The sequence below is a fragment of the Pedobacter sp. UYEF25 genome, from assembly GCF_054061655.1.
On record NZ_JBSSEL010000022.1, the window covers coordinates 1 to 57671 of the forward strand.

At 40.5% G+C, this 57671-nt stretch carries 50 protein-coding genes (1 of these 50 running past the window's edge); 31 read left to right on the top strand and 19 right to left on the bottom strand.

All coding sequences use genetic code 11. From position 1 onward, the window contains the following. Positions 1-204: 204 nt before the first annotated feature. A complete protein-coding gene (locus tag ACVWYG_RS16570) occupies positions 205-1746 on the bottom strand; it encodes a SulP family inorganic anion transporter (RefSeq protein ID WP_457271707.1) in 1542 nt (513 codons plus the stop codon). Positions 1747-2461: 715 nt separating this feature from the next. Here ACVWYG_RS16570 and ACVWYG_RS16575 point away from each other — a divergent pair. Then, entirely contained in the window at positions 2462-3064 is a 603-nt protein-coding gene (locus tag ACVWYG_RS16575; RefSeq protein ID WP_457271709.1) for a cupin domain-containing protein, read from the top strand. A gap of 816 nt (positions 3065-3880) precedes the next feature. Further along, positions 3881-4201, top strand: coding sequence for a hypothetical protein (locus tag ACVWYG_RS16580; RefSeq protein WP_457271711.1), 321 nt, complete (start codon positions 3881-3883; stop codon positions 4199-4201). Positions 4202-5622: 1421 nt separating this feature from the next. Here the strand turns inward: ACVWYG_RS16580 and ACVWYG_RS16585 are convergent. After that, positions 5623-7215, bottom strand: a complete 1593-nt coding sequence (locus tag ACVWYG_RS16585) for a gliding motility protein RemB (protein WP_457271713.1) — start codon at positions 7213-7215, stop codon at positions 5623-5625. A gap of 5 nt (positions 7216-7220) precedes the next feature. Further along, positions 7221-9038, bottom strand: a complete 1818-nt coding sequence (locus ACVWYG_RS16590) for a polysaccharide biosynthesis protein (protein WP_457271715.1) — start codon at positions 9036-9038, stop codon at positions 7221-7223. 1155 nt (positions 9039-10193) lie between these two features. On the opposite strand from ACVWYG_RS16590, the gene ACVWYG_RS16595 reads away from it, so the two are divergent. From ACVWYG_RS16595 to ACVWYG_RS16685, 19 genes are all read left to right on the top strand, one after another. Next, the gene (locus ACVWYG_RS16595) at positions 10194-10970 is read left to right on the top strand and encodes a polysaccharide biosynthesis/export family protein (RefSeq protein WP_457271717.1); all 777 of its coding nucleotides are present in this window, start codon (positions 10194-10196) and stop codon (positions 10968-10970) included. Between the two features lie 6 nt (positions 10971-10976). Beyond that, positions 10977-13370, top strand: coding sequence for a GumC family protein (locus tag ACVWYG_RS16600; RefSeq protein ID WP_457271718.1), 2394 nt, complete (start codon positions 10977-10979; stop codon positions 13368-13370). A gap of 13 nt (positions 13371-13383) precedes the next feature. Continuing rightward, positions 13384-14391 carry an SDR family oxidoreductase gene (locus tag ACVWYG_RS16605; RefSeq protein WP_457271720.1) on the top strand — a complete coding sequence of 336 codons (1008 nt, stop codon included), beginning with the start codon at positions 13384-13386 and terminating at the stop codon, positions 14389-14391. 52 nt (positions 14392-14443) lie between these two features. Next, positions 14444-15736 carry a nucleotide sugar dehydrogenase gene (locus ACVWYG_RS16610; protein WP_457271722.1) on the top strand — a complete coding sequence of 431 codons (1293 nt, stop codon included), beginning with the start codon at positions 14444-14446 and terminating at the stop codon, positions 15734-15736. A gap of 43 nt (positions 15737-15779) precedes the next feature. Next, the gene (locus tag ACVWYG_RS16615) at positions 15780-16814 is read left to right on the top strand and encodes a polysaccharide biosynthesis protein (RefSeq protein ID WP_457271724.1); all 1035 of its coding nucleotides are present in this window, start codon (positions 15780-15782) and stop codon (positions 16812-16814) included. Next, positions 16814-17233, top strand: a complete 420-nt coding sequence (locus ACVWYG_RS16620; RefSeq protein WP_457271726.1) for a WxcM-like domain-containing protein — start codon at positions 16814-16816, stop codon at positions 17231-17233. The genes ACVWYG_RS16615 and ACVWYG_RS16620 overlap by 1 nt, the downstream gene beginning before the upstream one ends. Before the next feature lie 10 nt (positions 17234-17243). After that, the gene (locus tag ACVWYG_RS16625) at positions 17244-18374 is read left to right on the top strand and encodes a polysaccharide biosynthesis C-terminal domain-containing protein (RefSeq protein WP_457271728.1); all 1131 of its coding nucleotides are present in this window, start codon (positions 17244-17246) and stop codon (positions 18372-18374) included. 215 nt (positions 18375-18589) lie between these two features. After that, on the top strand, positions 18590-18814 hold the full coding sequence (locus ACVWYG_RS16630) for a four helix bundle protein (RefSeq protein ID WP_457271730.1): 225 nt from the start codon (positions 18590-18592) through the stop codon (positions 18812-18814). A gap of 204 nt (positions 18815-19018) precedes the next feature. Further along, positions 19019-20194 (top strand): non-hydrolyzing UDP-N-acetylglucosamine 2-epimerase, encoded by a 1176-nt coding sequence (wecB, locus tag ACVWYG_RS16635; protein WP_457271732.1) that lies wholly within the window; start codon positions 19019-19021, stop codon positions 20192-20194. 297 nt (positions 20195-20491) lie between these two features. Next, entirely contained in the window at positions 20492-21835 is a 1344-nt protein-coding gene (locus tag ACVWYG_RS16640) for a lipopolysaccharide biosynthesis protein (RefSeq protein WP_457271734.1), read from the top strand. Positions 21836-22628: 793 nt separating this feature from the next. After that, positions 22629-23021, top strand: coding sequence for a hypothetical protein (locus ACVWYG_RS16645; RefSeq protein WP_457271736.1), 393 nt, complete (start codon positions 22629-22631; stop codon positions 23019-23021). Continuing rightward, entirely contained in the window at positions 23021-24235 is a 1215-nt protein-coding gene (locus tag ACVWYG_RS16650; protein WP_457271738.1) for a glycosyltransferase, read from the top strand. Before ACVWYG_RS16645 ends, ACVWYG_RS16650 begins: the two co-directional genes overlap by 1 nt. Positions 24236-24403: 168 nt before the next feature. Continuing rightward, complete coding sequence (locus ACVWYG_RS16655; RefSeq protein WP_457271739.1) at positions 24404-24850, top strand: acyltransferase; 447 nt, start codon at positions 24404-24406, stop codon at positions 24848-24850. Between the two features lie 75 nt (positions 24851-24925). Continuing rightward, on the top strand, positions 24926-26125 hold the full coding sequence (locus ACVWYG_RS16660; protein WP_457271740.1) for a glycosyltransferase: 1200 nt from the start codon (positions 24926-24928) through the stop codon (positions 26123-26125). 105 nt (positions 26126-26230) lie between these two features. After that, positions 26231-27397, top strand: a complete 1167-nt coding sequence (locus tag ACVWYG_RS16665; protein WP_457271742.1) for a right-handed parallel beta-helix repeat-containing protein — start codon at positions 26231-26233, stop codon at positions 27395-27397. Between the two features lie 217 nt (positions 27398-27614). Continuing rightward, positions 27615-28766 (top strand): glycosyltransferase family 4 protein, encoded by a 1152-nt coding sequence (locus ACVWYG_RS16670; RefSeq protein ID WP_457271744.1) that lies wholly within the window; start codon positions 27615-27617, stop codon positions 28764-28766. A gap of 91 nt (positions 28767-28857) precedes the next feature. Continuing rightward, positions 28858-29460, top strand: coding sequence for a sugar transferase (locus ACVWYG_RS16675; protein ID WP_457271746.1), 603 nt, complete (start codon positions 28858-28860; stop codon positions 29458-29460). Beyond that, entirely contained in the window at positions 29460-30056 is a 597-nt protein-coding gene (locus ACVWYG_RS16680) for an acetyltransferase (protein WP_457271748.1), read from the top strand. The genes ACVWYG_RS16675 and ACVWYG_RS16680 overlap by 1 nt, the downstream gene beginning before the upstream one ends. Before the next feature lie 111 nt (positions 30057-30167). Further along, on the top strand, positions 30168-31340 hold the full coding sequence (locus ACVWYG_RS16685; protein WP_457271749.1) for an aminotransferase class I/II-fold pyridoxal phosphate-dependent enzyme: 1173 nt from the start codon (positions 30168-30170) through the stop codon (positions 31338-31340). Positions 31341-32145: 805 nt separating this feature from the next. Here the strand turns inward: ACVWYG_RS16685 and ACVWYG_RS16690 are convergent. The 4 genes from ACVWYG_RS16690 to ACVWYG_RS16705 form a co-directional block, all read right to left on the bottom strand. After that, entirely contained in the window at positions 32146-32631 is a 486-nt protein-coding gene (locus ACVWYG_RS16690) for a hypothetical protein (RefSeq protein WP_457271751.1), read from the bottom strand. Continuing rightward, a complete protein-coding gene (locus tag ACVWYG_RS16695; RefSeq protein WP_457271753.1) occupies positions 32624-33172 on the bottom strand; it encodes a peptidoglycan-binding protein in 549 nt (182 codons plus the stop codon). The genes ACVWYG_RS16690 and ACVWYG_RS16695 overlap by 8 nt, the downstream gene beginning before the upstream one ends. Before the next feature lie 417 nt (positions 33173-33589). Beyond that, positions 33590-33940, bottom strand: a complete 351-nt coding sequence (locus ACVWYG_RS16700; RefSeq protein WP_457271755.1) for a hypothetical protein — start codon at positions 33938-33940, stop codon at positions 33590-33592. Between the two features lie 55 nt (positions 33941-33995). Then, a complete protein-coding gene (locus ACVWYG_RS16705) occupies positions 33996-34637 on the bottom strand; it encodes a DUF6266 family protein (protein ID WP_457271757.1) in 642 nt (213 codons plus the stop codon). Positions 34638-34765: 128 nt separating this feature from the next. Here ACVWYG_RS16705 and ACVWYG_RS16710 point away from each other — a divergent pair, with 128 nt between their 5' ends. Together ACVWYG_RS16710 and ACVWYG_RS16715 are read left to right on the top strand one after the other, a co-directional pair. Beyond that, positions 34766-34912, top strand: a complete 147-nt coding sequence (locus tag ACVWYG_RS16710; RefSeq protein ID WP_457271758.1) for a hypothetical protein — start codon at positions 34766-34768, stop codon at positions 34910-34912. A gap of 584 nt (positions 34913-35496) precedes the next feature. Beyond that, positions 35497-36168: a response regulator gene (locus ACVWYG_RS16715; protein ID WP_457271760.1), complete on the top strand. Its 672-nt coding sequence runs from the start codon at positions 35497-35499 to the stop codon at positions 36166-36168. Positions 36169-36636: 468 nt separating this feature from the next. Here ACVWYG_RS16715 and ACVWYG_RS16720 read toward each other — a convergent pair whose 3' ends face one another. After that, positions 36637-37431 carry a LytTR family transcriptional regulator DNA-binding domain-containing protein gene (locus tag ACVWYG_RS16720; RefSeq protein ID WP_457271762.1) on the bottom strand — a complete coding sequence of 265 codons (795 nt, stop codon included), beginning with the start codon at positions 37429-37431 and terminating at the stop codon, positions 36637-36639. Positions 37432-37648: 217 nt separating this feature from the next. On the opposite strand from ACVWYG_RS16720, the gene ACVWYG_RS16725 reads away from it, so the two are divergent. Next, on the top strand, positions 37649-38020 hold the full coding sequence (locus tag ACVWYG_RS16725) for a hypothetical protein (RefSeq protein WP_457271764.1): 372 nt from the start codon (positions 37649-37651) through the stop codon (positions 38018-38020). A gap of 20 nt (positions 38021-38040) precedes the next feature. Here ACVWYG_RS16725 and ACVWYG_RS16730 read toward each other — a convergent pair whose 3' ends face one another. Beyond that, on the bottom strand, positions 38041-38295 hold the full coding sequence (locus tag ACVWYG_RS16730; protein ID WP_457271765.1) for a helix-turn-helix domain-containing protein: 255 nt from the start codon (positions 38293-38295) through the stop codon (positions 38041-38043). Between the two features lie 81 nt (positions 38296-38376). Between ACVWYG_RS16730 and ACVWYG_RS16735 the strand changes: the two genes are divergently transcribed. The 3 genes from ACVWYG_RS16735 (at position 38377) to ACVWYG_RS16745 (ending at position 42289) form a co-directional block, all read left to right on the top strand. Further along, complete coding sequence (locus ACVWYG_RS16735; protein ID WP_457271767.1) at positions 38377-38958, top strand: Crp/Fnr family transcriptional regulator; 582 nt, start codon at positions 38377-38379, stop codon at positions 38956-38958. 439 nt (positions 38959-39397) lie between these two features. Further along, positions 39398-39730, top strand: coding sequence for a hypothetical protein (locus tag ACVWYG_RS16740; RefSeq protein ID WP_457271769.1), 333 nt, complete (start codon positions 39398-39400; stop codon positions 39728-39730). A gap of 297 nt (positions 39731-40027) precedes the next feature. Continuing rightward, on the top strand, positions 40028-42289 hold the full coding sequence (locus ACVWYG_RS16745) for a PAS domain S-box protein (protein WP_457271771.1): 2262 nt from the start codon (positions 40028-40030) through the stop codon (positions 42287-42289). A gap of 678 nt (positions 42290-42967) precedes the next feature. Here the strand turns inward: ACVWYG_RS16745 and ACVWYG_RS16750 are convergent. The 5 genes from ACVWYG_RS16750 to ACVWYG_RS16770 all read right to left on the bottom strand — a co-directional run bounded on the left by ACVWYG_RS16750 (position 42968) and on the right by ACVWYG_RS16770 (position 49016). Continuing rightward, positions 42968-43165, bottom strand: coding sequence for a GIY-YIG nuclease family protein (locus tag ACVWYG_RS16750; protein WP_457271773.1), 198 nt, complete (start codon positions 43163-43165; stop codon positions 42968-42970). A gap of 500 nt (positions 43166-43665) precedes the next feature. After that, positions 43666-45015 (bottom strand): RagB/SusD family nutrient uptake outer membrane protein, encoded by a 1350-nt coding sequence (locus ACVWYG_RS16755; protein ID WP_457271775.1) that lies wholly within the window; start codon positions 45013-45015, stop codon positions 43666-43668. Between the two features lie 3 nt (positions 45016-45018). Beyond that, entirely contained in the window at positions 45019-48180 is a 3162-nt protein-coding gene (locus tag ACVWYG_RS16760) for a SusC/RagA family TonB-linked outer membrane protein (RefSeq protein WP_457271777.1), read from the bottom strand. Then, positions 48177-48746: a thioredoxin domain-containing protein gene (locus ACVWYG_RS16765; RefSeq protein ID WP_457271779.1), complete on the bottom strand. Its 570-nt coding sequence runs from the start codon at positions 48744-48746 to the stop codon at positions 48177-48179. The genes ACVWYG_RS16760 and ACVWYG_RS16765 overlap by 4 nt, the downstream gene beginning before the upstream one ends. A gap of 126 nt (positions 48747-48872) precedes the next feature. Next, positions 48873-49016, bottom strand: coding sequence for a hypothetical protein (locus ACVWYG_RS16770; protein WP_457271780.1), 144 nt, complete (start codon positions 49014-49016; stop codon positions 48873-48875). 311 nt (positions 49017-49327) lie between these two features. Between ACVWYG_RS16770 and ACVWYG_RS16775 the strand changes: the two genes are divergently transcribed. After that, entirely contained in the window at positions 49328-49546 is a 219-nt protein-coding gene (locus ACVWYG_RS16775; protein ID WP_457271782.1) for a helix-turn-helix domain-containing protein, read from the top strand. 239 nt (positions 49547-49785) lie between these two features. Here the strand turns inward: ACVWYG_RS16775 and ACVWYG_RS16780 are convergent, their stop codons facing one another. Next, the gene (locus ACVWYG_RS16780; RefSeq protein ID WP_457271784.1) at positions 49786-50004 is read right to left on the bottom strand and encodes a hypothetical protein; all 219 of its coding nucleotides are present in this window, start codon (positions 50002-50004) and stop codon (positions 49786-49788) included. A gap of 18 nt (positions 50005-50022) precedes the next feature. On the opposite strand from ACVWYG_RS16780, the gene ACVWYG_RS16785 reads away from it, so the two are divergent. Continuing rightward, complete coding sequence (locus ACVWYG_RS16785; RefSeq protein WP_457271786.1) at positions 50023-50277, top strand: hypothetical protein; 255 nt, start codon at positions 50023-50025, stop codon at positions 50275-50277. Positions 50278-50576: 299 nt separating this feature from the next. On the opposite strand, the gene ACVWYG_RS16790 is transcribed toward ACVWYG_RS16785, so the two are convergent. Next, positions 50577-51479 carry an NAD-dependent epimerase/dehydratase family protein gene (locus ACVWYG_RS16790; RefSeq protein ID WP_457271788.1) on the bottom strand — a complete coding sequence of 301 codons (903 nt, stop codon included), beginning with the start codon at positions 51477-51479 and terminating at the stop codon, positions 50577-50579. A 1259-nt stretch (positions 51480-52738) separates the two neighbouring features. On the opposite strand from ACVWYG_RS16790, the gene ACVWYG_RS16795 reads away from it, so the two are divergent. After that, positions 52739-53473, top strand: a complete 735-nt coding sequence (locus tag ACVWYG_RS16795; RefSeq protein WP_457271790.1) for a tyrosine-protein phosphatase — start codon at positions 52739-52741, stop codon at positions 53471-53473. 71 nt (positions 53474-53544) lie between these two features. Here ACVWYG_RS16795 and ACVWYG_RS16800 read toward each other — a convergent pair whose 3' ends face one another. The 3 genes from ACVWYG_RS16800 to ACVWYG_RS16810 form a co-directional block, all read right to left on the bottom strand. Then, complete coding sequence (locus ACVWYG_RS16800; RefSeq protein ID WP_457271792.1) at positions 53545-54513, bottom strand: MraY family glycosyltransferase; 969 nt, start codon at positions 54511-54513, stop codon at positions 53545-53547. 334 nt (positions 54514-54847) lie between these two features. Then, the gene (locus tag ACVWYG_RS16805) at positions 54848-55606 is read right to left on the bottom strand and encodes a glycosyltransferase family 2 protein (RefSeq protein ID WP_457271794.1); all 759 of its coding nucleotides are present in this window, start codon (positions 55604-55606) and stop codon (positions 54848-54850) included. Further along, the gene (locus tag ACVWYG_RS16810; RefSeq protein WP_457271796.1) at positions 55599-56324 is read right to left on the bottom strand and encodes a glycosyltransferase; all 726 of its coding nucleotides are present in this window, start codon (positions 56322-56324) and stop codon (positions 55599-55601) included. The genes ACVWYG_RS16805 and ACVWYG_RS16810 overlap by 8 nt, the downstream gene beginning before the upstream one ends. Before the next feature lie 195 nt (positions 56325-56519). On the opposite strand from ACVWYG_RS16810, the gene ACVWYG_RS16815 reads away from it, so the two are divergent. Next, on the top strand, positions 56520-57671 hold the 5' portion of the coding sequence (locus tag ACVWYG_RS16815; protein WP_457271798.1) for a glycosyl hydrolase family 28-related protein. Its footprint extends 285 nt past the window's final position; the window shows 1152 of its 1437 coding nt (coding positions 1-1152); the start codon lies at positions 56520-56522; the stop codon falls past the right edge of the window.

Consider the following 57671-nt stretch of genomic DNA (forward strand, 5'->3'; position numbering starts at 1 on the left):
GTTCACCTCTGCTTCCTTTTAAATTTCCGTATTATTTATCACTTTACAAACTAACGGTTAGCGATTGCAGAGGAAATCCTTTTTGTGAGGAACGAACAAAAAAATTGAAACGTAAAGCTCGACCCCTTTCCGGGGGAACGCCCAAATGATCTAAAAAATGTTTAGATTTATTTCAAACCAAAAATATCAATTAGTTGGGCGCTTTTATTTCTTATCCGTTGCAACCCTATAGCTTGGGTCTTCTGTAATGTTCACATCAATTACCATTTCGGCATTTTTGAGCAACAACCGACAATCTTCGCTCAAATGCCTTAAATGCAGTTTTTTACCTACTTTATGATAACGTTCCGTGAGCTTATTTACTGCATCAATCGCACTCATATCTGCAATCCTACTTTCTTTAAAGTCTACAATCACTTCTTCAGGATCGTTTGAGACATCGAATTTTTCTAGAAAGGTGGTGGTCGACCCGAAAAATAAAGGGCCAAAGATCTCATAGTGTTTCGCACCTTGATCGTCGACATATTTCCTTGCACGAATTCTCTTTGCACTCTCCCATGCAAATACCAGCGCCGAAATGACTACTCCGATAAGCACCGCTAGCGCGAGGTTATTTAGCCAAACGGTAATTACGGCAACCAAGATACCCACTGCAATATCATGCCGAGGCATTTTATTCACAATGCGTAAGCTGATCCACTCAAAAGTGCCAATGGCAACCATAATCATTACGCCAGTTAAAGCGGCCATGGGTACGCGCTCTATAATGGAACCGCCAAATAAAATGATTAACAAAATCGTTAGCGCAGCTACAATGCCCGAAAGCCTGGCCCTAGAGCCGGCAGAAAGATTTACAAAGGATTGCGCAATCATCGCACAACCACCCATACCTGTAAAAAACCCATTTACTATGTTTGCCGAACCTTGCGCAACAGCCTCTTTATTGCCGTTTCCTTTGGTACCTGTAATTTCATCCACCACATTTAAGGTAAGGAGACTCTCCACCAATCCTACCCCAGCCATGACCAACGCGTAAGGGAAAATGATCTTAAGCATGTCAAAGCTAAAAGGCACAGATGGGATGTGAAAAGGCGGAAATCCACCACTAATAGAGGCGATGTCCTTGACTGTTTTGGTATCTATGCCAAATCCCAGAACCAATAAAAAAACAATAATGATGGCAACTAAGGAGGCCGGCACCGCTTTGGTAATCTTTGGAAAAAGCATTACGATGGCGATGGTTAATAGCACTAGACCGACCATGATCCAAAGGGCAGAACCCGCCAGCCATGTCTCGCCGCCGCCTGCCGTAGCAACTTTAAATTGTTCTATCTGAGCCATAAAGATGATCACCGCTAAACCGTTTACAAAGCCATACATCACTGGTTGTGGCACCAACCGAATAAATTTACCCAGGCGAAATAGTCCAACGAGCAGCTGTATAATGCCTGCCAAAACCACTGCGGCAAAAACATATTCTATGCCATTAGAATGCATCAAAGCGATAAGAACAACCACTGTGGATCCTGCGCCGCCAGATACCATTCCGGGCCTACCACCAAATATTGCAGTGATCAAACCCATTAAAAAGGCCGCATAAAGCCCGGTTAGAGGGGAGAAACCAGCCAGAATGGCAAAGGATAGAGACTCGGGAATCATCGTCATAGCCACCGTGAGCCCTGCCAACACCTCCGTCTTGTAATCGACTTTTTGCTTAAAATCGAATAAGTTAAAGTATGCTTTCATGTAAACGAGGTATTGAAATGATGGAGATAGATGATGAGTGAAACGAAGGAAAAAGAACCCGGAAATCGATGAGCAATGGCCTACTGCAAACAGTATTAAAAGCTAAACGACGAGGCGAATGTAAGAGTGCTCACCAGATCGCGCTGTTTTTTCAATCGCAAATGTAGGAAAAAAGAGGCAATGCAAGATTCCTAATTTTGTAGTCTCGCGTATTGCCTAACTAAAATTGTAAATCCCATCACGGCATGTATTCGCAGTTATAGCCGAATGCGTACGTGCCTTGTTTAGAATAAGATCCCCTGTTAAATTTTGAGTTCTAAAAATTGCCCGCTAAGTACTGAGCTAATTTCTGACGTTGACAAAGCGTTGCTGACCGCTCAAGTGGCCTATTTTCCCATTAAATAGCCACCTTTAGCAATTATAATTTCAAAACGCTAGCTATTTGCGTTATATTTACAAAAAACCAAAATGTTTTCTCTGCATTGCCGTGGTAATGAACGCATAACAGGCAGCTCCTTTTGTTAAAATAAATGGAACGAAGTTGCTTTTTTTGATGTAATGACCCATAGGTATTTGGATAAGTGTTCATTGAGCGTTGCGTGGAATAGACAAAAACAGGTAAAGGAATTGCACTTGCATCTGAGCATCATGTCTTGAGAACATTAAAATGATGGTTATTCTCTAATGGTTTGGCTGGGTGCATAATATAGAGCAAATGGACTTAAAAGAATTTTTAAACAGTGGCTTATTGGAATTGTCTGTCCTTGGAACATTGTCCGATGACGAAGCTTCCTTGGTGCAGGAAATGCAGTCCTCGCACAGCGAAGTGCAAGAAGAGATCCATGCGCTGGAGCTGTTTTTTGAACAAGATGCCATGCGGAATGCGCTAATTCCTGCTGCGCGACTGGATAAAAAAATGGAACGGATGTTTTCCAGCCTAGAGGCAGAAAAGCAGATGCATTTGTCGCATACGCCGCTTATTAGCGATTTTTCTGATGCAGATTCATGGTTGGAACTGGTGTCTGGTTTGTTGCCAAAGAAAAACTCTCCAGAAAGATTTGAAAAGTTACTCCGTCATCAAGATGGCGTCATGCAGGTATTGGTAGTCTCTTCTACCGACATCGAAGAAGAAACTCATGAAGAGGTTGATGAAAGTTTTTTAATCTTAAAGGGCTCCTGCGTTTGTTCGATTGGCGATGTTTCTATAAAAATGTCAGCAGGCGACTTCATGCAAATCCCACTTTACTTGCCGCATAAAGTCACCCTAACTTCAAAATATGTGACAGCCATTTTGCAGCATGTGGATTGCGAAAATTAACGGCGGCATTCACTAATCAGCGGCCAGAAATCTGCATCAATTATTTGTTGTTAGAAACCGTTTATCTGACGGTGGAATAATAACCACCTCTTTTGCCATAACGCTATGACCATCTCGCCAGTCCCGGCCTAGCAGCAGTTTAGAGGAAAAAACGCCTGAAGCTGCTTGCACAGACTGTTCGGGTTCACAGTACCGAAGAGGATTTGCAGCCGTGTATTGGTCGGAAGTCGGAGCTCGGAAGTCAGCGATCAGCAGTCAGTAAAAGAACGAAACCCGCAGTTAAGTGCCATCTAATGCTGCACTCAAGCCTTTCACCTCAAACCTAGTACACATCACCTCACTCCTGCTTTGCCATCTCGCTAGTCCCGGCCTAGCAGCAGTTTGGAGGAAAAAACGCCTGAAGCTGCTTGCACTGACCCCTCGGGCTTATCCCACCGAAGAGGATTTGCAGCCGTGTATTGGTCGGGAGCGCCGGCAAAGGCCTCAAAGGCTCGATGTGAATCAGCTTGGCGAGTTTTTACCCAACGGGGTGCAAGCCTTGATTTTTTGTAAACTTTTTTATCAAGAAAAAAGTTTGAAGCCCGTGCGGCAAGCACAGCGTAAGGACGAGTAGTGGCCAATCAAGGCGAAGCGCATGTATTGTTATTAAAAGGCCTTTCAAACAGTTTCGTGGGGACACGAACCTGGGAGTTAGCCGTGTATTGGTCGGGAAGTCGGAGGTCGGAGGTCGGAAGTCAGCGATCAGCAGTCAGTAAAACGAAACCCGCAGTTAAGCGCCAACCTAGTTCTGCACCCAAGCCTGTAACCTAAAGTCTAATGCCTATCACCTCACTCCTGCTTTGCCATCTCGCTAGTTCCGGCCTAGCAGCAGTTTGGAGGAAAAAACGCCTCAAGCTGCTTGCACTGACCGCTCGGGCTTATCCCACCGAAGAGGATTTGCATCCGTGTATTGGTCGGGAGCGCCGGCAAAGGCATCAAAGGCTCGATGTGAATCAGCTTGGCGAGTTTTTACCCAAAGGGGTGCAAGCCTTGATTTTTTGTAAACTTTTTTATCAAGAAAAAAGTTTGAAGCCCGTGCGGCAAGCACAGCATAAGGAAGAGTGGTGGCCAATCAATGCGAAGCGCATGTATTGTTAGTAAAAGGCCTTTCAAACAGTTTCGTGGGGACACGAACCTGGGAGTTAGCCGTGTATTGGTCGGGAAGTCGGAGGTCGGAAGTCGGAAATCAGCGATCAGCACATTCAGTAAATGAACGAAACCCGCAGTTAAGTGCCATCTAATTCTGCACTCAAGCCTTTAACCTCAAACCTAGTACACATCACCTCACTCCTGCTTTGCCATCTCGCTAGTCCCGGCCTAGCAGTAGTTTGGAGGAAAAAACGCCTGAAGCTGCTTGCACTGACCGCTCGGGCTTATCCCACCGAAGAGGATTTGCAGCCGTGTATTGGACGGGAGCGCCGGCAAAGGCATCAAAGGCTCGATGTGAATCAGCTTGGCGAGTTTTTGCCCAAAGGGGTGCAAGCCTTGATTTTTTGTAAACTTTTTTATCAAGAAAAAAGTTTGAAGCCCGTGCGGCAAGCACAGCGTAAGGACGAGTAGTGGCCAATCAAGGCGAAGCGCATGTATTGTTATTAAAAGGCCTTTCAAACAGTTTCGTGGGGACACGAACCTGGGAGTTAGCCGTGTATTGGTCGGGAAGTCGGAAGTCGGAAATCAGCATTCAGTAAATGAACGAAACCCGCAGTTAAGTGCCATCTAATGCTGCACTCAAGCCTTTAACCTCAAACCTAGTACACATCACCTCACTCCTGCTTTGCCATCTCGCTAGTCCCGGCCTAGCAGCAGTTTGGAGGAAAAAACGCCTCAAGCTGCTTGCACTGACTGTTCGGGTTCACAGTACCGAAGAGGATTTGCAGCCGCGTATTGGTCGGAGGTCGGAGGTCGGAGGTCGGAGGTCGGAAGTCAGTTAAACAACGAAGCCAGTGCGGCTAGCACAGCTTAAGGAAGAGTAGTGGTGGTCTCATAAAGGCGAAGCGCATGTATTGTTATTAAAAGGCCTTTCCCCTCCTACCTTTCCGGCCTCTTGAGCGGCCCATCTCAAGTGTCTTTTTTCTTAGATAAAAAAGGCACCAAAAAATCAAGGCAAAACGATCCTTCCACGCACAAGCCCAACGCATGGCTCGGCGTTTTCCCACCCCAACGCTCCCTATCCCGTGGTTGCGCGTGTGGAAACTTTGCTTACAATAAAAAGCCTGAATAACGACAAGGCAAAACGATCCTTCCACGCAGAAGCCCAACACGTGGCTCGGCATTTTCCCAGCCCAACGCTCCCTATCTCGTGGCATTGTTTGGCGCAGCAGATCTAAACCAGCTATGGCCATCTCGCTAGTCCCGGCCTAGCAGCAGTTTGGAGGAAAAAACGCCTGAAGCTGCTCGTGGAGAATGTTCGCGTTTAAAGTACCGAAGAGGATTTGCAGCCGTGTATTGATCGGGATGTCGGAAGTCGGCGATCAGAAGTCGGCGATCAGAACTCAGCGATCAGCAGTCAGCAGTTCCCCTTAAAAATCCTTATAGATATTTCTAAAAGTACTTCTTAAACCAAAGGTAATCTGATTGGTTCGGTCAGTGCCAAGACTGTTTTTTTCTTGTCGGATGACACCGCCAAGTTCTAAGCGTAAATTGTATTTTGGATTGATGACATAACCAATTCGACCCTCTACGTAAACAAAATCAGTTTTCAAGCCGTCACCTGTCCGGTATCCAGTATTTTTAAAACGATCGTTATAAGATTGGTTGATGTCCTGACCATAATCTAAGGTAGCCACGTTTAAGCCATACTTGGCATAGTTCGCCTGACCATACAAATTAAATTTACCCAATTGATAATCCCAGATGCTCAGAAACTCTCTAAAATTAGCCCCAAGGGCATGTGCCAAAGGTTCTGCATAATTGCCGTAATTCAACAAAGAACTGCGCTGCGAATAGGTAAACGGCCTAGCGGTGTTGAATTCTACCAGATAATTCAAATTGGAAACCTTAAAGGCATCGAAACCTCTTAAGCCCAGTTGATACCCAAATTTATTGGCCCAATAACCTTCACCCTTGAAAACTTCTTTTGCCGTAAACTCATCTATAGCCAACTGACCATAGACCGTACCGTTTTTAAAGGCCTTGTATTTTCCGGTAAAACCAATCAGCGCATTGTCGGGAGAACCATTCTTTCCCTCAATGGTGCGTAAGAAAATTAACGGACTTATATAGCTTACGTCAAAGCCCCTACGTCCACTCTCATCTGCACCTTGCCAAATAACAGAATCAAAGAAACCTAGCGATAACCGATTGTTTACATTCCAATCTAAATAATGAAAGACACCCCACTTTTTCCTAAACCCATTGGCATAAGAAAGCTCCGGAGAAAGCGGATCTTGAAATTGAGCCCACATGGCCATATAACGTACATCGCCCAAATTAACGTTTACTTTAAAGTAAGGATAAGCGGCAGAAACATCAGAAAGCAACATCGAACGATACCCATCGCCGATAAAATTCTTATCGTTGCCAAGGGTAAAAGAAAAATGTTTATCCAATCTATAATTTAAAATGGCTGTGGCGTACGCCCAATCTTTCGTGGTTTTAGCAGGTCCAAATTTATCATTGACCATCCCAGGAATTACCCCCTTGGCATTGATGTATTTGGTAAGGTAATCGTTAAATCTTGCTTGGTTTTCGAATCCACTCGTATAAAAAGAGAATTTCTTGCCAATATTTCCCATCACCTGATAACCGCGGGTATTGGTCCAGGTGGTTATTTTATGACTTACGTCTTTTCCGATGATAAAATCTGGAAGAAAATCGATGTACACATTAAAATCTTCTTTTTGGATGGACACCAAATGCTCGTTAAAAAGCTTGCGCAGTACCCAACTCTTATAGGTAGTATCTACGCCGACGGACATCAAAGAATCTAGCGAAGCATTCAATAGAGAATCTTCATTAATAATCGGCTTGATAGACGTATGGAACCGAGTATCCGTGTTGTAAAGCTGTTTGCTCAGCTTTTGATACTGAAAATAGCTGTAAGGGGTAATTTGCTGCGCATAAACGGCAAAGCCGATGAGGCCTACTAGGGCAGTGAGTAAAAGTTTCTTCATTAAATCTAATCTACAGTCAAATGGTCTAGTTCTTCAAACACCGAATTTTTACTGATAAACTCAGGTACAATTTTTTTCATGTGAATCACCACCTGTCTGTCCTTATGGTTTTTCGCGGCATAAATTAACTCATGGATCTGCTTTTCTACCTCATCAAATACATATTCGCGCACTTTGCCGATCATAATTTTTTCATGGTGGGTAGGCATCACATTTTCATTGTCGTTGAGCAGCTCTTCATACAATTTCTCGCCAGGACGTAACCCAGAAAATACAATGTTGATGTCTATATTTGGCTCAAGACCTGCTAAGCGGATCATTTTCTTCGCCAATTCTACAATCTTAACACTCTTTCCCATGTCAAATACAAAGATTTCGCCACCTTGGCCCATACAACCCGCTTCTAACACCAAACGGCAAGCTTCGGGGATGGTCATAAAATATCGCGTAATTTCTGGATGAGTTACTGTTACGGGTCCGCCTTTTTCGATCTGTTGTCTAAATCGAGGAATTACAGAGCCGTTTGAGCCAAGCACATTGCCAAATCTGGTGGTGATGAACTTGGTAATGGGTTTTACTTCGAGGTCGTTGATATAATTTAGCCCATTTTGAAACACATAACCTGCGGTATGAATGGAGTTGTTGAGCGATTGCACATAAATTTCTGCTATGCGCTTAGAGGCGCCCATAATGTTGGTTGGATTTACGGCCTTATCCGTGGAGATCATCACAAATTTCTGAACCCCATATTTTACAGAAAGGTCTGCGATGGTTTTAGTACCCAATACATTGGCTTTTACCGCTTCTGCAGGATTGTCTTCCATCAATGGAACATGCTTATAAGCAGCTGCATGGAACACATAGTGGGGCTTATAATTTTTAAATAACATCTCCATGCGCTGTCCATCACGGACATCACCGATAAACGAATGAAAATTCCTGTTGCTATTATACTCGTCGAGTTCTAAGGAAACATCGTGAAGGCCTGTTTCAGATTGGTCACACAAAATAACCAGGCCTACGTCGAACTTTGCGAGCTGACGCACAATTTCACTGCCGATCGATCCAGCAGCACCGGTAATTAAGATGCGTTTGTTTCTAAGCATATCGCCAATGCCCTGAATGTCGATCTTAATCGGTTTTCTGTTCAACAGATCCTCGATGTTCAACTTCTTTATTTGAGCAGGTTGAAGTTTTCCGTCTGCCCAGGCATTTAAAGGAGGAATGTTTAACACTTTGATGTGTTTCGCCAAACACAAATCTACAATCTGTTCTTTTCTATCTGCTGGAAGGGTATAGGTAGCAAAAATAATTTCATCTAGCTCATGTTCTTCGATCAACGCTTCCAATTTTTTTGCATCTAGAATCTTAATCCCATCAATGGTTTTACCCACTTTACGGTCATCGTCGTCTACAAAAGCAAAAATATTCTTGTTCACACTCCCATCATGGTCGAAGGTTCTTTTCGTGGCCAAACCAGCTTCACCAGCTCCGTACACAATCACCTTCTTTTTATCAAGCTTCAAATTCTTTACATATAAAAAGAAATATTTAATCATCACCCTATAGGTAATCAGGAGCAAAAAACTGGTTAAACCTGTGGTAATGAGAATGGTATTCGGAATTATCGACTGACCTGCAAAAGTAATATAGACTAGGTTTAAGATAAAGAAGATGCCGTTTGCGATAATGACAGAGAACAAAATTCGAAAGGAATCTTGGGCACTGGTGTACCTCACGATGCCGGCATAGGTTTTCAGATTGGCAAATACGGCCAAGTTGATTAAGCCAAAAATCAAGAGATTTCTGGAGAGTTCGATCATGTCAACCGATGTGAGGTCTAGATTGTGTTTTAGACTATACGCAAAAACCATCGAGCAAGTGCAGATGATGATGTCTAGTATAAATATGATCCAGCGGGGGACGATGTTAAATTGATTGAACAAAATGCTAGAATTAAATATCGCTAAAGGTAAAAATAAAATTTCGATAAGAATGATTTTAAAAATTGCCTCTTAACACATTCTTCATGTTGACGGGAGGAGACCCCAGAGACCCTTTCCGGAGCCACACCAACTCGTCCTGTCGACGATGAGAGACACCTCACATGCCGAACCTAGTTGTGAGACGGCTCGCTGCACCAACTCGTCACGTCGACGTATAGGAGACACCTCATAGGCTTTTCTAGTTGTGAGACGGCTCGCTGCGCTCGACGTGACGATTTACGTGGAATTGCGCAGCCTAAAGTACTCGTCATGTCGACGATGGGAGACATCTCACATGCCGAACCAAGTTGTGAGACGGCCCGCTGCACCAACTCGTCATGTCGACGTATAGGAGACACCTCATAGGCTTTTCTAGTTGTGAAACGGCTTGCTGCGCTCGACGTGACGATTTACGTGGAATTGCGCAACCTAAAGCGCCCGTCATGTCGACGATGGGAGACATCTCACATGCCGAACCTAGTTGTGAGACGGCTCGCTGCACCAACTCGTCATGTCGACGTATAGGAGACATCTCACATGCCGAACCTAGTTGTGAGACGGCTCGCTGCACCAACTCGTCATGTCGATGATAGGAGACATCTCACATGCCGAACCTAGTTGTGAGACGGCTCGCTGCACCAACTCGTCATGTCGACGATAGGAGACACCTCACATGCCAAACCTAGTTGTGAGACGGCTCTCTGCACCAACTCGTCATGTCGACGATAGGAGACACCTCAAATGCCGAACCTAGTTGTGAGACGGCTCGCTGCGCTCGACGTGACGATTTACGAAGGCGGAATTGCGCATCCCACGAGTCTTCTCCCCTAATTACCCGAAAACCGACTCCGGCTGCTGACATCAGATATCTACCTTTCAACTTTACCGCCTTAACTGTCTGTAAAAGCAATTTTTCCCTCTCTTTTCCCACATCTGCCTCAATCCATATTTTATTACTACATTTGCAAATTATAGCTTTTCGTGCCAACGTATATGAATAAAACATTTTATCTAGCCCTTCTAGTCCTATTTATGAGCAGTTGCGGCGTTAAATACGAAACCATTCCGTATTTTAAAGACCTTCCAGCGAACGAAAATGTAAGCGAAGAAATTCAGAACCAAAGCATTTTAAAAATTCAAAAAAGTGATATCTTATCCATTACCGTAAGTAGTTTAGATGCCCAGTCTGATGCTTATTTTAATTTAGGAAATATAGGTACCGCTCAAACAACAACGAGCGCAGTTCCAAATGCCTCCCCAAATGGCTATATTGTTGACCAGACTGGCAATGTACAACTGCCCTACTTAGGAAGCGTAACCGTATTGGGACAAAGTACCGGAGAAGCTAGAAAATTGATCGCTGACAAATTACAAGAAGGAGGATTTTTAACAAAGCCCGTGGTCAACCTGCGCTTGGTAAATTTTAAAATCTCAGTATTGGGCGATGTGGCACGTTCGGGGGTATATCCGGTACAAAGCGAACGCATTACGGTATTAGAAGCGCTAAGTTTGGCTGGAGATTTGAACATTACCGCCAAAAGAAATGATGTATTGTTGGTGAGAGAAAGTGAAGGAAAACGACATGAAATTCGCCTGAACCTTCAAAATAAAGACTTGTTAAACTCCCCATATTATTATTTGCAGAACAATGATGTGTTGGTGGTTACGCCGAGCGAAACCAAGTATGCCAGCGTAGATTCTAAATACAGAAACGCCAGCCTGATTATCTCTGCCCTATCGGTTATTGCCCTATTGATCACCCGTCTATAGTTTTTTATGAATACCACAGAAAATTCAAACTTTAATGGCGCAATGGAGGACGATGAACAAGCGTTCAATGTTCGCGAAATTATCGACAAATACCTCTTCCACTGGCCTGTTTTTGTGTTGGGAATAGTACTTTGCCTAACTGCTGCTTTTTTTTATTTACGCTACACACAAGAAGTCTATTCTGTAAATAGTGTGCTCCTCATTCAGGATGAAAAAAAAGCCCCCACCCCCGGCGGAGACATCCTCGCAGACCTCGATATTTTCGGGAGTTCCAAAACGGTCGACAACGAGATTGAAATATTAAAGTCTAAAACTTTAATGGCACGTACTGTCAAGCGGCTAAACTTAATGCTCAGCTTCAATGTAGAAGGCAGAATAAAGCAAACTGACATCTATGACAGCAAGCCTGTGGATATTGGTGTCGTGCAGATGGATAGCCTTTGGTATGGAAAAACACTCAATCTTACTTTTCCTACGCGAAATACTTATGAAATGATTGAAGTAGTCAGCGGTAAAAAAGTAATCGGACTATTGGATTCACTTCAAAAAAATACTTTTGGAGTATTTAATGTGCATAAGAATCAAAATTTCAACGAATGGGTTTCCAAAAAGAAAGGTCCAATCTTCCTCACCATACATGATCCTCAGACAGTTGTTGACGATTACATAGGAAAATTATCAGTATCCCTAGCAAGCAAACAATCTACGGTATTAGATCTCACATTAGAAACGCATGTTATAGAACGTGGAAAGGCCATTCTTAATACACTAATTCAGGTCTATAATGAGGCCGCCTTATCTGATAAAAACCGGACTACCCAGAGCACCATGGATTTCATAGATGTGCGTGCGAAACTAATTAGTGGAGAATTAACAAGCGCTGAAAAAGATGTCGAAAAATATAAAAGCGAGCGCGGCTTAACCGACCTGAGCAGTGATGCGAGCGTCTTTTTAGACAATGTGAAAGCAAACGACGCAAAGCTGAGTGAAGTAAACCTAAAACTCTCCGTGATTGGAGACATCAGACGTTACGTCAACTCAAAAAGTCCCGGTGAAAAACTACCTAGTACTTTAGGCATTGAAGATCCGACCTTATTGGCACAGATTAACCAATTGGGCCAATTGCAATTGGATCGGGATAATTTGATTGCTTCCACTGGAGAGAACAATCCAAGGCTTTTGCCTATAGAGAGTCAAATTGAAACCCTTAGGTCAGGGATTAAATCTAGCGTAGAAAATATTTACGAGACCGTTGACAACACTAAAAAAGCGTTACAAGGAAACAATTCACAGATCCAGAGCTCCATTAAAAGCGTTCCCGGTCAAGAGCGACAGCTCATCGGCCTTGAACGTAAGAAGTCTATTAAAGAAACCATTTATCTCTATCTGCTGCAAAAGAAAGAGGAAGCCGCGCTATCTTATGCGTCTGCAGTGGCCGACAGCAGGATAGTAGATCCTGCATTTGGAGACAGCATTCCCATAAAGCCAAAAAAGCAAATAATTTTTTTGACTGCTTTACTACTGGGTATTTTATTACCTGTTGGTTATATATATGGAAAAGACGTTTTAAATAATAGGGTTGAAAGTTCGGGAGACATTTCAAGATTAACTAACACACCCATGTTAGGGGAAGTTTTGTTGGAAATGGATTCCGAAGCCATCGTAGTTACAGGCAACAGCAGAAAGGCCATTGCAGAACAGTTTAGATCCATTAGAACCAATATGCAGTTTCTGCATGGCAAGCAACAGGATGGCATTGGAAAAGTGACGCTCTTAACGTCGAGCATGAGTGGAGAGGGCAAATCTTTTGTCGCGTCCAACATCGCTGCCGCTATGGCTATTGCAGGTAAGAAAACGGTGTTGTTAGAACTCGATCTCCGAAAACCTAAGGTAAGTAAGTATCTAGACCTTAAGAATAAGATAGGCTTAAGCAATTACCTGATCGGAAAGGCAAGTATTGATGACATTGTGAAGCAAACATCTATAGATCCAAACCTTTATGTAATCGGGTCTGGTCCAATCCCACCAAACCCTTCGGAACTGTTGGTACAACCAGAAATAGAAGACCTGCTGACCTATTTGAAAGCTAACTTTGATGAAATTCTAATTGACAGTCCCCCGATCGGGCTGGTGACAGATGCTCAGATTTTGGCCCGCCTAACAGATGCAACCATTTATCTCGTCCGCCAAAACGTGACCTTTAAACATCAAGTAAGAAATCTAGACCAATTGTTTCGGAAAAACACTTTTCCAAAATTGAACGTCGTACTCAATGGTGTTAAGATGGGTGGACGTTACGGCTATGGATATGGCTACGGATATGGCTATTATTCTGATGACGCCGCAAAAACTAAATTTACCCTATTTGGCTTTTTCAAAAACATCGCCAAAAGAGTTTAGCAGATACAAAAAAATGACAAATACAAAGAATGAAGGCGATGCAAGCTGCGAAGGTTTAAAGATTTTAATAACTGGAGGGGCAGGCTTTATCGGCTCCAACCTGACCGAATATTTCTTGAGTAAACAGGCCAGAGTAAGGGTGTTGGATAATTTTGCGACTGGACATAGGCATAACCTTGAACCTTTTCTGAGTAACCCAAACTTCGAACTGATTGAAGGAGACATCCGCTCTATAGCGGATTGTTCGTCAGCCGCGGCAGGAATGGATTATGTATTGCACCAAGCGGCTCTTGGATCGGTACCCCGATCAATCAACGATCCGATCACCACAAACGATGTAAATGTATCTGGTTTCCTTAACATGTTGGTTGCCGCAAGAGATGCTAAAGTAAAGCGCTTTATGTATGCAGCGAGTTCTTCTACCTATGGAGACTCTGCATCCTTGCCTAAGATAGAGGCCGTGATTGGCAAACCCCTATCTCCTTATGCCATTACTAAATATGTAAATGAATTGTATGCAGATATTTTCTCCAAAACGTATGGCTTGGAATGTATCGGTCTCCGTTACTTTAATGTATTTGGCAGAAGACAGGATCCAAAAGGCGCTTATGCGGCAGTCATCCCAAAATTCGTAATGCAATATATGGCATATGAAAGCCCGTTGATTAATGGAGGAGGAGATTATTCTAGGGATTTCACCTACATAGACAATGTGATCCAAATGAATGAACGGGCAATGTTAACAACTAATAAAGAGGCAATCAACACGGTGTACAATACCGCCGTTGGAGATCGCACTACCCTTAATCAACTGGTGCAATACATCAAAGAAGGGTTAACTCCTTATGATGATAGAATTGCATCTGTAGAAATTAAGTATGGTCCAAACAGGGCTGGCGACATCCCGCATTCTCTGGCAAGTATAGAAAAAGCAGAAAGGCTCCTGGGTTACAAACCCTCACATACCATAAAAGAAGGCCTAAAAGAAGCACTTTCCTGGTATTGGGAAAACTTAAAATAAGTTATCGATATTATTATAAACGCTCAAGGATAATTCCTTCCTAAACTCACACATGTTAACAGAAACAAGAATGAAAATTGCGGTTATTGGTCTAGGCTATGTTGGTCTACCGTTAGCCAGATTGTTTGCCACTAAATACCCTGTGGTTGGTTTCGACATCAACCAAAGTAGAATCAATGGACTTATGGCCGGCAGTGATGCAACGCTAGAAGTATCTGATGAAGTATTAAAGGGCGTTTTGGTAGATCAACCGTCTGACAAAAACGGTTTGTATTGTTCTTCAAATTTAAATGATATCTCCGCTTGTAATGTGTACATCGTTACTGTTCCTACACCGGTGGATAAAAATAATCGTCCCGACCTTACCCCTTTATACAAATCGAGCGAAACCGTTGGCAAAGTGTTAAAAAAGGGAGACATTGTCATTTATGAATCAACCGTTTATCCCGGTGTTACCGAAGAGGAATGTGTTCCTGTTCTTGAAAAAATATCTGGTTTAGTTTTCAATCAAGATTTTTATGCTGGCTACTCTCCAGAACGCATAAATCCGGGCGACAAAGAACATACCGTTGACAAAATATTAAAAGTTACTGCAGGTTCTACGCCAGAAATTGGCAAAATAGTAGACGCCTTATATAAATCTGTCATTACCGCAGGTACACATTTGGCGCCGACTATAAGGGTAGCAGAAGCTGCAAAGGTGATCGAGAATTCACAACGCGACATTAACATTGCGTTTGTAAATGAACTCGCCAAAATCTTCAACTTGATGGGTATCAATACCCATGATGTATTGGAAGCTGCAGGTACTAAATGGAATTTCCTTCCTTTCAAACCCGGGTTGGTTGGTGGGCATTGTATTGGCGTAGATCCTTATTATTTGGCTCAAAAGGCACAAGAATATGGCTATCATCCAGAAATAATTCTTGCAGGCCGTCGGTTAAACGATTCTATGGGAAGTTATGTCGCTTCTGAGGTGGTTAAATGTATGATTAAAAAAGGCATCAATGTAAGTCAAGCGAAGATATTGATGCTTGGCATCACTTTTAAAGAAAATTGCCCAGATGTACGTAATACCAAAATTGTCGATGTGATCCATGCTTTAAAAGACTATGGAGTAGAAGTTGACATCTACGATCCTTGGGCCAATCCAATTGAAGTCGAGCACGAATATAAGTTAACTTGCCATTCTGAGCCTCTAACTGAACAGAAATATGATGCCGTGGTTTTAGGTGTCGCACATAAAGAATTTTTAGTCTGTGATATCTCTTCACTTCAGGCAGAAATTAGCGTCTTATATGACGTAAAGGGAATTCTGGGAGATGTGGTTGATGGTAGATTATAATATTTGCGGAATCGCATCAAATACTGAAATAATTATTTAATATATGTTAAAAAATAAAACACTTTTAATTACAGGCGGAACTGGTTCTTTTGGTAATGCGGTTTTAAATCGTTTCTTAAACACCGATCACTTTTCAGAAATACGTATTTTTTCACGTGACGAGAAAAAGCAGGATGATATGAGAACGCAGCTGAAAAATGATAAACTGAAATTCTACATTGGCGATGTCAGGGATTTTAACAGTGTAAATAGAGCAATGCAGGGTGTTGATTATGTATTCCATGCAGCAGCTTTGAAGCAGGTGCCTTCTTGTGAGTTTTTCCCGATTGAAGCAACGAAAACCAATGTGTTCGGCACGCAGAATGTAATAGATTCTGCAATGGCAAATAAAGTGGATAAAGTAATTTGTTTAAGTACCGATAAGGCTGCCTATCCAATTAACGCCATGGGAATCTCGAAGGCGTTAATGGAAAAAGTGGCGATTGCCGCTTCTAGGAACTCGAAAGAAACTACCGTTTGTTTAACAAGGTATGGGAATGTGATGGCTTCCAGAGGTTCGGTGATACCTTTGTTTTTAAAGCAGATTCAGTCCGGGCAGCCATTAACGTTGACAGACCCTAATATGACTCGATTTTTGATGTCATTAGAAGACGCTGTCGATCTTGTTTTGTTTGCATTTGAAAACGCAAATCCCGGTGACTTATTCGTGAATAAAGCACCCGCAGGAACCATTGGCGATCTGGCACAAGCACTGAAAGAATTATGTAAGGCTGATAATGAGATAAAAATTATTGGTACTCGCCATGGCGAAAAGTTGTATGAAACACTTTGTACCAGAGAGGAAATGGTTAAAGCTGAAGATATGGGAGATTTTTATCGTGTTCCAGCAGACAATAGAGATTTAAATTATGCCCAATATTTTTCAGAAGGGGAGCAGGAAATTGCCACAATAGAGGATTATCATTCTCACAACACTGAACAACAAGGCGTCGAAGGCATGAAGAAATTACTGTCTGACCTTCCGCTTATTAAGAGAGAAGTATTCGGTGATTTAACAGCCACTGAATATACTGGATAATGCTGTTACCGACGATAATTTCCGGAGATTTAAGCGAAGACACTCGGGGCTCAATCAGCTTTGTGAACGATTTTAGCATGGAAAGTGTCAAAAGGTTTTATGTAATAAAGCATTCTGACACCTCGATTATTCGGGGTTGGAGAGGGCATAAGATTGAACAACGGTGGTTTTATGTTTCCCAAGGTATCTTTCAAGTCAAAATCGTAAAGATTGATGATTGGGATAATCCTTCAAAAACATTGCAGCAGATTTCGTTTGATTTAGACGCTGCAGTGCCTAGAGTTTTGCATGTGCCGACTGGCTATGCGACATGTCTGCAAGCACTTCATAAAAATTCACAAGTTATAGTTTTTGCAGATCATGCCATCGACCATGCTAAAAATGACGACCATCTATTCCCATTAAATTATTTTGGATAATAATAAAAAAATGAAAATTAAAGTAGGAATTACTGGCCAAGAAGGCTTTGTTGGGCAACACGTGTACAACAGCCTGGGCTTGTTTCCAGAGGAGTTTGAGCGAGTGCCGTACGAAGTTGCCTTCTTTAAGGATAAAGAGAAATTGGCAGAATTTGTAAGTCAGTGTGATGTAGTGCTTCACTTGGCAGCCATGAACAGGCATAACGACCCGGAAGTGCTTTATCAAACGAATATTGGCTTGGTAAAACAATTGATAGAAGCTTTAGAAGCCACCAGCAGTAAAGCCCATGTACTATTTTCCTCTTCTTCTCAGGAAGAACGGGACAACCTATACGGAAAAAGCAAAAAAGAAGGCAGAGAATTGTTAGTCAATTGGGCGGAAAAAGCGGATGGACTATTTACTGGTTTGGTCATTCCAAATGTTTTTGGACCTTTCGGTCACCCCTATTATAATTCTTTCATTGCGACGTTTTCTCATCAACTCACACATGGTGAGCAACCAGAAATAGAAACCGATGGATCGGTTAAATTGATTTACGTTGGAGAACTTGTTAAAGTTATTTTAGATGAAATAAGGGCTAAGCGAGGTAATCCGCTATTTGTTATTCCACATACCAGTGAAAAAAAGGTCTCAGGAATATTGGCTTTGTTGGAAGGCTATAAGGAAACATACTTCGAAAAAGGAATCATCCCCGAAATCGCCAATACTTTTGAGTTGAACCTGTTTAACACGTTTAGATGCTATATAGACATTAAAGCGCATAATCCGGTTAAGCTTGTAAAGAACACCGATCCAAGAGGCACATTTGTAGAAATTATCCGCTTAAACGTCGGCGGACAAGTTTCATTTTCTACCACGGTTCCTGGCATTACCCGAGGAAACCATTACCATACCAGAAAGATCGAACGCTTTGCAGTAATTAAAGGTAAGGCTCTTATACAACTAAGACGCATAGGTACAGATGAGGTGATGGATTTTTATTTAGATGGAAACGAGCCCAGTTATGTAGATATGCCCATTTGGTACACCCATAACATTAAAAACATCGGAGAGGAAGAGCTATACACCAACTTTTGGATCAATGAATTTTATGATGAGAAGGATCCGGATACTTTTTTTGAATCAGTAAGTAGTGACTAGTGAATAGTAAGTAGTGAATAGTAAGTAGTGAATAGTAAGTAGTGATTAGTAAGTAGTGATTAGTAAGTAGTGATTAGTAAGTAGTGATTAGTAAGTAGTGATTAGTAAGTAGTAAATAGTCAGCAGTAATTAGTAACTCACCAGTAACCAATCACTAGTCACCAATCACTAGTCGCCAATTACCAATCACCGGTAACTAATAACCAATCACCAAAATGACGCATAAAGATTTAGACGTATGGAAAAGGGCAGTGCAATTTGTAACTGAAATATACGAACTCACTAAAATATTCCCAAAAGAAGAGATTTATGGCTTAACTTCGCAAATCAGGCGGTCTGCGGTTTCAATCCCTTCAAATATTGCTGAAGGGGCTGCGAGAAAAAGTAAGATTGAGTTTAGACAATTCTTATACATCTCGCTAGGAAGTGCCGCTGAATAGGAAACACAACTCATTATTTCAACCAATTTAAAACATATAGAAACTCTAAAAAGCACGCAATTACTTGAAGAACTAAACACAATCTCAAAAATGCTCCAAGGCCTAATTAAGTCTCTACATATAGAAAAATAACACAATTGACCAGTCACTACTTACCAACCAATTACAAGTAACAAATCACTAGTCACTAATTACCAAACACCAATGACAAACCACCAATCACCAATCACTAGTAACCAATCACCAATCACTAGATTAAAAGTAATGACCGTAGTGGGCACGCGCCCAGAAATTATAAGGCTTGCCCGGGTTATGGCGGCTTTGGATAAATCTGAAGCCATAGAGCACGTCATTGTGCACACTGGCCAAAACTACGATTATGAGTTGAATCAGATATTCTTTGATGATTTGGACATACGCAAGCCAGATTTCTTTTTAAATGCAGCAGGTGCAACGGCAACAGAAACCGTAGGGCAAATACTAATTAAGATTGATCCTCTATTGGAAACAGAAAAACCCGATGCATTTTTAGTTCTTGGAGATACCAATTCTTGCCTTTGTGCCATTCCTGCTAAAAAGCGCCATATTCCAATATTCCACATGGAAGCAGGTAACCGTTGTTTCGATCAACGCGTTCCAGAAGAAACCAACCGAAAGATTGTAGACCATGTGTCTGATGTAAACCTTACCTATAGCGACATCGCTAGGGAATATCTTTTGCGTGAGGGACTTCCAGCCGATCGGATCATAAAAACTGGGTCGCCTATGTTTGAAGTTTTAAATCATTATTTGCCAAAGATTGAAGGCTCTGATGTTTTGACTAGGTTGAATTTGGAGCAACATAAATATTTTGTGGTCTCTTCTCATCGCGAAGAAAATATCAATAGTGAAAAGAATTTCAACGGCTTAATGGAAAGTTTAAACTTAATTGCAGAGAAATATGGCTATCCCATCATTGTAAGTACCCATCCAAGAACAAGAAATATGATTGAAGCAAAGAAAATAGCAATGCGGCCCGAAATACAATTCTTAAAACCCATGGGTTTTAACGATTACAATGCGCTACAGATGCATTCTTTTGCCGTATTATCAGATAGTGGAACCATTTCAGAGGAATCATCCACTTTAAACTTCCCGGCACTCAATTTACGAGATGCACATGAGCGGCCTGAAGCGATGGAAGAAACTTCCGTAATGATGGTTGGAATGAACAAAGAACGCATTATGCAAGCCCTAATTCAATTGCAATATCAACAAAGGGGCGAAAAGCGTAATTTTAGGAGGGTTGCCGATTATTCTATGCCAAACGTCTCAGAGAAAGTGGTAAGAATCATTATTAGCTATGTCGATTACATTAAACGGGTAGTATGGTCTGAGTAATTAGCATAACAAAATTTTCCATCATTAATAACTGGTGATAATAGTACTTCCTAAAACATAGTCGAATTCTGATATCTTAACGTTTAAAATTGAAATCAATTAATAATGTTTCTAACATAAATATGTCTCAAGTACTTGTTGATTAAGAGTCAGTTTTGGTTGAGCTACCAACAATTAAGTCAACTTTTTTTAAACAAGTAAAAGAAAATCACCGTTTTTTGTTAGATTAAATATTTCGCTATTTGTGAAATGTGTCTGTGATTATGCTTTAGTGCAAAACTTACTATTAATTTTCAAATGAAAATATTTAAAAAATTTAAGTCTGATGATATCCGAACAAATTTAGCGAACAAGAATATTGTTTTTTTATTCGTTAATAAAATGTTCGCGGCATTTATTTCTTTGCAACTCATTCCTGCAACTATTGGATATGTGGATTCAACACAGTATGGAATTTGGATAGCACTTAGTTCATTGGTTGCATGGATGGTGTACTTCGATTTTGGTTTAACCCATGGTTTTAGAAACGGTTTTGCTGTTGCCAAGGCAAACAATGATATTAAACTTGCAAAACAATACTTAGCAACGAGCTATGCACTTTTAACGGTGATATTTTCCGTTTTATTAGCCGTTTTTCTAATTATAAACGGTTGGTTAAGTTGGACTTCTATTTTAGGTGTTGATAAATCTTTAGAAGCTGTTTTACACAAGGTATTCATTATTATCGCAATATTCCTTTCAATTAGGATGATTTTTAATCTATTCACCACTCTATTGTTAGCAAATCAAGAGCCTGCGCTTTCTGCTATGATAGTCACCGGTGGGCAGTTTTTTTCACTAGTGGTAATTTACATCCTTACCTTTGTCACTAAAGGAAGTCTAATTAATTTGGCGTATGCACTCGTAGGAGTTCCTGTTATTATTTTAATAGTTTTAACGTTCTATTTCTTCAAAACAAAGTTTAAAGAATATGCACCGTCTTTGCTCGATATAAATTGGAATTTGTCCAGAAGTATTTTAGGATTAGGGGGGAAATTTTTTGTAATTCAATTCTCCATGCTATTTATCTTTGAATTTACTAATTTTATAATTATAAGATTGATGGGTGCAGAGGCTGTAACTGCTTACACAATCGCATATCGTTTTTTTAGTATAATTTACATTGCCATGGGCATCGTTTTTTTGCCATTCTGGTCTGCTTTTACAGATGCCTATACAAAGAACGAATTTGCTTGGATGAAAGCGACATATTCCAAGCTTTCAAAAATTTGGTACCTTACTATTTTAATTTTTGTTGTTCTTTTAGTCATTTCACCATTGGTATATAAATATTGGCTTGCAAAAAACCTATCAATTGACTTTAAACTGTCTTTAGCGATGGGCATCAACATGATTATCCTATCTCGGGCTAATTTGTATATGCTTTGCTTAAATGGAATAGGAAAGGTTTTTGTTCAAATGACTGTTTATTTAGTTTTTGCATTTATTGCTGTGCCCTTGATGTACATTTTTACAAACTTGTGGGGCTACTACGGTATAATAGCAGTTACTACTCTTGTTTATTTATGTCAATCTATTACGGGTCATTTACAGCTCAAAATGATTTTAAATGAAAAGGATTATGGAGTTTGGAGCAAATAACAAAGCAATTAAATATAGCAACGACAAGAGGGTTATTGGCTCTTTATACTATCTATTCGTTTTTTTTATGTTTGTTCTAGTTCCAACCTCCTCAAATGGTAACTTGCCAAACCTGACAAAAACAATAATAGATTGGGGGATCTTAATTATCACAATTTTATTTTGTATTAGGTTTTTTTCAAAAATTGACAGAAATCAACTGGTTATAGTCACTTGTGTGGCGATGATCATGATGATTATTACTGTGATTTCGAACAATTACGACCCAAGTGGATCATTTTCGGTAGCAAGAGTGGCTCCTATCCTATGTTTTTTTGCAATGAGTGTTGTAGCAATCCGAACAGTTATTTCGATTAAATTGGTAACGTTCGTGGTGCACGCCTTTATGTGCATTTTTATAATTTGGAACTTTCTAATTGTTATTGGTAACGACTCAATTCGAGGTTTTACGATTTCCAACTATTCGCAGCTCTATGAAGCTGCTACGTCGAATATGTTTATAAAAAGTAGACCCGTCATGTCATTTGGAATCTATACGTTCGCCAGCTATTTCTACTTCATCTTCTTTTTGATTAATAGACGAATGTTAAGATTAACGAAATATAGAATTTACTTTCTATATTTACTATTGATTTTGGTCGCCAATATATTACTGGTTTCAAACACCTCATTTATATTTTCGATAATAATGTCCTATTATATTTTCGTTTCTCTCGAAAGTAAAAAGGCAAAAGCTGTGTTTACTTCACTTGCTGTTATTATCTTTCTTTTCGTTATTACTAATGTGAGCTTAATGAAGGACTACTTTGAGAGCTTTAACAGTCAGTCTAATGGTTTTAATGGCAGATATACCGATTCAGGAACATTGAACACGAATTTGAATTACATTTCGCACAAGTTTTTTATAGGATTTAATATCGTTGAAAATTTAACATATAGCGATTCTGGTTATATTGTTTATTATACTATGGGCGGCCCAATATTGCTCATAACGATGTTTTATAGTTTATATAAATTTTCTAGAAATAACTTTTCGAAAAGCTACCTCTTTTTTCTAATCCCTACAATGATTTTTGAGTTTGCATTGCCCGTAATGATTTATTATAAGTTCATTTATGCCATGCTATTTTTCGCGCTTAGTTTTAAATCGATAGAATTTCACGACAATTCCAACAAGCAAAATTAATGACGGAAATACTTTTTTTATGCGGGATGTATCCCGAGATTTACAAAGATGACATTTTTAAAAATAGTAAAAAAGGTTATCAATTTGCCGCCCAAAATCTGCAAGAGGCAATTGTCGATGGATTTATTCAGAATATGGTAAACCTTTCCATTGTCACTATTCCATTTTTAAGTACATTCCCGTTAGGGTATAAAAAACCGCTTGTAAAATACAATTTGTCTAAATTTAAAGAGGTAGTTGATACAAAATGCGCCTCGTTTATAAACATTCCATTTCTGCAACAAATTGGGAATACCGCAGAAAGAGATGTGAATAATTGGTGCAGATCCAAAAGCTCCATTAACAAACATATTGTGGTCTATTCTTTAAGCGTTAATCTGATGAAAATCGCCTTAAACGCTAAGAAGATCTTTGAGAAAATACAGATTTCTATTATTGTTCCTGACTTGCCTGAGTTTTTCGGGAGTAATTATTTTCATAGAATTTTAGGCATAAATGAGAAGCGTACACGATACATTTACGAGAATATCGCTTTTTTCGATAGCTTTATTTTGCTGAGCGAAGCTATGGCTTTTCAATTGGGGATTCAAAATAGAAAGTTTGCAGTAATTGAGGGTATTTTTAATTCTATTTCTCATCTTACTCCTGAGTTTGAATTTGAGAAAAACACCAAAACAATACTCTACACTGGCGCTTTGCCTATAAAATATGGCATCGAAACTCTACTAGAGGCATTTTCGTCAATTCAGAATCCAGAATATAGATTGATTATTTGCGGTGATGGTGCTGCAAAGTCCTTGATTCAACAAGCAGCAAATAGAGATAAAAGAATAAATTACATGGGTAAAGTAAGTCATGAGTTGATTCTAAGTATGCAAAAAAATGCAGATCTACTCGTAAACCCGAGAACCCCCGAAGGAGAATACACTAAGTTTTCATTCCCGTCTAAAACGATGGAATATTTAGCGTCTGGCACACCAGTGTTGATGTATAAACTACCGGGTGTGCCTCTCGAATACTTCGAATATTGCTATACCCTAGATGATATTGGAGAAGATGCACTTGCTAATAAAATCAATAGCATATTATCACTGCCATGTTTAGAAACCGAAAAAAAAGGCAAGACCGCTGCCGCGTTTATCTTAGAACATAAAAATCCTAAGAGCCAAATAATGAAACTCCTCAAATTAATAACTCAAAATGTTACAAGCTAACTGTTCCAAGAGAATTCAAAGTGCTTTCAAAATACTTACCCCTACAACTCATTAATGTTGATTTAGGAAAAAACATCAGTTATGATAAAGAAAATCTTCAATAGGCTCTTTTTAATTTGTTTTGCAAAGATTAATCACGTTAAATTTGCTAAATATATTGGTGTCAATATGGGACGTAACGTATTTATCTACGGAGATCCAAATGGAATGTTTGGAACAGAACCTTGGTGCATTACGTTGGGCAACAATGTCCATATTACTCGAGAAGTTCTTTTTGTTACTCACGATGGAGGTACATTACTGTATAGAGATGAAATCCCTGATCTCGAAATTACGGCGCCTATAAATGTGGGAAATAATGTGTATATAGGAGTAAGAAGTATTATTTTACCTGGAGTGTCTATAGGCCATAACTGTATCATAGCAGCTGGTTCAGTTGTAACCAAGGACGTTCCCGATAATTCAGTGATTGGGGGTGTACCAGCGAAGTTAATAAAATCTACAGAAGCTTACCTGGAAGGGATAAAGAAGAATTCGCTACATCTAGGACACCTCAAGGGAAAAGAGAAAGATGATGCTTTGAAACATTACTTTGGTTATATAGCAGACAAATAAAATATGCTCTTGCCCAAAGTATGATTTTGCGGTTTAAAAATTATATCTTCTGAGTTTTTACTAGAAAATAAAACAGTGAATAAAAAAACAATCATATACATTGGAGGCTTTGAGTTGCCAGACAAAAATGCGGCAGCACAACGAGTTATAGCAAATGCTAAGCTTCTTCGAGCTTTGGGTTATGATGTGGTATTTGATGGCCTGAGCAAAGAACGAGCCAGCGACCAGATTAGTCAAAACCCAGTACCTGTTTTTGGTTTCGATAGTTTTGCTCAACAGTATCCAAAGGGATTTACCTCTTGGCTTGGTTACGTGTTGGAATTCAACAGATATGTTCAACTGATCAAAAAATATCCAGATACCAAAGCCATCATTTGTTACAATCTGCCATCTGGTTCCATTTGGAGGTTGTTGAACTATTGTAAGAAAAATTCCATCCAACTCATCTCAGACTGTACAGAATGGTACGCTGCACCTAAGCAAGGGAACATAGTTAAGAGACTTGCCAAAAAGTTAGACATTAACTTAAGAATGAATACCCTTCAACCTAAATTGGATGGGATCATTGCGATTAGTGATTTCTTGACTGATTTCTATCAAAAGCGGGGAGTGAGAACAATCAAGGTGCCTCCTTTGGTAGATGTTAAAGATGAAAAATGGATCAATGCTCAACTAGATAACTGGAATGTCCCAATAGAACTATTATACGCAGGTTCTCCCTTTTCATTTTCAGATACATCTAACGTAAAAGATCGTCTAGATTTAATTTTAGAAGCGCTGATTGAATTAAGTTCGGAGGGCCTCGACTTTAGGTTTCAAGTGATTGGCGTATCAAAAGAGGATGTGGTCACGTTTTTCCCAAATTTATCTACTGGAATTTCTGCCTTGGCAGATAAAGTAAAATTTCACGGTAAACTTCCGCATCAAGAGGCAGTCAACTTATTGAAAAAATGCGACTACTCCATTTTTTTAAGGGACAAAAATATTGTAACCCAAGCGGGGTTTCCTACAAAATTTGTAGAATCTATCTCGTGTGGAATTCCGGTATTGACCAACAAGAATAGTAATGTAGAAGATTATTTAATAGCCGGTGAAAATGGTTATTGGGTGGACATGAGTGATGGAAATCAAATTAAAGAGTCTTTAAAAAAAGCATTAACCGTCAGCGAAGATCAGCTCATCAAAATGAAACAGTTTTGCCATCAGTCTCATACTTTTGACTATAGAAAATATCTGCAGCTATTTGAAGATTTTCTCAACCCAAAAATTGAATGAACTATTTATGAAGTTGCTATAGTTGAAGATAATTTTTCCTCTCCAGTACCGTTTCCCGATTGTCTTTATCAAAGAGACAATATTGTTAATTTAATACTTAAAAAGATGAAAAAGACAATCATCCTAAATACCATGTCATTTACGCTACTATTGTTTTTAACCATGGCATCTTTAAACAGCTTTGGACAAAATTTCGTGTATAAAACTGTGCCACTTGCATATGTCCCCACTATTAATCCAACTTATGTTGCAGAAGTAAAGAATTATAAAACTGCCGCGGTAGACTTGACAAAATATCTGCCTGCTAATTTTGTGAAAGATGGAAGTGTAGATTACACTACACAAATTCAAAGTGGCATCAACCTAAACAAGGTGGTATTAATGCCTAACTTCCCAATTTTGACTTCAGGTATTAGTGCTACAAGCAATAGTACCATTCTCTTTCAAAAGGACTCAAAATTAGTTATGGGACCATCAGAAAAGGAGGGATATAATATTTTGAAGATAAAAAATGTGCATGACGTAAATGTTTACTTCGCGAATATAGTTGGCGACCGAAAGCAACATTTAGGCAGTAAAGGAGAATGGGGATTTGGAATAGGCATTATTTCTGCCTATAATATAAAAATTGTTAATCCAGCTGTATCTGATTGCTGGGGTGATGGAATCTACATAAATAATGTAACTCCCCAACATCAAGATCAAATTACAAAAAGTAGCAATATACTTATTGACGGCGCAAACTTAGATAATAATAGACGAAATGGCTTATCTCTAATTGATGGCAAAGATATCACTATAAAAAACTCGGTATGCTCTAATACCAATGGTACTAGTCCGATGGCTGGGTTAGATGTAGAACCTAATAATGGCCATGCAGAACTGAAGAATATTACCTTGGATCGTATTGTAGCCTTTAACAATCAAACTGTGGGAATTCTTGTTAGCCTAGCTGTTTTTAAAAGTGAAAATCAAAAACAATTAAACTTGAACATTAATAATTGTACCGTTGATAGTTCTAACTATGGGATAGGATTCTCATTCGAGAGAGCTGGAACGGACGGACTAGCCTATGCAAAAGGGACTATTAATGTAACGAATACTATTTGGAAAAATAATAACAAGGGCGAACTTTGGTTACCTTATCCTGCTCTAAAAAATGTGGTAAATGTAAATATTAGTAACTCAAAAGTTTACAAGAGCGGAGCGATAATTACAGACAAGGCCAGTTTGTTCAATTTAAATGGTGCGAAAAATATAATTATACAATAGCTTATTTATCTAATAAATTGATGGTTGCTAAGTTATTAATGCATTCTTTCACCTAAGTTTCTTGAAAGTTTGAGTGAAAAAAAACATCATCATTGGTTAAATAATAAATTTTCCCACCATATAAGTTTTGGCAAAAACTAATAAAAGATATATATACAAACACTTTGGATCGCTATAATTAAAGTAATCCGAAGAATGTAATTCCGTTAATTAATCAATGAATAAACGCAAGCTCATCCGCATTACTACTGTTCCTATTTCTTTAGAGAAGCTTCTTGAGGGGCAACTGGAATTTATGCAACAATATTATCAGGTCACTGCGATCTCTGCAGATGAAGAAAAACTTAAAAAATTAGGCAATCGCTTGGGAGTTCCCACCTACCATGTGGAGATGTCTAGACAGATTACCCCTATAAAAGACCTAGCAGCTGCGTATAAATTGTATAAATTCCTTAAGAAAGAAAAACCTGCCATTGTTCATTCCCATACTCCAAAAGCAGGCATCGTGGGCATGTTGGCCGGTTATTTTGCTAAAGTACCTATTAGATTACACACCGTTGCCGGCTTGCCATTGATGGAAACTGCGGGCGCTAAACGTAGCGTTTTAAACTTTGTTGAAAAACTTACCTATCGCCTAGCAACGAAAGTCTATCCAAACTCTAAAGGGCTGTACGATTTTATCTTGGCAGAAAAGTTTACCACAGGCAAAAAACTTAAAATCATTGGGAATGGCAGCAGCAACGGCATTGATACCACTTACTTCAATCCAACACTTTTCACCGAAAGTGAGAAAATCACCCTTCGCGAAAAATACCTTATTCCCTCCAATGCCTATGTTTTCATTTTTGTCGGTCGCCTGGTGGGAGACAAAGGAATAAATGAACTGGTTGCGGCCTTTTCAAAATTAAATTCAATACAAAAGGAATCTCGGCTCTTACTTATAGGCCCTGTAGAAACTGAGCTTGACGCCTTGCTAGAATCAACGTTACAAGAAATAGATCGCAATAAGCACATCATTGCCCTCGGCTTTCAACAAGATGTTCGCCCATTCTTTGCCATCAGCAATGCGTTGGTATTTCCTAGTTATAGGGAGGGATTTCCAAATGTGGTGATGCAGGCAGGTGCGATGGGTCTATCGGCAATCGTCTCAAACATAAATGGTTGCAATGAAATTGTTGAAGAAGGGAAGAACGGATTAATTGTTGCTGTAAAAGACACGGATGCATTATTTGCAGCCATGAGTAATTTATTGACAGATGCACCGCTAGGAAGACAGTTAAGCGCAACAGCACGTGAACACATTTGTAAAAATTATGAGCGTAAAGAAGTTTGGCAACAGCTTTTAAAGGAATATCAAAGTTTAAAATAATGCCGAATAACTTGGTCCATTTCAAAGCGCTATATGACAATCGTCCAAAAATCAATACTTTTACATGATTTTTAGAAAGCGCTAAACTCTCATGTACATAAATTTTTTAAAACCTTTGCTCGATTTTCTTATTGCTGCACTGGTATTGCTGCTGTTGTTCCCGGTTTTGTTGGTTGTTACCATTTGGTTGTATTTTGCCAATGATGGCAAGCCATTCTTTTATCAGGCGAGGCCAGGCAAAAACGGAAAAATCTTTAAGATTGTCAAGTACAAAACAATGAACGATGAGAAGGACATCAATGGATTGCTCTTGCCTGATTCGGAAAGACTTACACCAATTGGCAGTTTTGTACGTAGAACCTCTTTAGACGAACTGCCACAACTTTTGAATGTATTGAAAGGTGATATGAGTTTGGTAGGGCCGCGGCCATTATTACCCGAATACCTTCCATTATATAGTGTTGAACAGCAAAAACGTCACTTGTTGAACCCGGGCATTACAGGTTGGGCCCAAGTAAATGGTAGAAATGCCATTGCATGGGAACAAAAGTTTAATTATGATGTTTGGTATGTAGAAAATGTGAGCTTTTTATTAGATTTGAACATTTTGTGGATGACCGTGAAAAAGGTGGTGGTAAAAGAAGGGATTTCATCAGATAGCTCTGTAACCATGGAAAAATTTAACGGCAATTGATGGATATTTTTGGCGCAAGCGGGCATGCTAAAGTCATCGCTGATGTCTTATCCTCTAATGGAATAAAAGACATTCGTCTTTGGGATGACAATGAAGCTTTGTCAACTTTTTTAGGCCAGCAGATCCTTGGCAATTTTGATGGATTTGTAGCGCAAAATTCCAACGAATACCTTTTGGCAATCGGCAACAATTCGATTAGAAAAAAATTGGTTGAAAAATTAAGAGAAACAACTTCGGTTGCCATTCATTACGCGAGTGTAATTGCGAAAAGCGCAAAAATTGGCGTAGGAACAGTAGTTATGTCCAATGCTTCCATCAATGCAGATGCAGTGGTTGGCAAACATGTGATTGTAAATACGAATGCCTCGATAGATCATGATTGTTCCATTGCTGATTATGTACATATTTCTCCCAATGCAGCCCTTGCGGGTGCGGTTACTGTGGGCGAAGGCAGCCACATTGGTATCGGCGCTTGTGTCATTCAAGGCATTTCCATTGGGAGTTGGTGTATCATTGGCGCTGGTACGGTAGTGATCGAAGATGTTGCGGATGGATGTACTGTTGTTGGCAACCCAGGGAGAATACTAAAGAATTGAAGGATTAATTACGAGAGGTAAATTTTGTCGGTACCTTTAAAAACGACCAATACTGAAAGTTGAATTTTATACATCGTCCCCAGACAAACAGACAATTAAATGGAGATTAACATGAGCGATAAAATTTGGCTCTCCTCCCCACACATGGGAGGCACAGAAGAGCAGTATGTAAAACTAGCGTTCGATACGAATTGGGTTGCTCCTTTAGGCCCTAATGTGAACGAATTTGAGGAAAGCCTCAAAAACTACCTAAATCAGGGGATTTCTGTAGCGGCCCTAAGTTCTGGCACTGCTGCTTTGCATTTGGCTTTAATTCTTTTGGGTGTTGGCCCGGGAGACGAGGTGATTTGTCAAACATTAACATTTTCAGCCTCTGCAAACCCAATTGCCTATTTGGGTGCTACACCTGTTTTCGTTGATTCTGAAGCGGATACCTGGAACATGTCGCCAGCTTTTTTAGAAGAAGCCATACAGGATCGGGTTGAAAAAGGTAAAAAACCTAAAGCCATTATTCCTGTACATTTATATGGAATGCCTGCCAAGATGGACGAGATTTCTGAAATAGCCCGTAGGTATGGAATTCCAGTATTAGAAGATGCAGCAGAAGCTTTAGGTTCACACATAAATGGACAGAGGTGCGGCACATTTGGAGAAATGGCTTGCCTTTCTTTTAATGGAAATAAAATCATCACCACATCTGGAGGTGGTGCTTTGGTAGCAAAGAAAAAAGAAGACACAGATAAAGCGGTATTTTTGGCAACGCAAGCCAGAGATGAGGCCCCACATTATCAGCACTCGCACATCGGCTATAATTATAGAATGAGCAATGTGCTCGCCGGCATCGGTCGCGGGCAAATGGAAGTGCTAGATAAGCACATAGGACATAGAAGAAGCAATTTTCAATTTTACAAGGACGCGCTGGCTTCGATTGAGCAATTGCAATTCCTCGAGGAGCCAATAGGATATTTCTCTAACCGTTGGCTTTCTTGTATCTACGTAAGCCCAGAAACTGGGATTACGCGGGAAACCATTCGTTTGGCTTTAGAGAAAGAAAGTATAGAATCCAGACCGCTATGGAAACCGATGCACCTGCAGCCAGTATTTGAGACTTCTCTATTTTATGGCGATGGCACTTCAGAACGATTGTTTGAAAATGGCTTGTGTTTGCCTTCTGGTTCTAATTTAACAACGCAGGATTTAACGCGGGTTGTGAAGGTAATTTTGGATTTGTATCAACACAATACTGAAATGATTTCGGAGAGCAAAAGTAGATTGCACGCTTAATCTCTTTTCGAAGAAATCTTGGAAGGCGAATACTCGACGCGGTGATTTACGGAATAACTCACAACGCCCGTCATGTCGACGACAGGAGACATCTCACATGTTATGCCTACTTGTGAGACGGCTCGCGGCGCTCGTCGTGACGATTTACGGGGAATTGCGTTGCTTATAATACGCCCGTCATGTAGACGACAGGAGACATCTCACATGTGATGCCGAGTTGTGAGACGGCTAGCTGCGCTCGACATGACGATTTACGGTGAATTGCGCTGCCTATAATACGCCCGTCATGTCGACAATAGGAGACATCTCACATGCAAGACCTAGTTGCGCTGCGCTCGACGTGACGATTTTACGGAACAACTCACATGCAAAACCTAGTTGTGAGACGGCCCGCTGCGCTCGTCGTAACGATTTACGGGGAATTGCGCTGCCTATAATACGCCCGTCATGTCGACAACAAGAGACATCTCACATGCAAGACCGAGTTGTGAGACGGCTCGCGGCGCTCGTCGTGACGATTTACGGGGAAGTGCAATTACCAACCTAGTTGTGAGACCTCTCGCTGCGCTCGACGTGACGATTTACGGAATAACTCACAACGCCCGTCATGTCGACAACAGGAGACATCTCACATGCAAGACCGAGTTGCGCTGCGCTCGACGTGACGATTTTACGGAACAACTCACATGCAAGACCTAGTTGTGAGACCTCTCGCTGCGCTCGACGTGACGATTTACCGTAGATCTCACATCTTATACCGAGTTGTGAGACGGCTCGCTGCGCTCGACGTGACGATTTACTCCTGTCACTTCATTCCTGCCCACACCCTAAACCCTCTCCAAATGAAAAGAAGGCCTCCCGCTACTAGCAATACTAAGAAGACCACCAATTCCCATTCGTATGGCGTTTTGAAAACAGTTTTAGTTTCCGCTACCGTCTGCCGGATTTCTTTTTTTGTTTCACTGCCAGCAGCCTTTCCATTTTGCGAAACGAGCTGTTTTTTTGCCGATAATGATTTCCCTTCTTGACGCATATAAATTTCATAATTACCCGCGGAAGCAGCGAGCCCACTGTCCTGCTGCCATTTAAATGGTGCATCTGCTTTTATGAATACGACCGCTAAACCGCTGCTGTCTCTAAATTGATATGCTGTGCTGATCCACTCATTAGTCCATTCCCATTGTTCTTTAGTCTGCAGCGCTGTAAGCGACTCCGTTTTTACACGGGCTTTTTCTTTATGAATGCCACAACTCCATAAGAAAATTGTAAAACAAATGATCCACTTACTCATGGCCTTGCTCCTTCCCTTTTATCCAATCTGCAAGGAGATAAATGTTTCTAACCGGGCGCCGCTTCCGGTAAACTCCATCGCCTTCTCGGCTGCCTACAACATTGGTATTTCCCTCGATGGAAATGAGCCAATCTCCTTCTCGCTTTTCTGCCAACCCGACATGGGCAATCCTCTTTAAATTTGGAAACCAGATGCCGAAAACATTACCAGGGGCAAGTTCTTTGGTATTAACCTTAAGATTGAATAAGGCCGGGCTCCAAGCGGTTCTTGGTGCTGCGTAGCCGCCTTCTTTAAAAACCCAGCTTATAAATGCGGCACACCATGGTTGCCCTTTTTTTAACCCGGTAGCAGCTAAATAGCGCTCCACGTGTTCCCCATCATTTCGCCCACTTTTTTCTCTTACCCCTATTTCCTTGCGGGCAATGTGCAATAACTTTGCTCTTTGTTCTGCCTCTGCACTTAGCAGATTGCGATGAGGCATCCGATAGCCGCTAACAGCAGCAAAGCAAATGATGCCCAATAAAATGCGTATTGTTGACATAAGGATAAGGATTTAAATTGTGAAACTAATGAGCTTAAAAGTGGCAAACCAAGCCAATTTAACGTGGTATTGAAAAGATATATGCTGAGTAACAGCAATATCAAGAATACCAGGAGGGATAAGAGAATCAACGACCATATTCCCGCATCGGGCAGGGCAGCCGTAGGGTCCAGTTGATAAATCCATAATGGAACACTTTTATAGAGCAGTAGCAGAAAAAGCAATGAGCGCAGTAATGGGTTTATGTCTAAAACTCTTAATCCATTGCTGAAAAGGCTGTCGGGTTTAACTTCAATTGTTTTCATATCTTTCGTTTTTCACTGTTAGAAGAATAATAATGATTTGTTCGAATGTTGTTGTCGTCGGCTCGTAGAAGAGGATCTTAATCCGGCTCGTTGCCATTGCAACCACATTTCCTTAAAAATTTTTAAAGCCGTTCTTTATAATATTGGCTTCCAGGCAATCCAAAAACACCTGCACAAGTTTTTCCCGCAGGTCTTCTACATTTATAAAGTCCGGCTTACTCGCCTTAAGCACCAATAAATCGAAAGCCTTACCACCCGTTTTCAACTCCTGCTTAAAATGTTGGATACCAGTTAAACCTAAGAAAGTGTATATGTAGCAACGGTTTAATCTGGATTTCTTTTTGCGGAGGTAAAGTGTGATGTCTTTCCTAATAAAAGCCTGGTATCCCGGGTAGGTGGCAATAACTGGACGTACATGTCGCATAAAGCTTTTGATGGCCATTCTGTAGGTAAAAAGTCCCATAACTTGGATTTAATTAATAGGCCTGTATTTTTTACCATACAGGCCTAGGTTTAAATTAAATAACTTCAACTGTGCCTAAATAAACACTTGTTGATGCCGCTGAATCATCAGGAGCAAAAAATGCCATCCAGCAATGCACAACATCACCTTCAAAATTGGGTGGCAAATCCACTACAATTTCTGCATCCGCTCGTGTCGCACCGTTTTCCATCAATAGGTATTGATTGGTTTCCGGATTGTACACAATAACGATCGCCTTGTCGAGGGCAGCACCCATTGCAGGAGTACTGTTGTCCGTCCAAGAGAAATCAACTTTTCCGGCTACCGTCGCGGCTGCAACTGCATTCCAAGGGGATAGCAATTCTCCCTTGCTAAATACCACTTTCGGAAAATCGATTGTGAAATCCGGACTGACTCCTATAACCGCTTCTCGGAGGTGATAGGAAACCGCATTGTTCATTGGGGTAAAGTTCCCTTTTGCTGTCTGATAGCCAGTTGTGATCAGGTATTTTACTGGTCCAAAAAAATTAGTGACCAGTGCGAACTTCAGTCGCTGATCCTGCTGTTTGGTCGATGCGGTTTTCCGACTCGCCTTAGGCAGACTCCGCATGTAGTCTATGCCTTTCCAGCTCGCACCGATAACTGTTCCGACTTTCCCTGAAAATACTCCAAGAATTCCTTTTTTGTAAATTGCCATAATTTTTAGTTTTTAATGGTGAAAAAAATCTGTTAGTTAAAAGCGATGGCCATTGCTTCAAGACAAACCTAGGCAACAAAAATGCAATTAATTGACAAGCAGGGCCTTATGACTTGATTTGACCGAATTTGATTGAAATTGATTGGAAATGGGGGTTAGAAGTCAGAGGTTGGAAAGAGATAGAAGGGGGAAGGCAGAAGGCGGAAGTTGGAGAGAGCGATAGAAGTTGGGAGGCGGAATGGCAGAAGGCGGATAATTTTAATTTAAAAAAATAAAATCGTCTTAATGGACGCACCATGTCCTAAAAGCACAAAATAAAGTCAAGTTATAAGAAGTGAACAAGGTTTCTGAACAAATAATTAGTAATTTGCGGCCCCGCCTCCCCCCACCGCCTTTTGGATTGGTGGATTGGATATAGACCACCCAATTGGTTTAATTAACGTTAAAAACTCCCTATGAAATATTTTAAAGTTCGAAGAGATTGCTCACTAAATCAAATTCCCTTTAATCAAGCTCAGCTATGACGGAAGCTTCTGAATTTGAAAAGTTATTATATGGGCTAATCAGACCTAGAACGGCTCGCCGCCGATCCATTCCACATTATCAAACAATAAAGGTTAGAAATAGTCGATACGCAAAACGCGCTGTTTGGTAAACAAATCCAATTGAAGCTGGATGCAATTACGGAGGATCATCAAAGTTCTCGGGCCAATAACGTGGAAAAAATATCCTCAACTCACCCTTGTTTTCGGGTTTTTCGCTTGCGATAATCGGCAAAAACTCAGTTCCACATGGCTATATCACTTTAAAATAGACGGTTCAAACGAGCTGTTTAAAAATAAAAATTAAACAACTAAATATGTTAAAGATACTTCTTGCTGACGAGCAGGTAATCGTAAGGGAGGGGATCAAAGTCTTACTTCACGCTCAAACTGGAATACAGGTTATTGGCGATGCCGCAACTGGAAAGGAATTGATAGAAATGATAAATAACGGGATTGTTCCCGATATGGTTTGGACTGATTTAAATTCTCCTGAAATGGATGGAATTAATTTGATCAAAACACTTAATTCTCAGTGGCCGGAAATTAAAATTATGGTGTTGACCGGTTTGCGTAATGAAAAATGCATTTCGAAAGCATTTTCGGAAGGCTGCTTTGGATATCTCTTAAAACATGTAACACAAGACGAAATGTTGTTTGCCATAAAAACCATAGCATCTGGAAGAAGATACCTATGTAACGAACTATCGGATAAACTTCTAGACAAAATGCTAAAAAACATCGCCTCAGAATCAATAGCTGATCAAAATTTTAATCATATCAGCCTAACTACGCGCGAGTTAGACGTGCTACAACTGCTCTCAGAAGGATATACAAACGTCCAAATTGCAGACAAACTTGATTTAAGCAAACGTACTGTTGAGGGTCATAGGCAGTCATTGATTGATAAGACGGATTCAAAAAATACGGCTTCTCTGATTGGCTTTGCCGTTAGGAACGGCTTTATAAAATACTTGGCAACATCTTAATAAACGGATGCGCTAATGACGGACAGAATATTTTCTAGCGTAACTGAAAATAGGCGCAGAAGCAACAAAGGATTTCTGAAGAGTACCGAATTGATGAAGTTTGGCTGGAAATACCGTAAACGAGATGAATAGCAATTCTGGGGGCCTTGCCACAACAGGATGTTTATTTCCGTAAATGAAAGCGCAATTTCATCAATTACTTTAAAGAGAAAAAAGGATAAATTAGCAAAATAAGCTGTTTTGTGCTGTCTTTCTCTTACACTCCTTCGGAGATTGGGCTAATTTACCGAACAAACTCCGAACAAGGCCCGAACAACCCACAAGGTAAACGCATTTTGTCTCCTCCTGAAATCGCTTAACGTCTCTATCTGTTAATGGAGTAAAAGCAGGACATTTTTTTTGATGATCCTAAAAATCCTTAAGGCCCGGATTAACGCCAATATAGATATGGCTTTTTTTACCACCTAATCAACCAGCTGGAAAATGATGCCATTGTTTAAAACTGACCAAATTTCGCTGACTTACCAAAATGGATTTTTGTAGAGGATCGACCAAAATAACCGTGATCTTTCCATTGTTATTCATCTCAACCTCAACAATTGCACGACGATTGACAATGATGTCTTGACGGAGGGAAATGAAATGTTGGCTTGGAAGTTCTACAATGCTTTTGGAGATGCTGTGCGGCCAACTTAATTTTTCGCCTGTGAAACTAACACTAAAATAGGCTTTATCGGCGGTGAAAATATAAGCAACATCTTCAAAAAGGGAAGCACTAAGCTTTGCAGAGTCACTGATAAAACTAGCCCTTAAAATCTTTTTGTTTCGATTTTGGCTCACCCAAAGGTAAAAGAGGTAACCATTTAAAACTGCGATGAAAGCAATGATCGGCAACAGGTATCGGCTAAAATAAACCGTCTTCCAGATCGCGATGTGGAGAAAGAAAAAATATAAAGTCGCTGCAGAAACCGCAGCCAACAAGGGCAAAGTGATGCCAAAAACCAACTGACGCAAAAAACGACGTTTAAAACTTCTGCTCCATGGATAATAAAAATCTAATCGGCGGGTTATTACCAATACGAGTTCAATAACGCCATAGGCGATTACAGTACTAATGGCTAGACAGATGTAGTAGTAATGATTAGAGAAAATTTCTTTGAAAGAATGCCTTTCTCCATGGACAATGATCAGGTGGGCAGAAACCAGCGCAAAAAGAAATTTGAGCTTAAAGGTTAAGTAAGTCTCATGCGCTTTTGTTTCCAAGTACTTTTTTAGCCAGATGACCATCAGCTCAATATAAAGCTTTTAGGAGTAACAAACAACTAAAAATTGCGTCTTAGCAAATAATAATGCAAGTAAAGACACCGCTTGGAATTAAAAAGACCATCGCTTAGCGGAAATTTACGATGCAATTGCTGTTGAAATTTTAAACATTGTATTAATTTAGCGTTGATTGAATACTCACCTAATTTCACGCCCAATGGAAAATTATCCCTTTACCAATGAAGGTTTTCAAGACCTTCAACAGCAACTTTATGTTTTAACAGACCTGGAACTCGAATCAGAAGCAGCAGAGATCCGCACGGATTTTATCGCTTGGATGATTTCCAACTTTGCCCTGCAACCCTCACAACTTATATTTATAGGCGGCATAGAGGTCAAGGCTGCGAGGTGGCTTGCCGAACAAACGGCCTTCGCCATTGAAAACCGTTTACCGATTTCTCTCCAAAAGGAAACTCCCGAGGAGGACGACGAACAGGGAAAGATCATTTGGCCTAAGAGCACCTTAACGGCCACCGCCGGACAAGGATATAGCGCTTCTGGAACCTTAGAGATCCACATAGCCTATTAAGATGAGTAGAGACCCGCAATTTATTGCGGGTCTTTTTGAATAGACAACATCTGCCGTAAATAATAACGTTTTCCTCCAATTTGTCTAAATTCTATTTGATGTTGTTTAACAAGCCGATAAAGCGTACTGTCACTAATGTGCAGCAATTGCTTTATGTCGGTACCATCTAACCATTCCTGGTTTTCAGTACCCAAACATTTTGCTTGAACACACTCTAGCAAGCGCTTTTGTAAGTGCACGAGTTGCTGAAGCAATCCGATCGTTTCATCTTTCATAACGTTAATTTAAGAAGGTGAACTGCAAGTATACTAAGGGCTTACGTTAAACCCTAATAGTTAACGTTAACAAACACTCCGATGGAAAATTCTCTACTTGCGGCCTATATGCGCAGCAAATTTCAGCTCTCCCCTGATAACGAAGCACTCCTGTTTAGCAGGTTATATCCCGTTACTTTCATTAAGGGCACAGACGTACTCCAGCCAAACGAAATCTGTAAATACGTTTATTTTTTAGAGTCCGGATTCTTCAGACACTACGACCTCATTGAGGGAGAAGAACACACCCTTGATTTTGCTGTCGAAAACGAATTCTCAACCGTACTTCAAAGTTTTTTACATCAGCACAAAAACAAGGTTGGCATTATTGCAGAGGCCGATACTATGACTTATCGACTTAGCTATTACGACTGGATGGCGCTTGAAGATCATTCCACAGAATTTCTATTGCTTAGTAAACGGCTACTGTGTAGCCAGCTCTTAAAGGCCGACTATGAACGGACACTATATCGCACCGCATCAACCGCCGAAAAGTATACGCATTTTTGCCAATACTACCGCACTGCAAGTCAGATGGCAAGGCACAAAGACATCGCTTCTTACTTAGGCATTACCTCCCCCTCCTTTTCCCGATTCTTAAAAGGGCATTTAACTAAGAGGTAAGCCACTGCCTATCTCTTTATTGTCTTTTGGTAACATCTAATGCAGGTGTAAACGACAAAATTTGTATAAACAATTACAAAGGATGTCAAGAATGCAGCACAGAGCGCGGATCCAACGGTTACTTAAACTCATTCGTCAGCAGCGCGTAGGTACGGTAAGTACTACTTCTATTCTTTTTGGATGCCATCCTTCTACCATCGAGCGAATGATTAAGCGGTTAAGGCTCGAAGGTCATCTCATTGTTTATGACAGAAGCCTAAAACGCTACCAATTGACAGAGTCAATGCCGCTCGATAGTCTTGATTTACATTAAAGGAACTGGACAGGTGCAAGGCATTTGTTCTGTTGGGTGGCTGCTACCTAAGTGCAGATTAAGTTTATATTTTTTTAACCAACCTTTTTCGTCTGCTTTTTCAAACGCAAAATAGCAGTCTTTAATATGAAAAAAAGTAAATTTCTAGTGGGCATAGTGGCACTTTTTGCACTGGGCTTGTTCTTTGCCATTAATGCTTTTACCAATAATACCAGCAAGTTTGCTGACCGTTATTGGCGTTACAATCAAAATACTCAACTGGGCTCTAGACTCGGCAGCAACTATACGCTGATTACCGATCCAGAAAGCCCAGGATGTGACGATGCACAACAGATGCCTTGTGTACTTAAGGTCGATCAAAGCATTAACACCCAGGCAAAGTTGAATACATACCTGAGCGGGTTTACCACTGATGCAGATGTGACCGCTGTGGCGATTCATACCAAGGGAGCGCAATAGCTTAACGAACAACCCGAGGTTTAGCCCTCGGGTTGTTTTCATTGCTCCTCAAAAATTCAGGATAGAGAAGTTCCCTATTTCGGCAATTGCTTAATTCCGTATCATTTGATAGGTACTTTTTTTTGTTTTTGCAGGCTGCCTTTCCTAAATGAACTTAACTCAATTGCAATAATTGTATCATTTATTCAATAAAGAAAATTAGCAAGACTGGCGCCAATTTTTGAGGTTTACCAAAGTAATTGTAACGCCAACTAGCAATTGTGTATCTTTACATTTAACGATATCTCAAACCAAGCAATGGAAAAATTTTCCAAACGATTCGAAAACATAATTTCCATATCATCTATACCAATAGCCGTCCTCGATACAAATATGTGTTGTCTCGCCGTCTCTGAGCAATGGATTAATCTCTATCAACTTCAAGGAAAGCAGTTGATTGGTAAATCTTTTTATGGCACACTGCCAGGGATTTCTGATGGATGGAAGAAGATCCATAGAGAATGCCTTCAAGGGAAAGACCAAAGCAACCTCTACGATAGATTTGCACGAGCAGATGGATCGGCGGTTCATGTAAAATGGGATATGAGACATTTTAATGATGACTATGGTAGAATTGGGGGTATGATGATGACTTGTGAAGACATTACAAAGGATGTGAAAACGATAAGCAATGGAAATCGGTTTCAGCCTTTTATGGATCATTTTCCTGGGCTATGTTGGATTTCGGGAATAGATCATTCTTTTAGATACGGCAATAAATGTTTTTATGATGCCCTTCACCTGACAGATAAAATTATCGGCAAAAAAAGTGCAGCAATATTTGGGGATGATATCGCAAATACAGCAGATGTTAGAAATGAAAAAGTTTTAAAGTCCGGCATAGCAATCGAATTTGAGCAGACCTCAAGAGATCCACAGGGTCATCCGCAGTTCTACAAAATTTATAAATTTCGTTTCAGAGATGCAAAAGGGGAAGAAAACATTGGTTCAGTTGCATTTGACATTACTAAAAATACGCTTTTACTGGAAGAGCTGGATAGAAGTGAAGCACAATTTAAACTCGCATTTGAGCACTCCCAAATAGGGATGGCACTCATCAATCCTGATGGAACGTTTAGAAGGATTAATGATAGCCTCTGCGAAATTCTAGGCTATTCCGAAAAACAATTGAAAACCCTATCTATACATGAGCTCACGCACCTAGATGATAAAGAGAAAAGTTTAGCAGTGTTGGGCGAATTGAGTTCAAGAAGTATTGAAAGGCTTAAATTTGAAAAACGTTACATCCACAGTAACGGTAAAACAATTTGGGTGATTATTGCTGCAACCATGCTCTATGCAAATGATGGAAAACCGCTATATTATATTTCTCAGATAGAGGATATTACCAAGCGAAAAGAAATTGAAAATAATCTAATCTTGAGTGAAAAAAAATACCGTACAATTTTCGAAAATGTTCAAGATGTATTTTACCAGACCGACAAGCAGGGATTGGTGATAGAAATCTCGCCGTCAATTAAAAAATATTCTGGTTATGAGCGAGAACAAATCATTGGAAAACCCGTAGCAGATTTTTATTTCTACCCTCAAGACAGGGAACGGATTATGGAAAGTCTTCTGACCAACGGATCTGTAATAGATTTTGAAGTTCGGTTGAAAACCATTAACCAAGAACTTCGATATGCATCTGTAAATGCAAGGCTGGTTTTAGAAAATGGAAATGTGATTTCGACTGAAGGGAGTATGAGAGATGTTACCTCAAGAAAGTTCCAAGAAAATACGCTCAAAACACTGAATTTAGAACTCACAGAATCAAATCAGGCAAAGAATAAACTCATGTCTATCATCGGCCATGATTTGCGAAATCCGATAGGTGGCAGCCTGCAATTGCTTAATATGACTTTGGATAAATTTGACTCTATAAATCCAACGGATATCAAAACCTATCTGCTAGCAATGACGAAAGAACTTTCCAATGCCAATAATCTTCTGGAACATCTACTGGATTGGGCAAAACTTCAGTTCAATGCAGTGACCTTTAATCCGCTTCCGATAAAAGATATCGCTGGATTGATCGATAGGTGCTTGAAGACGATTTTGCCGATGGCGACCAAAAAAAACATAAAAATTAAAATCGCCATTTTAGGTCCAATTTTACTTGAAGCCGATAGCGCAATGCTAGAAACCATCATTCGAAACTTAATGTCCAACGCAATAAAATTTACCAAACCTTTCGGCCATGTTGACCTTTCTGTAAAAGCAAATGAACTGGGAACTAAGTTTGCTGTTAAGGATAGCGGTATCGGCATTCCCAGAGAAAAGATTGCCTTACTTTTTGGTCAGAATTCGTTTTCAACTTTTGGTACCCAGGGGGAAAAAGGCACGGGGCTCGGACTTGGCCTCTGCGCTGACTTTATAGCAAGGCACAAAGGACAGATCTGGGCAGAAAGCGAAACTGGTAAAGGCAGTAGTTTCTTTTTCACAATACCTATAATCGCAAGCAGCAATATTCCCACTAAAACCATTCCTCAGTCTAAATTGGCTATGGATTTTGCCTGAATGATATCAAATTTCATTTTGTAATTTCTTTTTGTGACCTGTATGTGGCCAGTAAATGGTGTTTATTAGGTATTCTAATTTTAAGTTTGCGCCATTAAATGCAAAACTTATAAAACGCTCGACATGTCGACGACAGGAGACATCTCCAATGCAAGACCGAATTGTGGGACCCCTCCCTGCGCACGACGTGACGATTTACGGAATACCTCACAAGGCTCGTCATGTCGACGACCGGAGACATCTCACATGCAGGACCTAGTTTTGAGAAGGCTCGTCGTGACAATTTACGGGGAAGTACAATTCAAGCCTAGTTGTGAGACCTCTCGCTGCGCTCGACGTGACGATTTACGGGGAAGTGCACTACTTATAAAACGCCCGTCATGTCGACCATAGGAGACACATCTCACATGCAAGACCGAATTGTGGGAACCCTCCCTTCGCTCGACGTGACGATTTACGGGGAAGTGCACTACTTATAAAACGCCCGTCATGTCGACGAGAGGAGACATCTAACATACCGGACCTAGTTGTGAGAAGGCTCGCTGCGCTATAGTGACAATGCTTAGAAATTACAACCATTTAATTATCTCACTTTCCCATTAATTGCTCCAAGTTGGATTTGTAGAACCGATTAATCCGTTCTTTTTAGATCGTCTCCATTTCTTAAGCTCTTTTTCCCTATTTAATTGCCTCTTCGATGCTAAAAAACGATTCATAGTATACGCAAACGTTTAAATTGTATCTGGCTGTAAAACTTTTAGGATCGTCATGGTTAATGTGCTCCAAGATTCTTCTGGCAAGATCTGCTGTAACACCAATATAAATGGTTGTCCTATGCTTATTGCTCATAAAATAGATGCAGCCGCCTCTTTCCATGATTAAATCTAATAATTTTTTCTATTAACACGCTCGTCGTGTCGACCATAGGAGACACCTCACATGCAGGACCGAATTGCAAGACCTATTTGTGAGACGGCTCGCTGCGCTCGAGGTGACGATTTACGTAGGGAATAAGATAACCCGTTCGTCATGTCGACCATAGGAGACATCTCACATGCAAGACCGAATTGCAAGACCTAGTTGTGAGACGGCTCGCTGCGCTCGCCGTGACGAATTAACGAGGTAATTGCTAACCAATATGCTCGTCATGTCGTCGACGGGAGACATCTCACATGCTTTTCCTAGTTGTGAAACCGAGTTGTGAGACGGCTCGCTGCGCTCGACGTGACGAATTAACCAAGGAATTGTGTGTACCATAAACGCCCGTCACGTCAACCATAGGAGACATCTCACATGCAAAACCGAATTGCAAGACCTAGTTGTGAGACGGCTCGCTGCGCTCGACGTGACGATTTGTTCGACTTTCTATCGCCTCCTCAACGTTCATTCTGTTTCATTCCACTTATCTCAATCACATCTTCCGGAATCGGCAGGGCGTAGCGTTTGTTCTGCGGCGGTAGCGTAAAAATTTCGCCCTCAACAGTACGACTTAATAAAATACTTGAGCCCTCTTCATTGTACCTCCTGATGTCTAACCAACGCATGCAACGAAAAACCATTTCTTTTCGGCGCTCCGTCCTAATCATAGTTAGGGCTTCACCAGCATCCGCTGCGGTGCGGGCAATGAAAGTACCTGCTTTATATCGGTTTACCAGCAGGGCATTTAAATGATGCAAAGCATCGTCTTTAAATCCTAATTTTGCCTCGCATTCGGCTCGGGTAAGCAGCATTTCTGCGGTAGTGATGCCGTTAAACAAAGTGGGTCCTGCTTCATAACTCCCTTTAAACACATGGTTGCTACCACTCGCTTTGAAAAATAAATGCTTCCTGAGGTCGTCATCGTTGTACAGGTCATATAGCTCCGGCAACAATAGCGCTTTAGCCTGTATAACTGGACCTGAAGTAGTGGCCCGCCCCTCATAAATAACCTCTACGTTCAATTTTGGCATTGGGAAATTTCCCACCGCGTTTAGCGTATTATAATCTAAAAGGGTTGCCTGCACCAGTAAAGCGCTATCGGCATATAGTCCGGCTTGCTTGTAATCATGAAGTTGTAAGTAGGTTCTTGCTAACATGCCAAAAGCCGCAGCTTTTGAAGCCCTAGTTGGGCTGATTGCAGCTAGCGGCAGCGCCTGCGCACTTGCCTTCAAATCTTTTACAATCTGTGTATAGGTTTCCAAAAGTGTACTGCGTACAGACTGCTCATTAAAATTGGCTGTAAGTCTTAGTGGAATACCAGGCAATCCGGCAGCTGTAGCAGCATTGTAGGGCATACACCAGGTTGTCGCAGCGAGGTAAAAAGCCTTTCCTCTTAAAAAGTAAGCCTGTGCTGAGAGGTCTGCAGCTCTGGCACCACTGAGCGTAGCTGCGTTATCGTTTAATGCTTCTAGTATGGCATTTGCTATGTTCACCTGTACATAGACATTATTCCACACATTGAACCTTGGTTTAAAGATATTATTGGGTGCCCAAGTGTAGAGGTTACGGTCGTACTCATCAAAACCATTGTAAGTGGCATCCGATACGAAATAATTATCGCCGCAGGCTTCTCCCATAGACGGATCACTGTAATTTATTTTTGCATAATCATCAAGTACAGCCTGCATATCAGCAAGGGTACTGATGGTTGCTAATTTTTGATCTGGTTTTACATCCAAATACTTTTTGCATCCTGTGAAAGATAGGGATAAAAGAATTGAACAAAGTAATAAAATGGTCGTTTTCATCTGCTAATAATTAATTTGCAGTCCAAGACTAAACGTCCTAGCTGGTGGTAAAACTTCATTGTAATCGGGATCTATTCGTCTACGGTTGGCTGCCCAAAGGAGACCAACATTGTTGCAGTTTGCAAAAACACGAACACTAGCTGCCTGCTTCTTTAGCATCGCTAATGGCAGCTGCCAATCGAAATTAATGTATTGCAATCGGACATGGTCTGCCTTCTCTACCAAGCTTTGTACGCCACTGTAAAAATTGCTTCGAGCAGCGTCGACAGGATATTGAAAAGCTGGAACGGTGGTGTGCAGTTCATCTCCAAGATGTTGCCAGCGCAATGCATAATCTGGATGCCCAATTCCGCTGCCCACCAAATTGCTGTATTGGATGCTATTTTTTCGAAAATAATAGCCCAGTTTATAACTTAGTGCGACCGTTAATCCAAAGTTCTTATAAGTGAACTGGTTTCCTAAGTTCCCGAAAATAGTTGGCAATACGCTCCCACTAAAAACCAAATCTGTTATTGAGGTGCCACTTCCGGTAAGTGCTGTGTAGTCTGTTGACGCTAAACCACCCAGAAACCCAACTGGGTCTCCTGAGGCATTTAAACCTGCATACTTGTAGGAGAATACGGCGTAAACGGGCTTACCCACCAGTCCGGTAATGCTACCAGTACCAATGTACGCGCTTCCATTCGCTGCAACGCTGTAATATTTGGTCACCTCATCTTTATTGCTGCTCACGTTAAAGGTAGTCTGCCACCTAAATTTCCCTTCATTGATGTTCTGGCTTTGAATGCTTAGGTCTATTCCACGACTGTGCATTGAGGCCACATTTTTGATGAGTTCTGGGCCAGTGCCTGCAGTATAATCAACCGGGTAAATACCAAAAAGATCACTGCCTTTTTTTCTATAATAATCTACACTTCCGCTAATCCTATTTGTGAAAAACCGGAAATCTATTCCCGCATTAAAAGTCTGCACCGTTTCCCATCGCAGATCGGGATTTGCGAAGCGGGTAATCCTGGCATAAGGACTTTGCGTATAAGGTGAATTTTCATTGTAACTGATGGTGGTGAGCCCGGTTTGCGCAGGGTCGGCGTTACCACTGAAGCCATAGCTTGCTCGAAGTTTGAAGTAATTTATTTGCTTGGGCAATTTAAACGTATTGCCTACAATCCAGCCAATTCCTGCGCTCCACAATGGTTTCCATTTATTATTGGTATTTACGCCGAACAGATTAGAAGCATCTCGACGAACACTGCCGTAGAGGAGGTAGGTATTTTTATAGTCATAGCCTAGATTGGCATAGGCACTTACATAACGGTTGTTGGTCAATCCTAAGCCCTGGCCATCGGGCACATAGCTCTCGCCACCACTGATAAACGTATTGTAAGGGTTCACTAAATCTACAGCACCAACATTTAGTTGATTAGGGTCAAAGCCATAATACCGACTACTTTGCTGCGCATTGATTAACTCGCGCCGCTCCCCGCCAAGTAGCACGTTCAGGTGGTGTGCTCCAAAATTTTTCTGATAACTGCCTTGTAGCCGAATGTCATGTGCCGTTAGTCGTGCATGGTTTATGTTGTCAATCCCACCTTTTGGAATCACATAGCTGAGCTCGTTGTCATTTAACTGGGTAAAGTTGTTTACCAGATCCCGAGCGGCATAACTCTCTGCCCCCCACAATTGATCGGACTTGCTTTGTTGGCGCTCAAACCGATACAATAGTTGTATTCCAAGGCCATTTTCCAGGGTGTAATGTAAACCTGCATTTAGATTAAGATCGCTCTGTGTTGAGTTGCTGGTACTGTACTGGCTGTCTGTAAGCGGGTAATACTTCCAGTCTAGCAGACGTGGATCTAGCGCCTGTAAGTAGCTTAGTCGGTATTGATTTACAATTGGCAAGGCATTGCCCTGCGCATCGGCTAGCTGCGCATAAGGATAAAGCTGGCCATTATAACTGGCTACAGTGCCATAGCCGTCTCTTCCACTCCCACTCCTACTATCGGTATAGGCCATACTTACACTGGCTTCCAAACCGGTAATTAGTTTTAGATTTAAGCCATAACGCAGATTAAGCCTTTTAAAGTTGGCATTGAGGTTGTCTTTGTTCTGATCGTATCCCCCATTCAACAGCCAATTGTATCTGGCTGTCCCGGCATTCAAATTAAGGCTGTATTGTTGATTTAGTCCTGGCCGATATACCAATCTATCGAAATCATTACGCACATCCAAACCTCTCCAGCCATCTATTTTATGTTGCTTTTCTGTTTCGCTTAACCCAGAATCAAATAAGGTTTCGACCACCGGCGAAAGGCCGGGCCTGTAGGAATCGTTATAAGCATCGTTATAAAATCCCTGTTTAAAAAGAAACTGCTCTACATCGATGTAATCGCTTGAGCCCATGCGTGCAAAGCGGAATAGATTTGGTTTTTGTACGATACTAGCCAAAGCTTGCGCCTGAATCTTTACGGCCTCATTGTAACGCCCTTTTTTAGTGGTAATGACAATAACCCCATTTCCCGCCCTACTGCCCCAGATAGAACTCGCGGCAGCATCTTTTAATAATGTAATGCTTTCTACATCGGCGGGGTTGATGTTGTTCAGGTCGCCCTCATAAGGGAAATTATCCAATACCACCAGCACCTCTTTGGGACCGTTTATGCTGCTGAGCCCGCGGATGGTAATTCGTCCGTCGGTGGTACTGCGGTCTACATCCAGTCCGCTGCCGATGGCTTCTAACCTAGAAAGGACATTTACCGAAACTTGTTCTCGCAATTGCACCGCACTGATCTGTTGAACCGAACCTGTAAGCTGTTCTTTCTTGACCTGCTGGTATCCGGTACTTACCAATACCTCATCTAGCTGGCTAGCTATTGGTTTGAGGTACAATAAAAGGGAATTTTCTGGCTGCAGCAGAAGCGTATCTAGTGTTAAATAGTTAAGTGCACTTACCCGAAGTTGTAAAGGGAACGTAACCCTGTTGATGTTGAAATGACCTTGCCCATCGGTTGCCATTTTATGGTTGTTAAAACTTAGGGTAGCGGGAATGCCGGACTGTGTACTTCGTGAGTATATCTTGCCGGATAATTGTTGTGCGTAGCTAGTTCTTGCGGCCAGCAAAAGCAATAGGGTAAACATTCCAATTAAAAAAAAGATCTTGTGGCTCATTTGATGTTTTCTTTACGTTTGCGGATAATTTCGTTCAGTGCGCTACGCCTTTCTAGGCAGGCAGCTACATTGGCTGGGGTAAAAAATTCGCCGCTTGTTGTGGCGCGCCACTGCCCGTCTTCTATCCAGACGTAATGCGGTACCACTGCATGTCTAAACAATTTGGTGAGCAACGTATCAGAAGCTATGGTCACCCTGTTCGGACTCTTCTCAACCAATACCGCCTTGATGATTTCAGGTGTATCTCGAGTATTTAGGGCATTTACACCAAGTACGAAGAGTGCATTGGGGTAAACCAGTTGCAAACTATCCGCCATAGGAAATTTCTGTAAACATGGTCCGCACCAGCTTGCCCAGAAATCTAGAATCAAGAGCTTATTTTTATAAGGAGCTAACGTTTGCTGGCTAAATTTTCCATTTTGGTATACCGTGTAACTTTGGGTCCAAAAAGCATCGGGTAGTTTATCCCCAGGGCGGAGGTTGCTTAAAGTTGGAGTGGATTGGGCATTGGCAATGAGCGCGCATAGCATAGCCATGACGCCGAAAAGCGCTATTTTTTTCATCATTTTTTTTAATTGGTTCGGTTGAAGTAATTTGTGCCCAATAGCAATCTGCTATTGGAAAAAGAAACCCCGCCGCCGGTGATTGATTGACCTAATTTTACGAAAAAACGGCAGGGCTCAAGATTTTAATTAAACTGGATTTTTAGGCTTTAGGGCGTAAAGTCGGTTGAAGGAATACATCCATTCAGGTTTTTGGCTATGGAAAACGGTTAAAGGCGTTGCAGCAAAAGCATTAAGCGGCACTACTAACAACGAAGTTATTTTTTTTTCCATACCCGTATAGCAATACGAGCCTTGTGGTTGGGTTGGTCAATACATGTGGGGCCACCAACCATACACACCTAAAAGTTTCTGACGCCTTACGTTGAAATGGAAATTACAGCAGCCCCACATCTATTTCGATGCATAAAGATATACAACTACATATAGATATGGGTATTAACTGCTGTCTTGCTTCAACGGCGTCAGATTCTGGTGTTGCAAGACTCTTATTAATACCTAATTATAAATCAAATATAAATAAAATTAGGCAACTAAACAAATACGTTTAGTTGATATTTTGAATATATTTTCAGTTTGCACTTATGGAAGATTTAAGTGTCTTTAAATCAAATTTGGGCAAACAAATCGCACACTTTAGATTAAAAAAAGGATTTACGCAGGCTCAACTTGGTGCATTATTGAATAAAGATTTCCAGAGTATTAGTAGAATAGAAAACGGCAAAATAAATATCTCAGCTTGGACGCTTAAGCAGATAACAATTGCATTAGAAATATCATCACAAGATTTATTAGATATTTGAACCGCTCGTCGACCTTAGTATTGCGCATCTACGGTCATAGCAACTAGGGGTCTAAATCCACTTTATTCTCAAACATTATTCGGGATGTTGAATTTGCTTATTAAAAGTACCGTTATATTTAACGATTTACATCCCCCAGTTGAAGCCATCGAATGGCGTGGGTTTATATGATTTACCAAATTATAAGATGCGATATGTTTTTGCTTAAAAACGTAGTTAAGTTTGTCGCATGAAAATTTTTAATACATCGCATTAATCACCCTCTTATTTTGTGCTGCATGTTCCTCAACTAATAAAGTTTCGGAAGGGAATGAAAATAAGGTGGTTGGTTTGCAAAGGGAAACGGCTTTAACTGCAGTTTTGCACGTACCCTCTGAGGCTAAACTAGGAGACTCGGTCAGATTGGATTTTGTAGTGTATAACAATACCGATAGCGTACGCCATTTTGTAAATGGCATACTCCATTTGAACCCCTATTGAGCAAATATTTCGATGTCGTTTCTGCAGACGGCAATGAAGCCGAATATCAAGGTGCGATGGCTAAAAGAATAATGCCTCCCCCAGCCAGTAGTTATGTGACTGTTAATCCTGTAGATAGCCTAAAAATCGCTGTTAACTTAAATAAAGCTTATCGATTTTCGGAGGTTGGTAAATATGTCATTAAATACAACAGTGCTAATATAAGCGGGATTGTGGTAAAGGATAGCGTCATCTTAAATTTAGTGAAATAGATCGCATTCAACGGTAATGTTCTTGTATTTTTTGGCTGTTGCTATGTTGGGCCTGACGGTTTATCGCAAGACTAAAAATGCTCGTCATGTCGACGAGAGGAGACATCTCACATGTTATGAATAGTTGAGAGACGGCTCGCTACACTCGACGTGAGGATTTTACGGGGAATTGCAATTACCAACCTAGTTGTGAGACGTCTCGCTGCGCTCGACGTGACGGTTTACGAAACATCTCACATGCAAGACACAGTTGTAAGGCGGCTCGCTGTGCTCGACGTAATGACTTTCTCCTATTTTGATTAAAAATGCCATTTATCATCTGAGAACCTTGCTGTGATTTCTAAGCCCTCCCTAGCCGTTAGTGGTAGTTCTATGTCTAAAGTGAATTTTATTTTTGCATTAGACACTACATAACTTTTTGCTAGCTTGGTTAAAGTTTGTGTGTTAAAAGGAAATCCGAACCTATCGCCGAATTTTGCCCGGGCGTTAACAAGGGCAATTGGGATAGGTAACATTATGGGTTTAATATCCATCGACTCTGCTAATATACTAGCCATTTCGGAGGTTGACAAAGCCTCATCATCTGCTAAAATAAAAATTGTAGAGACCGCGGAAGTTGTTATGAATTTATCCATCATAAAACATAAATTGCCCATACTTAAGTAAGAGCGTTTACTTTTGAGTGCAGCCAGTGGATACAGAAGACATTTTCTAACAAAACTATCCAACAAAACTAGATCACCTTTATTTCCCGGGCCATGAATCATACAAGGGCGCAAGATGTAATAGGATTTCCCTGCGGGCAACACCGAACTTTGGATGTATTCTTCAGCCATTAATTTTGACTTCCCGTAATCGGAAGAGGGATTTGGATATTTTACTTCAGTCATTACGCCAGTTACGCTATCTGAAGCCGCCCTGACAGAGCTCATAAAGATAAACCGCTTGGCATCCGACTTTAAGAAAGCGTTGTATAATTTCCTAGTTAATTCGTAATTAACTGTATAGTAGCTGTCTGGATTTGATATTTCATCCTCCTGTTTTCCAGCTAAATGAATTACGCAGTCTGCTCCTTGAAGGGCATCCTCAGATAAAGGCACTCTAAGACTCAAAGGCAAGATGTTAATTTCCGGCCTTCCACTAAAAAATGCTATTAAATTAGAACCCACGTACCCAGAGGCGCCCGTTAAAATTATTTTCATACCTGCTATCGTTATTGCTACTTCAACTTTTATAAATTAAGGCTCATCCCATTGGATGAGCCAGTTTAAGGGGTGTTTGGAACTTGATAATTGTTAGAATTTATCTTTAGGAGTTTAATTTAAAGATTATATAATCCAGTATTTTAGAGGAAACCAGTTCCGAGAATTTGCGAGCAACTCACTCTTGATTAGTTAGTTGCTCGAGATTTTCTTAAAAAACGAGAAACATTTAACATTTATAATAGATTTCAATACCGGCAATAGTTATGCCTAACCAAGTAAATGTACATTAATTCCACGTACTTGTACCCTTTATAATAATGTTTTTTCCGTAAGCTCTAATAATAATTAGTTTAGGCAAGCCTAAGATTGTAACCCCTCATAAATAGGATTACGTGAAAGGCAAAATTCCTGATTTTAAAACAGTGAAATAACGAAACCCAAACATTGGTGTGGCGGGCATCGTCTGCGGTTTAAGAACGCAAAGCAAGAACAGACGATAGCCTTAGGAGTAGATGCAGGAAATACAACGGCACTTGTAGCTTTAGTACCTGAAAAAATACCAATGGAATATATCGATGCCCTGCCGGCGGCGTGTTGTTATTCAGCCAACTTTAAAAAGTTGCCTTAATAACAACAGAGGATATTAAATTTGAAAACTCACTAGTAAACCGGTTCGATTTGCGCAAGGTGAACGAGGGCTATTCAATTCATAGAAGTGGTATTAATTAGATCTCCATTCATTGTGTGGACACTTATATCGTTTGAAGGGTAAAAGAATAGAAATACTTTGTTTGTCCGATTTTTGGTCCATAGCGTAGTCTCTAAAGCGCTCGACGTGCGGATCTACTAGGGAATTGCGTTGCTTATAATACGCTCGTCATGTCGGCGATAGGAGACATCTCATATGCAAGACCGAGTTGTGTGACGGCTTGCGCTCGACGTGACGATTTACTTAGGGAATAATATCGCGTTCGTCATGTCGACGAGAGGAGACATCCCATATGTTTTTCCTACTTGTGAGACGGCTCGCTGCGCCCGGCGTGACGATCTACAGGGAGATGAATGCGGCTTGGAAAAACAATACCCGGGTTTCGACCTGTGGCCTCCTACCTTTGACTTTTGACTTCAAACGGTCAACCTCCTCCTTGCTCGACCCAGACTTATTTTTCGATCAAATTGACTGAATTCTAACGCTCAAATCCTAGCTGCGTTCCTTTAAAATTGTTAGCTTTGCACACCTGCAATAAACCAAACATATGCTCTTCTTCAACCGATCTCGTAGAGATCAATTTACTGATTTTAGTCAAATAGGCTTAGACATGCACTCTCACTTGATACCTGGCGTAGACGATGGCGCCAAGGATTTAAGTGATAGCCTTGCACTCATTAATGGTTTAAAAAGCCTCGGTTTTGATCATCTAATTACAACACCACATACCCTCCAAGACATCCATCCAAATACCCGAGAAAGTTTGGGCTGCGGCCATGCCTTGCTAGATGGGAAATTGCCGTCTGGAATCACACTCCGACTGTCTTCAGAATATTATCTGGACCAACACTTTCAAGGGCAACTGGACAAAGGCGAAGTAATGCCTTTGCCGGGAAACCGTTTACTAGTAGAATTTAGTCAGATTACAAAACCCTACGACCTAGAGGCGCGCATTTTTGATTTAACAGTAAAAGGCTATCAACCTGTACTCGCACACCCAGAGCGTTATCTATTTTTTCATGCACAGTTCGGATATTTTAAACGGATGAAAGACATGGGTATGGAGCTGCAAGTAAATGCCCTTTCACTTACAGACCATTATGGCAAAAGCATTAGGAATGTTGCAGAGAAATTGATCGAAAAAGACATGGTTGATTTTATAGGCACAGACCTCCATCATGAAAAACACCTTTCCATGTTGGCAAAAGTGCCACAGAATAAATTCTTCTCTAGGCTGTTGGACAGTGGTTTGCTTAAAAACCGAGAACTGATAGTCGATTAAAATTTAACCCTAAGAAACCATTATCTGTAATGCGGAGGAAACTCAGCATTAAACGCGTGAAATAAGCCCTATCAAACGCCAATATTTTTAAACAATCTTTCTTTTCCTTCGACTAAAAAGCGTACCATTAAAAACAGTAGTCCGCACACAATCAACAACAGCAAAGCAGAGGTCAAATCTGCTTTAACCACGAAGAGGATAAATACATTGAGGATAAATTGAACACCCATGTAAAGGGCTGTAACTGCAAGGTGTGGCCATCCTTTCTCGTTAGATAAAAACTGATAAAAGTGACTGCGATGGGCTTCGAAGATATTTTCTTTCCTAATAAATCTAAAAAGGATGGTTGTTGACGCATCTAAGCCATAGACCATTAAAAACAAACTGTAATTAATGTTATGGGTGTAGATGATCAATTGACCAATTAAAAAAACGACGATTAAGCCTATACTGAGGCTACCAACATCCCCTGCAAAGCATTTTGCATGTTTTCTAAAATTGAAAAAATTAAAGACAACTAGCGAAAGTCCGATAAAAACAAGTAAGTCTTTGGAGGTAAAAGCCACCAAATCTTGGTTGATGTAATATAAAGTCGCAATGGCCAATAAACTATATCCCCCTGTGATGCCATTTATGCCATCCATAAAATTGTAGGCATTGATGGTGCCAATGGTAAAAACGGCAGCAATTGGAACCCAATAGAGCTCCATTGTTGAAATTTGCCATTGGTAAAACATTAGGAACACTGACAGCAGGTGGATACCAAACCTGACCGCATTTTTAAGTGTAACCATATCATCCATAAAACTGACCACAGAAATCAACACCAATCCAAGCATGAAAAAGGGATATTGAAAGCCGTGGCTTACAAAAAATAGCAACGCAGCTAAAGTAAATATTACCCCACCCCCACGAATGGTTACCGCCGTGTGAGAGCTCCGGTGGTTGGGCTTGTCTATAATATTAAGGTGGGCGGCCAACTTAAAATAAAGCAGCTCAAAAACAAATAAAGACAATAATAAAAAACAATAATAGATCATGTAATAAATGCTGCCGAAGCTTTAAATGGTGTCAACACTTGTTTTGATTTGTATGCCAATTCTTGTGCCGCTTTAGTGTCGTTAACTGTTGAATCAGAAATTATTTTGAACTGATGCTTTATATTTGTGTGCCATCAACCTCAACTATAAACGAGCAAATGGGTTGAAATTTGAATCAAAAACAATTTCAAAAATAAGTTTTGAATAAGAAGCACTTGATGACTGCAAGATTATTTGATTCAACGCCCTACCGGTTGATGTTGAAGGAAAAATGACTAACAGTAAGCCTGTGCGGTTTGAAGTAAACCTGAAGATTCGATAACACGAATTACGCTCATTTAATAAACTGAATAATTCTTTTAAAAAATCTTTTAGGCATTAAAAGAAATGGCACTTTCAATTGATTGTTTCGCCACGCCCGTAGCACCTCTCTATTCCCATCGGAAATATTTTTAATAGAGCTGTTGGAAGCACCTCCTAAACGCATCTTAACTAAAAGCCTATTGAAATAAAACGACTTAAAATTATATCGTTTAAATATTCTCAGCATGAATTCATAATCTGCGGCCAACCTAAGCTGTATGTTAAATAACCCTGCAACACTGTACACTTCTCGTCGCACAAATAGAGCGGGATGGGGTGGTACATTCCCATCCTCAAAGTAAGACTTATAATAGCTTAGAGAATCCCACTTTCTTACAACCTTGCTAAGGTCTTCATACTTTACATAAACTAAATCTCCGTACACAATATCGATAGCCACATTGGTGTTAAAATAAGACATGACTTCTAAAATTACATTTTCATCGTTGTATACGTCATCTGAGTTTAAAATGCCAATAACACTGCCGGTAGCCTTAGAAATTCCCTTATTCATCGCATCATAAATTCCTTTATCAGGTTCTGAGACCACAACGGATATCTTACTGGCGTAACCATCAATGATGTGCATTGTATTGTCTGTTGATGACCCGTCGATTATAATATATTCTATGTTGTCGTAAGTTTGAGACAGCACAGATTTTATAGCCGTTTCAAGTGTCCTTTCATTATTGTAAACAACTGTAATGATAGATATCTTTAAGTTATCCATTAAAAATGGTCCTTTTTAAAAGTGCGTAAAACAAATTGGTACGGAAGGAAATCTTTGTTAAAAAAGTCTCTGGACTCTTGAAATCCTCTGACAGCACCGTTGCATTTTGCTGATGTCTTCGATAAATCATTAATTTTTCATCCATAAAAACTGGTTTGTAAAAAACTTCGGCAACCACTCCGATCCACATGTCGTGCATAGGGATGTGTTTTGGGAATGGAAGTACCTTTACTAAGATTTCTTTTCGAAAGGCCATACAGCATCCCAAATAGGAATTCCTGTAAAAATTCTTAATCAGGCCCGTTCCGGAGTTTCTCCAAGCGAAATAAGACGCCCTTATTGTTTTTAAATGTTCATCTCCAATGACAGCATTACTGACCACCAAGTCGAAACCTTCCGTCAATTTATTGGTCATCGCATCCACCTTGTTACTGATCCAGACATCATCTTGATCGGCTAAAAAGATAACATCTCCCGTTGCTTTTTTTATTGCATTTTCAAAATTAAATATTGGGTTACCAAATATTTGGTTCGGATATACTTTAATTCGAGGATCTGCAAAGGAATTAATGATCTTAATTGTGGCATCCGTAGAGGAGTCGTCGGAGATGATAATTTCATCGTCTGTCTTGATTTGAACTAGGATTGATTCCAATTGTTGGGCTATAAAATTTGCACCATTAAAGGAAGCAATACAAACAGAAATTTTATTTTCCATGGAAAACTTTCGAGATAATTAAAAAAATGCTAAATTTCACGATAAACAGTTTACCTTAAATGGATTAAAAATTGCGATTTTTAACACGGATGTCGAATATTTTGTTTTTTAAAATTTCATCTAAAAAACCAATCATTAGCGTTTAACGTATATCAATTCTTGCAGTTTGCGAAGATACAATAATTAATGTCTTAGATGATCTACACCATTTGCTTTTTTCTTTCTACAATAATCTCTATTTTCTCAACGACGACTATCCTAAACGTAACCGATTTTGGGGCAAATGGCAACGATAAAGTTGATGATACGATCGCTTTCCAGCATTGCGCAGACAAACTTGCAACTTTAGGGGGCGGAACAATAAATATTCCAAAGGGAGCCTATTTCATTTCCCATCTGACGTTCTTTGGTAAAAAATACAGCAACATCACAATTCAAGGAAATGGATCTACGATTTATCAGGTATTACCGAAAAAAAGAGTTAGTGTAGAAAACGGGCGGTGGTGGACTTTTGCGACCCGAAAAGGAGCGGATGGTTGTTTTGTGTTTGACGCGAATGTTAGCAATCAACAGGATGATCATCTGAGCATAAAAAATATAATTATTGAAAACCTCACTTTTTTCTCTGATGTTAAAAAGAATAAATTTGACGAATTAATGCACCAAATATCTGCCCATGGAGTCTCTAATTTTTTGGTTAAAAACTGTAAGTTGCTTGGCTTTTTGGGCGACGGAATTGCCATAAATGCTGCTACAGATTACAGCACGTATAGAAATGCCTACAATAAAAACATTAAGATTTTAAACTGCACGTTCGACGGAATAAACAACGATAACAGGCAAGGTGTTAGCATCTATTATGCAGACGGATTCGCCATCGAACACTGCGTTTTTAAAAATACGACAAGAGCGGACATGCCCGGTGCAATTGACTTAGAGCCAAACGACGACCGACAAGTACTCAGGAATGGCATTGTAAAAAACTGCACCTTTGAAAATATAGGTGGTTTATCGGCGATTATGATTCATACCCCTAAATCTTCTTCGCTAAATAATTTTTCAAATAGAAACTTTATCGTTGACAGTTGTACTTTTAAAAATATAAGAGCGCCGTTATGTATTGTAGGCAATGAAAATTATATGGATTACAGTTTAAAAGAGTCTGTCATACAGTTTAAAAATAGCTCGGTAAAAAATGCGGAAGCCATTGCTGATATGCGCAGCGCATTTGGTGTGTTAATTGATCGCGTTGAATTTTACAACATCTCAAATACCGGACTGAACACGGTAACAGAAATCGGAGCGAAGGAAATTACTTTTAAGAATTGCTTATTTGATGGTGTGAAG

Coding starts and splice junctions, on each gene's coding strand:
- ACVWYG_RS16570 (WP_457271707.1), bottom strand. CDS start 1,746: ATGAAAGCATACTTTAACTTATTCGATTTTAAGCAAAAAGTCGATTAC.
- ACVWYG_RS16575 (WP_457271709.1), top strand. CDS start 2,462: ATGGACTTAAAAGAATTTTTAAACAGTGGCTTATTGGAATTGTCTGTC.
- ACVWYG_RS16580 (WP_457271711.1), top strand. CDS start 3,881: ATGCCTATCACCTCACTCCTGCTTTGCCATCTCGCTAGTTCCGGCCTA.
- ACVWYG_RS16585 (WP_457271713.1), bottom strand. CDS start 7,215: ATGAAGAAACTTTTACTCACTGCCCTAGTAGGCCTCATCGGCTTTGCC.
- ACVWYG_RS16590 (WP_457271715.1), bottom strand. CDS start 9,038: ATGATCGAACTCTCCAGAAATCTCTTGATTTTTGGCTTAATCAACTTG.
- ACVWYG_RS16595 (WP_457271717.1), top strand. CDS start 10,194: ATGAATAAAACATTTTATCTAGCCCTTCTAGTCCTATTTATGAGCAGT.
- ACVWYG_RS16600 (WP_457271718.1), top strand. CDS start 10,977: ATGAATACCACAGAAAATTCAAACTTTAATGGCGCAATGGAGGACGAT.
- ACVWYG_RS16605 (WP_457271720.1), top strand. CDS start 13,384: ATGACAAATACAAAGAATGAAGGCGATGCAAGCTGCGAAGGTTTAAAG.
- ACVWYG_RS16610 (WP_457271722.1), top strand. CDS start 14,444: ATGTTAACAGAAACAAGAATGAAAATTGCGGTTATTGGTCTAGGCTAT.
- ACVWYG_RS16615 (WP_457271724.1), top strand. CDS start 15,780: ATGTTAAAAAATAAAACACTTTTAATTACAGGCGGAACTGGTTCTTTT.
- ACVWYG_RS16620 (WP_457271726.1), top strand. CDS start 16,814: ATGCTGTTACCGACGATAATTTCCGGAGATTTAAGCGAAGACACTCGG.
- ACVWYG_RS16625 (WP_457271728.1), top strand. CDS start 17,244: ATGAAAATTAAAGTAGGAATTACTGGCCAAGAAGGCTTTGTTGGGCAA.
- ACVWYG_RS16630 (WP_457271730.1), top strand. CDS start 18,590: ATGACGCATAAAGATTTAGACGTATGGAAAAGGGCAGTGCAATTTGTA.
- wecB (WP_457271732.1), top strand. CDS start 19,019: ATGACAAACCACCAATCACCAATCACTAGTAACCAATCACCAATCACT.
- ACVWYG_RS16640 (WP_457271734.1), top strand. CDS start 20,492: ATGAAAATATTTAAAAAATTTAAGTCTGATGATATCCGAACAAATTTA.
- ACVWYG_RS16645 (WP_457271736.1), top strand. CDS start 22,629: ATGAAGGACTACTTTGAGAGCTTTAACAGTCAGTCTAATGGTTTTAAT.
- ACVWYG_RS16650 (WP_457271738.1), top strand. CDS start 23,021: ATGACGGAAATACTTTTTTTATGCGGGATGTATCCCGAGATTTACAAA.
- ACVWYG_RS16655 (WP_457271739.1), top strand. CDS start 24,404: ATGGGACGTAACGTATTTATCTACGGAGATCCAAATGGAATGTTTGGA.
- ACVWYG_RS16665 (WP_457271742.1), top strand. CDS start 26,231: ATGAAAAAGACAATCATCCTAAATACCATGTCATTTACGCTACTATTG.
- ACVWYG_RS16670 (WP_457271744.1), top strand. CDS start 27,615: ATGAATAAACGCAAGCTCATCCGCATTACTACTGTTCCTATTTCTTTA.
- ACVWYG_RS16675 (WP_457271746.1), top strand. CDS start 28,858: ATGTACATAAATTTTTTAAAACCTTTGCTCGATTTTCTTATTGCTGCA.
- ACVWYG_RS16680 (WP_457271748.1), top strand. CDS start 29,460: ATGGATATTTTTGGCGCAAGCGGGCATGCTAAAGTCATCGCTGATGTC.
- ACVWYG_RS16685 (WP_457271749.1), top strand. CDS start 30,168: ATGAGCGATAAAATTTGGCTCTCCTCCCCACACATGGGAGGCACAGAA.
- ACVWYG_RS16690 (WP_457271751.1), bottom strand. CDS start 32,631: ATGAGTAAGTGGATCATTTGTTTTACAATTTTCTTATGGAGTTGTGGC.
- ACVWYG_RS16695 (WP_457271753.1), bottom strand. CDS start 33,172: ATGTCAACAATACGCATTTTATTGGGCATCATTTGCTTTGCTGCTGTT.
- ACVWYG_RS16700 (WP_457271755.1), bottom strand. CDS start 33,940: ATGGGACTTTTTACCTACAGAATGGCCATCAAAAGCTTTATGCGACAT.
- ACVWYG_RS16705 (WP_457271757.1), bottom strand. CDS start 34,637: ATGGCAATTTACAAAAAAGGAATTCTTGGAGTATTTTCAGGGAAAGTC.
- ACVWYG_RS16715 (WP_457271760.1), top strand. CDS start 35,497: ATGTTAAAGATACTTCTTGCTGACGAGCAGGTAATCGTAAGGGAGGGG.
- ACVWYG_RS16725 (WP_457271764.1), top strand. CDS start 37,649: ATGGAAAATTATCCCTTTACCAATGAAGGTTTTCAAGACCTTCAACAG.
- ACVWYG_RS16730 (WP_457271765.1), bottom strand. CDS start 38,295: ATGAAAGATGAAACGATCGGATTGCTTCAGCAACTCGTGCACTTACAA.
- ACVWYG_RS16735 (WP_457271767.1), top strand. CDS start 38,377: ATGGAAAATTCTCTACTTGCGGCCTATATGCGCAGCAAATTTCAGCTC.
- ACVWYG_RS16740 (WP_457271769.1), top strand. CDS start 39,398: ATGAAAAAAAGTAAATTTCTAGTGGGCATAGTGGCACTTTTTGCACTG.
- ACVWYG_RS16745 (WP_457271771.1), top strand. CDS start 40,028: ATGGAAAAATTTTCCAAACGATTCGAAAACATAATTTCCATATCATCT.
- ACVWYG_RS16750 (WP_457271773.1), bottom strand. CDS start 43,165: ATGGAAAGAGGCGGCTGCATCTATTTTATGAGCAATAAGCATAGGACA.
- ACVWYG_RS16755 (WP_457271775.1), bottom strand. CDS start 45,015: ATGAAAACGACCATTTTATTACTTTGTTCAATTCTTTTATCCCTATCT.
- ACVWYG_RS16760 (WP_457271777.1), bottom strand. CDS start 48,180: ATGAGCCACAAGATCTTTTTTTTAATTGGAATGTTTACCCTATTGCTT.
- ACVWYG_RS16765 (WP_457271779.1), bottom strand. CDS start 48,746: ATGATGAAAAAAATAGCGCTTTTCGGCGTCATGGCTATGCTATGCGCG.
- ACVWYG_RS16770 (WP_457271780.1), bottom strand. CDS start 49,016: ATGGAAAAAAAAATAACTTCGTTGTTAGTAGTGCCGCTTAATGCTTTT.
- ACVWYG_RS16775 (WP_457271782.1), top strand. CDS start 49,328: ATGGAAGATTTAAGTGTCTTTAAATCAAATTTGGGCAAACAAATCGCA.
- ACVWYG_RS16780 (WP_457271784.1), bottom strand. CDS start 50,004: ATGCCATTTACAAAATGGCGTACGCTATCGGTATTGTTATACACTACA.
- ACVWYG_RS16790 (WP_457271788.1), bottom strand. CDS start 51,479: ATGAAAATAATTTTAACGGGCGCCTCTGGGTACGTGGGTTCTAATTTA.
- ACVWYG_RS16795 (WP_457271790.1), top strand. CDS start 52,739: ATGCTCTTCTTCAACCGATCTCGTAGAGATCAATTTACTGATTTTAGT.
- ACVWYG_RS16800 (WP_457271792.1), bottom strand. CDS start 54,513: ATGATCTATTATTGTTTTTTATTATTGTCTTTATTTGTTTTTGAGCTG.
- ACVWYG_RS16805 (WP_457271794.1), bottom strand. CDS start 55,606: ATGGATAACTTAAAGATATCTATCATTACAGTTGTTTACAATAATGAA.
- ACVWYG_RS16810 (WP_457271796.1), bottom strand. CDS start 56,324: ATGGAAAATAAAATTTCTGTTTGTATTGCTTCCTTTAATGGTGCAAAT.